General features: G+C 32.6%; 54 protein-coding genes and 1 other RNA gene (1 of these 55 running past the window's edge). 28 read left to right on the top strand and 27 right to left on the bottom strand.

Going from position 1 to position 57,671, the window contains the following annotated elements; translation table 11 throughout:
• Positions 1 to 155: the 5' portion of a bifunctional diaminohydroxyphosphoribosylaminopyrimidine deaminase/5-amino-6-(5-phosphoribosylamino)uracil reductase RibD gene (gene ribD, locus QZZ51_RS00275; RefSeq protein WP_291864440.1), read on the bottom strand. 898 nt of this gene lie to the left of the window's left edge; the window shows 155 of its 1,053 coding nt (coding positions 1–155); its start codon is at positions 153 to 155; its stop codon lies beyond the left edge, outside the window.
• Between the two features lie 88 nt (positions 156 to 243).
• Here ribD and QZZ51_RS00270 point away from each other — a divergent pair, with 88 nt between their 5' ends.
• The 4 genes from QZZ51_RS00270 to QZZ51_RS00255 all read left to right on the top strand — a co-directional run bounded on the left by QZZ51_RS00270 (position 244) and on the right by QZZ51_RS00255 (position 4,557).
• Entirely contained in the window at positions 244 to 729 is a 486-nt protein-coding gene (locus QZZ51_RS00270) for a GNAT family N-acetyltransferase (RefSeq protein ID WP_291864275.1), read from the top strand.
• A 3-nt stretch (positions 730 to 732) separates the two neighbouring features.
• Positions 733 to 1,587 carry a peptide chain release factor N(5)-glutamine methyltransferase gene (gene prmC / locus QZZ51_RS00265; protein ID WP_291864272.1) on the top strand — a complete coding sequence of 285 codons (855 nt, stop codon included), beginning with the start codon at positions 733 to 735 and terminating at the stop codon, positions 1,585 to 1,587.
• Between the two features lie 44 nt (positions 1,588 to 1,631).
• Positions 1,632 to 3,626 carry an NAD-dependent DNA ligase LigA gene (gene ligA / locus QZZ51_RS00260; protein WP_291864236.1) on the top strand — a complete coding sequence of 665 codons (1,995 nt, stop codon included), beginning with the start codon at positions 1,632 to 1,634 and terminating at the stop codon, positions 3,624 to 3,626.
• 286 nt (positions 3,627 to 3,912) lie between these two features.
• Complete coding sequence (locus tag QZZ51_RS00255; protein WP_291864233.1) at positions 3,913 to 4,557, top strand: helix-turn-helix transcriptional regulator; 645 nt, start codon at positions 3,913 to 3,915, stop codon at positions 4,555 to 4,557.
• Between the two features lie 158 nt (positions 4,558 to 4,715).
• On the opposite strand, the gene QZZ51_RS00250 is transcribed toward QZZ51_RS00255, so the two are convergent.
• The 3 genes from QZZ51_RS00250 to QZZ51_RS00240 are packed head-to-tail and all read right to left on the bottom strand — an operon-like array spanning position 4,716 to position 6,845.
• Positions 4,716 to 5,162 carry a GNAT family N-acetyltransferase gene (locus QZZ51_RS00250; RefSeq protein WP_291864230.1) on the bottom strand — a complete coding sequence of 149 codons (447 nt, stop codon included), beginning with the start codon at positions 5,160 to 5,162 and terminating at the stop codon, positions 4,716 to 4,718.
• A 4-nt stretch (positions 5,163 to 5,166) separates the two neighbouring features.
• Positions 5,167 to 6,078 (bottom strand): metallophosphatase, encoded by a 912-nt coding sequence (locus tag QZZ51_RS00245; protein WP_291864227.1) that lies wholly within the window; start codon positions 6,076 to 6,078, stop codon positions 5,167 to 5,169.
• 2 nt (positions 6,079 to 6,080) lie between these two features.
• Complete coding sequence (locus tag QZZ51_RS00240; protein ID WP_291864224.1) at positions 6,081 to 6,845, bottom strand: 5'-nucleotidase; 765 nt, start codon at positions 6,843 to 6,845, stop codon at positions 6,081 to 6,083.
• Positions 6,846 to 6,912: 67 nt separating this feature from the next.
• Between QZZ51_RS00240 and QZZ51_RS00235 the strand changes: the two genes are divergently transcribed.
• The 13 genes from QZZ51_RS00235 to QZZ51_RS00175 all read left to right on the top strand — a co-directional run bounded on the left by QZZ51_RS00235 (position 6,913) and on the right by QZZ51_RS00175 (position 19,350).
• On the top strand, positions 6,913 to 7,446 hold the full coding sequence (locus QZZ51_RS00235; RefSeq protein WP_291864222.1) for a hypothetical protein: 534 nt from the start codon (positions 6,913 to 6,915) through the stop codon (positions 7,444 to 7,446).
• Positions 7,446 to 8,336: a 4-hydroxy-tetrahydrodipicolinate synthase gene (gene dapA / locus QZZ51_RS00230; protein ID WP_291864220.1), complete on the top strand. Its 891-nt coding sequence runs from the start codon at positions 7,446 to 7,448 to the stop codon at positions 8,334 to 8,336. Before QZZ51_RS00235 ends, dapA begins: the two co-directional genes overlap by 1 nt.
• A 115-nt stretch (positions 8,337 to 8,451) precedes the next feature.
• Positions 8,452 to 9,282 carry an outer membrane protein assembly factor BamD gene (gene bamD, locus QZZ51_RS00225; protein ID WP_291864217.1) on the top strand — a complete coding sequence of 277 codons (831 nt, stop codon included), beginning with the start codon at positions 8,452 to 8,454 and terminating at the stop codon, positions 9,280 to 9,282.
• Positions 9,283 to 9,294: 12 nt separating this feature from the next.
• Positions 9,295 to 9,627 carry a DNA-directed RNA polymerase subunit omega gene (locus QZZ51_RS00220; RefSeq protein WP_291864214.1) on the top strand — a complete coding sequence of 111 codons (333 nt, stop codon included), beginning with the start codon at positions 9,295 to 9,297 and terminating at the stop codon, positions 9,625 to 9,627.
• Positions 9,628 to 9,630: 3 nt separating this feature from the next.
• On the top strand, positions 9,631 to 10,836 hold the full coding sequence (gene coaBC, locus QZZ51_RS00215; protein ID WP_291864212.1) for a bifunctional phosphopantothenoylcysteine decarboxylase/phosphopantothenate--cysteine ligase CoaBC: 1,206 nt from the start codon (positions 9,631 to 9,633) through the stop codon (positions 10,834 to 10,836).
• Positions 10,829 to 11,716: a DUF4835 family protein gene (locus tag QZZ51_RS00210; protein WP_291864209.1), complete on the top strand. Its 888-nt coding sequence runs from the start codon at positions 10,829 to 10,831 to the stop codon at positions 11,714 to 11,716. Before coaBC ends, QZZ51_RS00210 begins: the two co-directional genes overlap by 8 nt.
• Positions 11,717 to 11,773: 57 nt before the next feature.
• Positions 11,774 to 13,432, top strand: a complete 1,659-nt coding sequence (gene recN / locus QZZ51_RS00205) for a DNA repair protein RecN (RefSeq protein WP_291864207.1) — start codon at positions 11,774 to 11,776, stop codon at positions 13,430 to 13,432.
• An 80-nt stretch (positions 13,433 to 13,512) separates the two neighbouring features.
• Entirely contained in the window at positions 13,513 to 14,322 is an 810-nt protein-coding gene (locus tag QZZ51_RS00200) for an SDR family oxidoreductase (RefSeq protein ID WP_291864204.1), read from the top strand.
• Positions 14,323 to 14,421: 99 nt separating this feature from the next.
• A complete protein-coding gene (locus QZZ51_RS00195; RefSeq protein WP_291864201.1) occupies positions 14,422 to 15,438 on the top strand; it encodes a glycosyltransferase in 1,017 nt (338 codons plus the stop codon).
• Positions 15,435 to 16,391 carry a CdaR family protein gene (locus tag QZZ51_RS00190; RefSeq protein ID WP_291864198.1) on the top strand — a complete coding sequence of 319 codons (957 nt, stop codon included), beginning with the start codon at positions 15,435 to 15,437 and terminating at the stop codon, positions 16,389 to 16,391. The genes QZZ51_RS00195 and QZZ51_RS00190 overlap by 4 nt, the downstream gene beginning before the upstream one ends.
• A complete protein-coding gene (gene coaE, locus QZZ51_RS00185; RefSeq protein ID WP_291864195.1) occupies positions 16,388 to 16,972 on the top strand; it encodes a dephospho-CoA kinase in 585 nt (194 codons plus the stop codon). The genes QZZ51_RS00190 and coaE overlap by 4 nt, the downstream gene beginning before the upstream one ends.
• Before the next feature lie 80 nt (positions 16,973 to 17,052).
• Positions 17,053 to 18,636 carry a HAMP domain-containing sensor histidine kinase gene (locus QZZ51_RS00180; protein ID WP_291864192.1) on the top strand — a complete coding sequence of 528 codons (1,584 nt, stop codon included), beginning with the start codon at positions 17,053 to 17,055 and terminating at the stop codon, positions 18,634 to 18,636.
• 6 nt (positions 18,637 to 18,642) lie between these two features.
• Positions 18,643 to 19,350, top strand: a complete 708-nt coding sequence (locus tag QZZ51_RS00175) for a response regulator transcription factor (RefSeq protein ID WP_291864189.1) — start codon at positions 18,643 to 18,645, stop codon at positions 19,348 to 19,350.
• Between the two features lie 159 nt (positions 19,351 to 19,509).
• Here the strand turns inward: QZZ51_RS00175 and miaA are convergent, their stop codons facing one another.
• The 6 genes from miaA to QZZ51_RS00145 are packed head-to-tail and all read right to left on the bottom strand — an operon-like array spanning position 19,510 to position 25,210.
• On the bottom strand, positions 19,510 to 20,430 hold the full coding sequence (miaA, locus tag QZZ51_RS00170; protein ID WP_291864185.1) for a tRNA (adenosine(37)-N6)-dimethylallyltransferase MiaA: 921 nt from the start codon (positions 20,428 to 20,430) through the stop codon (positions 19,510 to 19,512).
• Positions 20,430 to 21,266, bottom strand: a complete 837-nt coding sequence (locus QZZ51_RS00165) for an ion transporter (RefSeq protein ID WP_291864437.1) — start codon at positions 21,264 to 21,266, stop codon at positions 20,430 to 20,432. Before QZZ51_RS00165 ends, miaA begins: the two co-directional genes overlap by 1 nt.
• Positions 21,267 to 22,634 carry an exonuclease domain-containing protein gene (locus QZZ51_RS00160; RefSeq protein WP_291864183.1) on the bottom strand — a complete coding sequence of 456 codons (1,368 nt, stop codon included), beginning with the start codon at positions 22,632 to 22,634 and terminating at the stop codon, positions 21,267 to 21,269.
• Positions 22,635 to 22,673: 39 nt separating this feature from the next.
• Positions 22,674 to 23,333 carry a YggS family pyridoxal phosphate-dependent enzyme gene (locus QZZ51_RS00155; RefSeq protein WP_291864180.1) on the bottom strand — a complete coding sequence of 220 codons (660 nt, stop codon included), beginning with the start codon at positions 23,331 to 23,333 and terminating at the stop codon, positions 22,674 to 22,676.
• 19 nt (positions 23,334 to 23,352) lie between these two features.
• A complete protein-coding gene (locus tag QZZ51_RS00150) occupies positions 23,353 to 24,240 on the bottom strand; it encodes a 3-hydroxybutyryl-CoA dehydrogenase (protein WP_291864177.1) in 888 nt (295 codons plus the stop codon).
• A 1-nt stretch (position 24,241) separates the two neighbouring features.
• Positions 24,242 to 25,210: a Gfo/Idh/MocA family oxidoreductase gene (locus QZZ51_RS00145; RefSeq protein ID WP_291864176.1), complete on the bottom strand. Its 969-nt coding sequence runs from the start codon at positions 25,208 to 25,210 to the stop codon at positions 24,242 to 24,244.
• Positions 25,211 to 25,394: 184 nt separating this feature from the next.
• Between QZZ51_RS00145 and QZZ51_RS00140 the strand changes: the two genes are divergently transcribed.
• Positions 25,395 to 26,036, top strand: coding sequence for a protein-L-isoaspartate(D-aspartate) O-methyltransferase (locus QZZ51_RS00140; protein ID WP_291864172.1), 642 nt, complete (start codon positions 25,395 to 25,397; stop codon positions 26,034 to 26,036).
• On the opposite strand, the gene smpB is transcribed toward QZZ51_RS00140, so the two are convergent.
• Complete coding sequence (smpB, locus tag QZZ51_RS00135; protein WP_291864169.1) at positions 26,033 to 26,494, bottom strand: SsrA-binding protein SmpB; 462 nt, start codon at positions 26,492 to 26,494, stop codon at positions 26,033 to 26,035. The genes QZZ51_RS00140 and smpB overlap by 4 nt on opposite strands.
• A gap of 111 nt (positions 26,495 to 26,605) precedes the next feature.
• On the opposite strand from smpB, the gene QZZ51_RS00130 reads away from it, so the two are divergent.
• A complete protein-coding gene (locus QZZ51_RS00130) occupies positions 26,606 to 27,358 on the top strand; it encodes a DUF6503 family protein (protein ID WP_291864167.1) in 753 nt (250 codons plus the stop codon).
• On the opposite strand, the gene QZZ51_RS00125 is transcribed toward QZZ51_RS00130, so the two are convergent.
• A complete protein-coding gene (locus QZZ51_RS00125) occupies positions 27,336 to 27,884 on the bottom strand; it encodes a phosphoglycerate mutase family protein (RefSeq protein ID WP_291864164.1) in 549 nt (182 codons plus the stop codon). The two genes, QZZ51_RS00130 and QZZ51_RS00125, sit on opposite strands and share 23 nt — an antisense overlap.
• 94 nt (positions 27,885 to 27,978) lie before the next feature.
• Between QZZ51_RS00125 and QZZ51_RS00120 the strand changes: the two genes are divergently transcribed.
• The gene (locus tag QZZ51_RS00120) at positions 27,979 to 29,643 is read left to right on the top strand and encodes a PorP/SprF family type IX secretion system membrane protein (RefSeq protein ID WP_291864161.1); all 1,665 of its coding nucleotides are present in this window, start codon (positions 27,979 to 27,981) and stop codon (positions 29,641 to 29,643) included.
• A 30-nt stretch (positions 29,644 to 29,673) separates the two neighbouring features.
• Here the strand turns inward: QZZ51_RS00120 and QZZ51_RS00115 are convergent, their stop codons facing one another.
• Positions 29,674 to 30,270: a TetR/AcrR family transcriptional regulator gene (locus QZZ51_RS00115; RefSeq protein WP_291864158.1), complete on the bottom strand. Its 597-nt coding sequence runs from the start codon at positions 30,268 to 30,270 to the stop codon at positions 29,674 to 29,676.
• Positions 30,271 to 30,390: 120 nt separating this feature from the next.
• Positions 30,391 to 32,991 carry an ATP-dependent chaperone ClpB gene (gene clpB, locus QZZ51_RS00110; RefSeq protein WP_291864155.1) on the bottom strand — a complete coding sequence of 867 codons (2,601 nt, stop codon included), beginning with the start codon at positions 32,989 to 32,991 and terminating at the stop codon, positions 30,391 to 30,393.
• Between the two features lie 164 nt (positions 32,992 to 33,155).
• Here clpB and ytxJ point away from each other — a divergent pair, with 164 nt between their 5' ends.
• Entirely contained in the window at positions 33,156 to 33,551 is a 396-nt protein-coding gene (ytxJ, locus tag QZZ51_RS00105; RefSeq protein WP_291864151.1) for a bacillithiol system redox-active protein YtxJ, read from the top strand.
• A 26-nt stretch (positions 33,552 to 33,577) separates the two neighbouring features.
• On the opposite strand, the gene QZZ51_RS00100 is transcribed toward ytxJ, so the two are convergent.
• Complete coding sequence (locus tag QZZ51_RS00100; RefSeq protein ID WP_291864148.1) at positions 33,578 to 34,765, bottom strand: hypothetical protein; 1,188 nt, start codon at positions 34,763 to 34,765, stop codon at positions 33,578 to 33,580.
• A 300-nt stretch (positions 34,766 to 35,065) separates the two neighbouring features.
• On the opposite strand from QZZ51_RS00100, the gene glyA reads away from it, so the two are divergent.
• Positions 35,066 to 36,340, top strand: coding sequence for a serine hydroxymethyltransferase (glyA, locus tag QZZ51_RS00095; RefSeq protein ID WP_291864145.1), 1,275 nt, complete (start codon positions 35,066 to 35,068; stop codon positions 36,338 to 36,340).
• 176 nt (positions 36,341 to 36,516) lie between these two features.
• Here glyA and QZZ51_RS00090 read toward each other — a convergent pair whose 3' ends face one another.
• The 8 genes from QZZ51_RS00090 to QZZ51_RS00055 all read right to left on the bottom strand — a co-directional run bounded on the left by QZZ51_RS00090 (position 36,517) and on the right by QZZ51_RS00055 (position 44,465).
• Positions 36,517 to 37,164, bottom strand: a complete 648-nt coding sequence (locus QZZ51_RS00090) for a hypothetical protein (RefSeq protein ID WP_291864142.1) — start codon at positions 37,162 to 37,164, stop codon at positions 36,517 to 36,519.
• Positions 37,165 to 37,329: 165 nt separating this feature from the next.
• Entirely contained in the window at positions 37,330 to 38,001 is a 672-nt protein-coding gene (locus tag QZZ51_RS00085; protein ID WP_291864139.1) for a histidine kinase, read from the bottom strand.
• A gap of 55 nt (positions 38,002 to 38,056) precedes the next feature.
• Complete coding sequence (locus QZZ51_RS00080; RefSeq protein ID WP_291864136.1) at positions 38,057 to 40,126, bottom strand: ATP-binding protein; 2,070 nt, start codon at positions 40,124 to 40,126, stop codon at positions 38,057 to 38,059.
• A 64-nt stretch (positions 40,127 to 40,190) separates the two neighbouring features.
• A complete protein-coding gene (locus QZZ51_RS00075) occupies positions 40,191 to 40,346 on the bottom strand; it encodes a hypothetical protein (RefSeq protein WP_291864133.1) in 156 nt (51 codons plus the stop codon).
• Between the two features lie 285 nt (positions 40,347 to 40,631).
• A complete protein-coding gene (locus tag QZZ51_RS00070; RefSeq protein ID WP_291864131.1) occupies positions 40,632 to 41,363 on the bottom strand; it encodes a response regulator transcription factor in 732 nt (243 codons plus the stop codon).
• A 132-nt stretch (positions 41,364 to 41,495) separates the two neighbouring features.
• Positions 41,496 to 42,998, bottom strand: a complete 1,503-nt coding sequence (locus QZZ51_RS00065) for a hypothetical protein (protein WP_291864128.1) — start codon at positions 42,996 to 42,998, stop codon at positions 41,496 to 41,498.
• Positions 42,999 to 43,009: 11 nt separating this feature from the next.
• Positions 43,010 to 43,417 (bottom strand): thioesterase family protein, encoded by a 408-nt coding sequence (locus QZZ51_RS00060; protein WP_291864125.1) that lies wholly within the window; start codon positions 43,415 to 43,417, stop codon positions 43,010 to 43,012.
• A 4-nt stretch (positions 43,418 to 43,421) separates the two neighbouring features.
• Complete coding sequence (locus QZZ51_RS00055) at positions 43,422 to 44,465, bottom strand: glutaminyl-peptide cyclotransferase (protein ID WP_291864122.1); 1,044 nt, start codon at positions 44,463 to 44,465, stop codon at positions 43,422 to 43,424.
• A 152-nt stretch (positions 44,466 to 44,617) separates the two neighbouring features.
• On the opposite strand from QZZ51_RS00055, the gene ffs reads away from it, so the two are divergent.
• An RNA gene (gene ffs / locus QZZ51_RS00050) (signal recognition particle sRNA small type) lies at positions 44,618 to 44,716 on the top strand.
• Between the two features lie 78 nt (positions 44,717 to 44,794).
• Positions 44,795 to 45,604 (top strand): SDR family oxidoreductase, encoded by an 810-nt coding sequence (locus QZZ51_RS00045; RefSeq protein WP_291864119.1) that lies wholly within the window; start codon positions 44,795 to 44,797, stop codon positions 45,602 to 45,604.
• Here QZZ51_RS00045 and QZZ51_RS00040 read toward each other — a convergent pair.
• On the bottom strand, positions 45,601 to 46,986 hold the full coding sequence (locus tag QZZ51_RS00040; protein ID WP_291864114.1) for a redoxin domain-containing protein: 1,386 nt from the start codon (positions 46,984 to 46,986) through the stop codon (positions 45,601 to 45,603). The genes QZZ51_RS00045 and QZZ51_RS00040 overlap by 4 nt on opposite strands.
• A 176-nt stretch (positions 46,987 to 47,162) precedes the next feature.
• Here QZZ51_RS00040 and QZZ51_RS00035 point away from each other — a divergent pair, with 176 nt between their 5' ends.
• From QZZ51_RS00035 to QZZ51_RS00025, 3 genes are all read left to right on the top strand, one after another.
• Positions 47,163 to 48,785 carry an ATP-binding cassette domain-containing protein gene (locus tag QZZ51_RS00035; RefSeq protein WP_291864111.1) on the top strand — a complete coding sequence of 541 codons (1,623 nt, stop codon included), beginning with the start codon at positions 47,163 to 47,165 and terminating at the stop codon, positions 48,783 to 48,785.
• A gap of 33 nt (positions 48,786 to 48,818) precedes the next feature.
• Complete coding sequence (locus QZZ51_RS00030) at positions 48,819 to 49,898, top strand: hypothetical protein (protein WP_291864108.1); 1,080 nt, start codon at positions 48,819 to 48,821, stop codon at positions 49,896 to 49,898.
• A gap of 260 nt (positions 49,899 to 50,158) precedes the next feature.
• Positions 50,159 to 50,716, top strand: coding sequence for a fasciclin domain-containing protein (locus QZZ51_RS00025; RefSeq protein ID WP_291864106.1), 558 nt, complete (start codon positions 50,159 to 50,161; stop codon positions 50,714 to 50,716).
• 3 nt (positions 50,717 to 50,719) lie between these two features.
• Here QZZ51_RS00025 and pheT read toward each other — a convergent pair whose 3' ends face one another.
• From pheT to QZZ51_RS00010, 3 genes are all read right to left on the bottom strand, one after another.
• Complete coding sequence (gene pheT, locus QZZ51_RS00020) at positions 50,720 to 53,146, bottom strand: phenylalanine--tRNA ligase subunit beta (protein ID WP_291864104.1); 2,427 nt, start codon at positions 53,144 to 53,146, stop codon at positions 50,720 to 50,722.
• Positions 53,147 to 53,918: 772 nt separating this feature from the next.
• On the bottom strand, positions 53,919 to 55,040 hold the full coding sequence (gene leuB / locus QZZ51_RS00015) for a 3-isopropylmalate dehydrogenase (protein ID WP_291864101.1): 1,122 nt from the start codon (positions 55,038 to 55,040) through the stop codon (positions 53,919 to 53,921).
• Positions 55,040 to 56,212 carry a 2-isopropylmalate synthase gene (locus tag QZZ51_RS00010; RefSeq protein WP_291864099.1) on the bottom strand — a complete coding sequence of 391 codons (1,173 nt, stop codon included), beginning with the start codon at positions 56,210 to 56,212 and terminating at the stop codon, positions 55,040 to 55,042. The genes leuB and QZZ51_RS00010 overlap by 1 nt, the downstream gene beginning before the upstream one ends.
• Positions 56,213 to 56,358: 146 nt before the next feature.
• Between QZZ51_RS00010 and QZZ51_RS00005 the strand changes: the two genes are divergently transcribed.
• The coding region (locus QZZ51_RS00005) for a hypothetical protein (RefSeq protein WP_291864096.1) at positions 56,359 to 57,671 on the top strand (1,313 nt) is incomplete at its 3' end.

Here is a 57,671-nt window from a genome sequence, read left to right as displayed (position 1 = left end):
GCATGAGGGCCGCCATACGGGCTAGTATGTCCTTCTCCTATTATTTTGTTATGAAGTACAATAACGCTACCTACCATTGGGTTAGGAGCAGTATTTCCAAGGCCATTTTTGCCTAATTCAATACAACGTAACATGTATTTTTCATGTATCTTCACTTCACAAAAATAGGATATATACTTCTTGTATTTCAAAAAATAAGTTCAGAAATAGAAAGAGTATGTAGTTAGGCTAAAACGAAGGTGTATGAATACTACATTTATTAGAGAAATAGAAGAAAAAGATAATGCCGAAGTGGCAACTGTTATCCGTAAAGTATTAATAGATCTTGGGGTTCCTAAAGTTGGTACAGCTTATGCAGATAAGGCTTTAGATTCTATGTTCGAAAATTATAAAGTGCCTAAGGCTACATATTTTGTTGTGGAGCAAGATGGGGCTATTATTGGTTGCGCAGGAGTGGCGCAGTTAGAAAATTACGAAGGTAATGTCTGTGAGCTTCAAAAAATGTATTTTTTAGAAGAGGCAAGGGGCAAAGGATTAGGAGCTATGATGATAAGAACTTGTCTTGAAAAAGGAAAAGAATACGGTTTTGATAAATGTTATTTAGAAACCATGCCATATATGAAAGCGGCACAGAAACTATATCTAAAAACGGGATTTACATATTTAGAGGATAAAATGGGAGATACGGGCCATTATTCCTGTCCTGTTTGGATGATAAAAGATTTATAGTATATGTTATTACGAGATATTAAAAATATTTTTGAAGAAGAACTAAAGGAGATTTATCCTTTAACAGAGGTACAGAGTTTTTTTTACAGAGCCATAGAGCATTATTTGCACTTGCAGAGATTTGTTTTGGCTACAGAGCCTAATTTAACTTTAACTAAAGACGAAGAGGAGCCATTGTTTAAAGCATTGTCTAGATTAAAATTGCAAGAACCTTTGCAACACATATTGGGGTCTGCATATTTTATGGATTTAGATTTTAAGGTTAATGCTAATGTTTTAATTCCGAGACCAGAGACAGAGGAATTGGTATATTGGATTTTAGACGATGTAAAAAAAAGAAACAACCAGCAATTACATATTTTGGATATTGGAACGGGTAGTGGGTGTATTCCAATTACATTAGCTAAGCACTTGCCAAAAGCAAAAGTATTTGCATTGGATGTTTCTAAAGAGGCGTTGCAGGTAGCTCAGGAGAATGCTGTTTTAAACGAGGTAGATATTACTTTTGTGCATGCTAATATTTTAGAACTAAAAACGCTTGATTTATATTTTGATATAATTGTATCTAATCCTCCTTATGTTAGGGAGTTAGAAAAGGATAAGATGGCAGATAACGTAAAAAAATACGAACCAGATTTGGCATTGTACGTCCCAGATAATAAAGCCCTTATGTTTTATGAAAAGATAAGCGTTTTTGCTAAAGAAAATTTAAAAAAAGACGGTGCTTTGTATTTTGAAATTAATCAATATTTAGGAAAAGAAACAAAGCAGCTTTTAGAAAATGAAAATTTTTCAGAAATTGAACTCCGGAAAGATATGTTTGGTAATGACCGAATGTTGAAAGCAGTAAAAAAGTAGTAGAGTAAGTTAATTTGTAGTAAGTATTTAAAGAAGAAATATAAATGAGCGTAAAAGAACAGATAGAAGTATTGCGAACAGAGTTAAGAGAGCATAATTATAATTATTATGTGTTAGATAATGCTACTATATCCGATTACGATTTTGATATAAAACTAAAAGAATTACAAGCTTTAGAAGAAAAACACCCTGAATTTTACGATGCTACTTCACCCACGCTCAGAGTTGGAGGTACGGTGACCAAAAATTTTGCAACCATTGTACATGAACACCGTATGTATTCTTTAGATAATTCTTATTCCACAGAAGATGTAGAAGATTGGGAAAAAAGAATACAGAAAGTATTAGGAGATGTAGAAGTGGAGTTTACTTGTGAGTTAAAGTATGATGGTGCTTCTATTAGTCTTACCTATGAAGAAGGTAAATTAATCCAGGCGGTTACTCGTGGCGATGGTTTTCAAGGAGATGAAGCAACGACGAATGTTAAAACTATAAAATCGGTACCACTACAGCTAAAAGGGAATTACCCTCCAAAGTTTCATATTCGTGGAGAAATTGTTTTGCCTTTTGAAGGTTTTAAAAAAATGAATGCCGAACGCATAGCTGCAGGAGAAGATCCGTATATGAATCCTAGGAATACGGCTTCTGGTAGTTTAAAATTACAAGATAGCGCAGCAGTGGCGCAAAGGCCCTTAGATTGTTTATTATATGGTGTGGTGGGGGAAAATATAGGCATTACTTCGCAGTTTCAAATGTTAGAGAAAGCTCGGGATTGGGGTTTTAAGGTGCCAACGATTGCTACCTTGTGTAAAACAACAACAGAGGTAATGAATTTTGTGGAATATTGGGATGTACATAGGCATGAGCTCCCTTATGAGACAGATGGCGTGGTAATTAAAGTGAATAACTTGCAACACCAAGAAGAATTAGGGTATACCTCTAAATCTCCTCGATGGGCAATGGCCTATAAATTTAAAGCAGAACAAGTTTCAACGGTTTTAAACGAGATTACCTACCAAGTAGGGCGTACTGGGGCAATTACACCTGTTGCAAATTTGGAGCCTGTTCTATTGGCGGGTACTACCGTAAAAAGGGCTTCGTTGCATAATGCAGACCAAATAGAAAAGCTCGATATTCGAGAAAGAGATACGGTGTTTGTAGAAAAAGGAGGAGAGATTATTCCTAAAATTATTAAAGTAGATTTAGAAAAAAGACCACAAGATTCTTTGCCTACTACATATATTACCCATTGTCCAGAATGTCATGAAGAATTGGTGAGAACAGAAGGGGATGCTAAACATTACTGTGTAAATTACTACGGTTGTCCACCGCAAATTACAGGTAGAATTCAACATTACATTTCTAGAAAAGCTATGGATATTGAGGGGTTGGGAGGAGAAACCGTAGAGCTTCTTTTTAAAGAAGGTTTAATTACAAACTATGCAGATTTGTATACGCTAACCAAAGAAGATGTAATGCCTTTAGAGCGTATGGCAGAGAAGTCGGCAGAGAATTTGGTTACTGGCGTAGCTGCTTCCAAAGAGATTCCTTTTGAGCGAGTTATGTTTGCTTTAGGGATTCGTTTTGTGGGAGAGACAGTTGCTAAAAAGTTAGCTAAAGCATATAAGAATATAGATGCTATTAGTATCGCTACCGTTGAGGAGTTAACCGCTGTAGATGAAATAGGGCAGCGTATTGCAGAAAGTGTGGTGGAGTTCTTTAAAAATGAGAAGAATGTCGAAATTATTAACAGGCTTAAGACGTACGGAATACAGTTTGAGATATCTGCGGATAAATTATTAAATCAGACAGAAAAATTAAAAGGACAGACTTTTGTAGTATCTGGTGTTTTTGAAGTGATTAGTAGAAACGATTTAAAAAAGTTGATAGAAGATAATGGAGGTAAAGTGGGTTCTTCTATCTCTTCCAAGACCTCTTTTTTGGTTGCTGGCGATAAAATGGGGCCTAGTAAACTCGCAAAAGCTGAAAAGTTAGGAATATCTATTATTTCAGAGCAAGATTTCTTAGCTATGGTATAGTTAGAAATAAGGATATATGATAACCAATACTACACGCCGTTTTTGGTATGTGCTACTTTCTTCGTTAGCTTATAAAGTGTCCTATAGGTATTCTGAAAAATAATTTCTGTAGTTCTAGGGGTTTTAGTATATGTTTTCGTTAAACCCAAATAAATATAGAAATTAAAGGGATGTTTTGTTTTACGACATTTAGAATAAATGAAAATGTCGTAGAAATGCCGTATTTATACCGCTATCAAAATATGGTTTCATAAATAACTTTGATGAAAACTAAATAAAAACATTAATGAGTATATTAGGAGAGAAAATTAGCGCAGGTAGAAAAGTAAAAGGTCTTACTCAGGAAGAACTAGCGGAACTCGCAAAAGTAAATTTACGAACAATACAGCGAATAGAAAACAGTGAAAACGAACCGCGAGGAAAAACATTAGTTCTAATTTGTGAAGTGTTAGATATTGACTTGGAGGACTTGCTCCAAAGAAAAATTCAATCTGAAAATAATATTAATCAAGTTTTTGGATATAAATTGGCTTCAAAGGGAACTCGTTTTTTGGCTAATCTGTTAGAGACTTGTATGTACGGGCTGCTTATTTTTTTACCCTACACCATTTATAATACTTCTTCTTTAAAAGGATTTATGAATGGAGATAATCCTATAGGATTTGGATTTGCTGCTATCTTTGGGTTAATTGTAGGAGCTACATTTTATCCAATTTTTACAGGTAATTTAGGACATCGAATGTTTGGTTTGAAAGTTATATCTTCTGAATCTGGAAATGATTTTGAAAAAGCATCAGAAGGAGCTATTCGAGAGATGTTAAAAGGTGTGTTTAGTTTTTTTATTATTCCTATTATCTGGATTTTTTGGGATGATAAAAATCAAAATTTATACGACAAATTGACTAAGACTTACGTTGTAGAAAAAAGATGAAATAAGAATGGTCAATTAATGCATTGTGTTGCTAATAATGGTAACAGAGTCGTGTATAATTAATTGTTAGGTTGAAAGCGTATGTTTTATTTAAATCCAGATATTTGGTTGCGATGATATTATAAGCAAAGTGAATTACTATTATTAGATGTTCTGTCTTATAATTCTTTTATAAAACAAAGGCTGTTTTTCATTCCGATATATTGCTCGTAATTTGGTGTTATTTTGTAGTTGCACTTTTTGTATAGTGCTACTGCTTCTGTTTGTCTGCAACCGGTTTCTAGAACACAAGATTTAAACTTTAATTCCTTTGTCCAGGTTTCCAATTCTTTTAATATGGTGGTTGCAACACCTTTTTTTCTGACTTTGGGAGAAACATACATTCGTTTTATCTCCATAGAAGTGCTGTTCAAAACTTTAAGAGCGCCGCAGCCTACAGGAATATTGTCTTGATAGATAATAATAACATATTTCAGATTTTGAATGGAATTAAACTGATTGTAGAAATCGTGCTCATTACCATCGGTAACAGCTAAATATGTATCTAGTTTTTCTGTTAGTGTAATAAAGTCTTTGTTTTTAGAATTGGTTCTAAGAAGCTTCATGGAATTATACTTTTATAGAAACCCCTTGAGATTGTGTATTGGTAGCGCCGTCAAAATAAAAATCTACTCGCCCTAAATTAATTCCAAAACACCCAACTTGGTTTACTAAGATATCTCTGTCTATAGCATTTTTAACAACAGTAGGTTTTTCAAGAAAAGTATGTGTGTGTCCGCCAATAATTAAATCCGTGTGTTTTGTTTTAGATGCTAGGGTAAGGTCGTCTGGTTTTTGCTCGTTTGCATATTCGTAACCTAAATGCGAAAGGCAAATTATTAAATCGCATTTTTCTACTTCTTTTAATTGCGTTTCTATGTCTGTTGCAATTTCAAAAGGATTAAGGTACTCTGTCTCTTTATATAGTCTTTTGGTAACTAAACCTTTTAATTCAATACCAATGCCGTAAACACCTATTTTAAGGTTGTTAAGCGTGTAGGTTTTGTATGGTTTTGTGTATCCATCTAGAGTGGTATTGCTAAAATTGTAATTAGCAGATAGCAAATCGAATTTTGCATTCGGAATTTGTGCTAATAAACCTTCTACGCCATTGTCAAAATCATGATTTCCTAAAGTAGCAGCATCATATTTTAGCATATTCATTAGCTTAAACTCTAATTCTCCTCCAAAAAAGTTGAAATATGGGGTGCCTTGAAAGATGTCACCGGCATCAAACAATAAGGTGTTGGGGTTTTCTTTTCTAATATTATCTACTAAAGTGGCTCTGCGCGCTAACCCTCCTAGGTTCGGAAAATCGGAATGGTCCGATGGGAACGGGTCTATATGGCTATGTACATCATTGGTGTGTAGAATAGTAATTTTTGTTGGTTTATCTTGGGAACAGGAGCCTAGAGTGAGCCCTCCTAAGCCTACAAAAGCAGAAGTTGCAGAGGTGTTTGTGATAAATTTTCTTCTGTTCATAATTACTTTATTTTATAATAACGATTGTCTACTTTAGGGGAGAGGGTATCTACTTTCTTAAAATAATCTATAATGGCATTTCTAATTTTATAATCGGTTTCAGAAACGTTTAATCCATCTTTAAAAAAGCCCATATTGTCTCCGCCATTTACTAGATAGTTAGATGTGGCTACAAAATATGTTTTAGTATTATCAAAAGGCTTTCCTTGGATATTTAAAGTTTTTAATTTGTTGTTTTTGCTTAATATTACTTGTGCTCCAGAGATTGGGTGTGCTCTTTTAGTGTTTATTAAATATTGCACTAAATCTAATATCGATTTCCCATTTAATTCCACAACAACAATAGTGTTTTCAAAAGGCATAACCTCATAAGCGGTTCTAGCTGTAACGGCTCCTTTAGAAATGATGGAACGTATGCCGCCATGATTTAAAAGAACAAAATCAATATTGTTTCCTGTTCTAGATTTAAATATAGGGTTGGCTTGTATCTTAATAATGTCTGCTATTAGATTTCCAGCAGAGGTATTGTATAGGCCATCTTCTTTAGATATTTTATGCGTAGCATACGCTAAAGTACTGTCTAAAACTTCATTAATGCGATTTCGGTACGGTTTTATGTAATCGTTAATAGAGTCTGTCTCCGCGTAACTGGTGTCAATTGGTATTTGTTTTCCTTCTATTTGGATAAGCTTTTTTGGAGACTCGGAACAAGAGGTTAAAAAACCAATTGTTATAAATATCACAAAATGTGTTATTTTTAAATTCATGATTGTTTTAATTTAGCGCTATCTAAACAAATGAAGATTCTTTACATTTGTAGAAATGTAAAAATACATGTTTAACGGAATAAAAGATAAATTAAAACGTAAATCTGGGGCTAAATTTTTAAAAGCAGAATTGAGTAAGCCATTGGTTGAAGTAGAGCGTAAAAAAGGAATTACATCTATAGGCTGTATAGTAGATTTAGATAAGTTTGAAAACGCGGATCTCTTTTATGAGTTTATTGAAGAATTTTCTTTGCGACCAAATGCTGTTAAAATCATTGGTTATAAGAATTTTTATGATAAAAATTCGCCCTATGCTATACCAGTTTTTTCAGACAAAGATTTGGGGTGGAAAGGAAATATAGAAAATAGTTATGCTTTAGAGTTTTTGAGTAGGGAGTATGATATGCTGGTAAACTATTATGATGAGGAAAACTTATTATTAGAGTTAATGACCGTGAAAACAAGAGCAAGAGTTAATGTAGGGTTTATTGAAGTAGATAAAGTTTATAATGATTTAATATTGAATACTCCTATAAAGAATTTTAAGGTTTTTAAAAAGGAACTTAAAAAATATTTACGAGTATTAAACGAAATAGAATAATGAAAGAATTATTGGGTACAGGTGTTGCTTTAGTCACCCCTTTTAATGAAGAAGGAGCTGTAGATGTTTTTGCTTTAGCTAATATAGTGGAGTATAATATATCTGGAGGAATAGAGTATTTAGTAGTATTGGGAACTACAGGAGAATCTGTAACCTTATCCAAAGGAGAACAACAACTTGTTATAGATACAGTGGTAGCGGCTAATGCAGGGCGTTTGCCTTTGGTTTTAGGTGTAGGAGGCAATAACACAGCAAAGGTGGTAGAGGAGTTGTCTGTTATCGATTTAAGTGATTTTATGGCAGTTCTTTCTGTATCTCCATATTACAATAAGCCAACGCAAGAAGGCGTTTATCAGCATTTTAAAGCCGTTTCTTTGGCGTCTCCAATTCCAATCATATTGTATAATGTTCCTGGTAGGACAGGGAGTAATGTGTTGCCAGAGACAGTAGCTCGTTTAGCTCAAGACTTTGAAAATATTGTTGCAGTAAAAGAGGCATCAGGCGATATAGTACAGGTATTAGAATTGATAAAAAAGACACCTGCTAATTTTCATGTAATCTCTGGAGACGATATTACCGCTCTATCTAGTGTTTTAGCTGGTGGGTCTGGTGTAATTTCTGTTATCGGACAAGGGGTGCCAAAAGAGTTTTCTTCGATGATTCGTTTAGGGTTACAGAAAAAAGTAGCTGAGGCTTTTGCATTGCAATATGATTTACAAGAAGGAATGCAATTAATTTTTGAAGAAGGAAACCCGGCAGGTATAAAAACTATCTTAGAACTTGTAGGTTTATCTAACGCTGCAGTTCGCTTGCCTTTGGTTGAAGCAACGGTTGAGTTAAAACAAAAAATAGGAACATTTGCAAAGCCATTTATTAAGGTTAGAGTATAAATATTTTACTAGAACGTTAAAACTTCCCCAAAAGCATTGTGGTATCCTATGGATGCTTTTATTTTAGCATGATAAAATGTTTTTTATATCCATTGATAATTCCTAATTTTGCAAAATGTTTTTAAATAAGAGGCTCCTTTTTTCATTTGCCATTATCGCTTTAACTTTACAATCCTGTAGTGAGTACCAAAAAGTACTTAAGAACGAAGATGTAAAGGCTAAGTATGATTTGGCAGAAAAGTTTTATAAAGAGAAAGATTTTAAGCGATCTAATCGTTTGTTCGAGCAAATAGCTCCTAAATACATTGGTAAACCTCAAGGGGAGCGCGTAATGTTTTTCTTTGCGGATACGTATTTTCAGAGAGAGGACTATAATATGGCAGGTTATCAATTTGAAAGATTTATAAAATCGTACTCCAAAAGTGATAAGATACAAGAAGCTGCTTTTTTAGGGGCAAAAAGTTATTATATGCTTTCTCCTAATTATTCTCTAGACCAAACAGATACGGATAAAGCTCTTTTAAAACTTCAGAATTTTATAAACACCTATCAAGATTCAGAGTATTTTGCAGAAGCTAATGTTTTGGCAAAAGAGCTTACAACAAAAAAGGAACAGAAAGCTTTTGAGATTGTAAAGCAGTATAATAAACTAGGAGAGTTTAATTTTGAGTTGTTAAAATCAGCTGTAGCTGGAAGTGACAATTTTATTTCAGATTATCCAGGTTCTATATATAAAGAAGAAGCTTTGTTTGTAAAGTTAGATGCTTTAACGCATATGGCGATGAATAGCTTTGAATCATTAAAAACAGAACGTTTGGGCAATGCAAAAGGTGCTTATGACGTTTTAAAGAAAAAGTTTCCTGAAACAAAATTCAGTGAAGAAGCGGATAACTTGCTTAAGAAAATAGAAAAAGAATTAAAAAGACTTCCTGAAGAAGCAAAATAAATACTTGTTATTATGAACATGAACGATTTAAAAAACTCGCAAGCTCCTGTTTCAACAACGACCATTAATAAGAATGAGTTCGATAAGCAAACAGAGAATATTTATGAAGCTATTTCTATTACCGCTAAAAGAGCAGTACAGATTAATTCTGACATAAAAAAAGAGCTTTTAGAGAAGTTAGAGGAGTTTGCTACATACAGTGATAGTTTAGAAGAAGTTTTTGAAAATAAAGAACAAATAGAAGTTTCTAAATTTTACGAAAAACTACCTAAGCCGCATGCATTAGCAGTAGAAGAGTGGTTGAATGAAAAAATTTATTACAGAAATACGGAAAAAGACGCGTAATGTATGTTAGCTAATAAGAACATCCTTTTAGGAATTACCGGAGGGATTGCGGCTTATAAAACTACATTTCTTGTTCGTTTACTTATTAAAGCTGGTGCCAATGTTAAAGTTGTTTTAACAGAGAGCGCCAGCTCTTTTGTTTCTCCGCTAACCTTAGCAACACTCTCTAAAAATCCGGTGCCAATTTCTTTTGTTTCCACAGAAGATAATCAGGTAGATTGGAATAATCATGTAGAGCTAGGTTTGTGGGCAGATATTATGATTATTGCGCCTGCAACAGCAAACACTATGTCTAAAATGGCAAGTGGAGCTAGTGATAATTTATTGTTGACCGTTTATTTATCTGCAAAATGCCCAGTTTATGTAGCACCAGCTATGGATTTGGATATGTATAAGCATCCTTCAACAAAAGTTTCTATTGAAAAATTACAATCCTTTGATAATATAATTATACCAGCAACCTCTGGTGAATTGGCTAGTGGTTTGCATGGCGAAGGTAGAATGGCAGAACCAGAAGATATAGTAGCTTTCATTGAAAGCGATTTGGCTAAGAATCTTCCATTGAGGGGTAAAAAAGTATTAATTACAGCAGGCCCAACCTATGAAGCTATTGATCCCGTGCGTTTTATTGGGAATCATTCTTCAGGTCTAATGGGTTTTGAGTTGGCTAAAAGTGCGGCGAATCTTGGAGCTGAGGTAATATTAATCTCAGGGCCATCCAAATACACTGTGAATCATAATTTTATTGATTTAATAAAGGTAGTTTCTGCAGACGAAATGTACCAAGAAGTACATAAGTACTACAAAAAAATAGATATTGCTATTTGTGCAGCAGCAGTTGCGGATTATAAGCCTAAAACCAAAGCAACTCAAAAAATAAAGAAGAAAGCAGACGAATTCTCTATAGAGCTTGTGAAGAATAAAGATATTTTGTTTTCTCTAGGAGAGCAGAAGGAGAATCAGTTTTTAGTTGGCTTTGCATTAGAGACAGAGAATGAGGTGGAAAATGCAACAGGGAAGCTAAAGAGAAAAAATTTAGATGCTATCGTTCTTAACTCTTTGAATGATAATGGCGCAGGTTTTGGTAAGGCGACTAATAAAATTACTTTTATAGATACCAAGTCGCAGATAAAAACGTTTGAATTAAAGACTAAGGCAGAAGTTGCGTTAGATATATTAAACGAAATAATTCAAAGACTAGATGCGTAATTTAATTGTCGCTATATTTTTTTTAGGTTCTACCTTGTTTTTAAAAGCGCAGGAGTTAAACTGTAAGATTACTATAAATTCGGATCAGGTTTCCCAAACTAATCAACAAGTTTTTAAAACTTTAGAACGTTCGTTGAACGATTTTGTGAATAAAAATAAATGGACAAATAAAGTGTATAAAGAAAACGAGCGTGTAAATGCGCAAATCTTTATTACGATAACCGACTATGAGTCTAATAGGTTTAAAGGCAATCTTCAGATTCAATCTTCTCGACCCGTTTTTAATACCTCTTATGATACCCCTGTATTTAACTACAAGGACAATCAATTTAATTTTGAGTATATAGAATTTCAACCTTTGATTTTTAATGAGAATGTTTACGAATCTAACTTGGTAAGTGTAATAGCTTACTATGCCTATGTTATTTTAGGGTTAGATGCGGACACATTTGCATTAGAAGGAGGGAATGAATTTTTTAGAAAGGCACAGAGTATAGTTACGCAAGCCCAAGGCGGTAATTCTTCCGGGTGGAGTCAGTCTTCGGACCGTAGTAGGTTTGAGTTAATCGATAACCTATTATCTAATACATACAAAGAATATAGGGTTGCTATGTATAATTACCATAGAAAAGGATTAGATATTCTTGGGGATAATAATAGTACAGGAAAGCAGATAATAGCAGGTACCATGAATCTGTTTGATACTATGCAAAAAAGAAGACCCAACGCTTTTTTAATACAAACTTTTTTTGATGCCAAGTCCGAAGAGATTCTAAATGTCTTCTCTGGTGGGCCTAAAGTAGATATTATTAAGCTTAAAGAAACTCTTACTAGGGTGGCACCGTTATATTCCAGCACTTGGAATGATATAAAGTATTAACACTATTTTTTTACGATAGAATATAGAGTACATTTGTAGCAATAAAAAACATCTACATTGCTAACAAATCTTTCCATTAAAAACTATGCGCTAATAGATCAGTTGAATGTTGCGTTTACAAATGGTTTTACAGTAATTACAGGAGAAACAGGAGCTGGTAAATCTATTCTGCTAGGAGGCTTGTCTTTGGTATTAGGTAAACGAGCAGATTTATCATCCCTGAGAGATAAAACTGTAAAGTGCGTAATTGAGGCAGAATTTTTGGTAGATAAATATAATTTAAAGCGCTTTTTTGAAAAGAACGATTTGGATTATGAAGATACCACCATAATTAGAAGAGAAATACAGCCAAGTGGCAAGTCTAGAGCTTTTATTAACGATAGCCCAGTTACTTTAGATATTCTTTCGAAATTAGGAGATAGTTTGATTGATGTGCATTCGCAACATCAAACCTTGCAATTAACAGATAACGATTTTCAGTTAAAAGTAGTAGATGCTTTGGCGGACAATACCGCTAAACTTCAAAAGTATAGAGAGGCTTTAAAGCTGTATCAATCTTTAGTCAAAGAACTACAAGAATTAATAGATTTCCGTGATAATGCTTCCAAAGAGCAAGATTATAATAGTTTTTTATTGAAAGAGCTAGAGTCGGCGCCTTTAAAAGAAGGAATTGTAGAAGAGTTAGAGGAGCAATATGAGCAGTTGAATAATGTAGAGTTGATTATGGAGCAATTAGGTTCTGGGAATCAATTGTTAAATGACGAGCAAATAGGGGTGGTAGGAGCTCTTTCTCAATTAAAGCAAGTAACGACTAAATTGTCTGGTTATGGCTCTCAGTACACTTCTTTAAATGAAAGAGTACAGTCTGTTTTTATAGAGTTAGATGACATAAGTTCTGAGCTTCAGAATTGTATAGAGAATACAGAAGTAAACCCTAAATTATTAGAAGAAGTTAATAGTAAATTGCAGTTGTTGTACGATTTACAAAAGAAGCACAGTGTTTTAACTATGGCTGATTTGATTGCCGTACGAGAAGATTTAAACGAAAAAGTTTCTACAACAGAAAATATAGAATCTACCATAAAAGAAAAAGAAGATAGACTATTAAAAGGGAAAGAGGTATTAGAGAAATTTGCTTTAGATATTAGGAGAAGAAGGGAAAAAGTAATTCCTAGTTTAAAAAAACAATTAGAAAATTCTTTAGTGTCTTTGGGTATGCCTAGCGCTTCTTTTAAAATGGAAATACATGCTTCTGGAGATTATAAAACATCTGGAAAGGATGATTTAGTTTTCTTGTTTTCTGCTAACAAAGGAGGGAATTACGGAGAACTTAAAAAGGTGGCTTCGGGTGGAGAACTTTCTAGAATAATGCTGGTAATAAAGGCTATACTTGCTAAGTATGAGAATTTACCAACGATAATGTTCGATGAAATAGATAGTGGAGTTTCCGGCGAAATATCTAGCCAAATGGGGGTTATTATGAAAAATATGAGTGCAGATATGCAAGTTTTTTCAATAACACATTTACCACAAGTTGCTTCTAAAGGAAAACAGCATTATAAAGTTAAAAAAACAGAAGATAATAAAGGAACAAGAACTAGTTTGTATATGCTGTCTAATGAAGAAAGAGTAGAGGAACTTGCAGAAATGTTGGGAGGGAAAGAACGTTCAGATTCTGCAATAGCCCATGCAAAAGAACTATTAAATGGCGCATAGATTTTTATAGCTGTTTTACTTCTTTTTTTTTAACATATTTTAAATATCTTTGATTTTTATAAAAACCTAAGAACAGGAACATGGCATACAATTTATTGAAAGGCAAAAGAGGAATTATATTTGGAGCATTAGATGAGAATTCTATTGCATGGAAAACGGCACTTAGTGTTCATGAAGAAGGCGGTACTTTTGTGCTTACCAATGCCCCAATTGCTTTGCGTATGGGTCAATTAAAAGAATTAGGGGAAAAGACTGGTTCAGAAATTATTCCTGCAGATGCAACTAGTGAAGAAGATTTAAACAATCTTATTACTAAATCTATGGAAATTTTAGGAGGTAAAATAGATTTTGTATTACACTCTATAGGTATGTCTATCAATGTAAGAAAGGGTAGGTCTTATATGGATGAGAATTACGATTTTACGGCCAAGGGATGGGATATTTCAGCATTGTCATTTCATAAAGTAATGCAATCTCTTTATAAAAATGATGCTATGAAAGAATGGGGAAGCATTGTTGCTTTAACCTATATGGCAGCGCAAAGAAGTTTTCCAGATTATAACGATATGGCAGATAATAAAGCGTATTTAGAGTCTGTTGCTCGTAGCTTTGGTTATTTCTTTGGTAAAGATAAAAAAGTAAGAGTAAATACGATATCGCAATCGCCAACAGCAACAACTGCAGGGCAGGGAATAAAAGGATTTAATGGCTTTATTAACTTTGCGGAGGAAATGTCTCCCTTAGGTAATGCAAGCGCTCAAGATTGTGCAGATTATACTTTAACGTTGTTCTCTGATCTTACTCGTAAGGTTACTATGCAGAACTTATTTCATGATGGAGGATTTTCGAACACAGGTGTAAGTAGAGAAGTTATGGATAAGTTCGAGTAAAACTTATTATTTAAAATAATGTATTAGGTTGACTTTTGAAGAGTGATTTTTCAAAAGTCGACTTCTTTTTTTATATAACCCTAGGTAATTAAGGTTCTTATGGATTTATCTTTTTCATTTATTGTTCCTGTCTATAACAGACCTAATGAGGTGTCGGAGTTGTTAGAGAGTCTTTCTAAGCAGACGTATAAAAAGCCTTTTGAAATAGTAATAATAGAAGATGGCTCTACAATTTCTTCAGAGAATATAGTCGAGAGTTTTAAATCTAAACTAAATATATCATACTATAAAAAATTTAACTCAGGACCAGGAGATTCTAGAAATTATGGAATGCGAAGGGCAAAGGGGAATTACTTTATTGTTTTAGATTCCGATTGTATCATTCCCTCGCAATATTTAGAAGTTGCAGAAAAATCATTAGAGGATAATTTTGTGCATTGTTATGGTGGTCCAGATGCGGCGCACGATTCGTTTACAGCCGTTCAGAAGGCAATAAACTATGCAATGACTTCTTTGTTTACTACAGGAGGAATTCGTGGGAATAAGAATGCAGTAGATAAGTTTCAACCTCGTAGTTTTAATATGGGTATTTCTAAAGAAGCTTTTGAAGATGTTGGGGGGTATGGAAATATACATCCAGGAGAAGACCCCGATTTAACAATTCGTATATGGAATAAAGGGTATGATACTAGATTAATACCAGAGGCTTACGTATATCATAAACGCAGGATAGATTGGAACAAGTTTTATATTCAGGTCAATAAATTTGGGATGGTTAGGCCTATTTTAAATAAATGGCACCCGGAGACAACTAAAATTACCTATTGGTTTCCTTCTTTATTTTGTGTGGGTTTTATAGGAGCGTTCTTTTTGTTACTGTTTGGGTTTTGGTTGCCAATAGCTTTTTACGGCGCATATTTTTTAGGGTTATTTTTTCATTCCCTAGTGCAGAATAAAAATATAGTTGTTGCAGCACTTTCTTTAGTTGCTGTTATAATTCAATTTGTGGGTTATGGGTATGGTTTTTTAAAATCTACATTTTGGATTAACTTTAGTAAAAAAAAACCAAGAGAGATATTCCCCAAATTATTCTTTAAAACAAACCATATACTTTGATACAGAGAATCGGTAAACATTTAAAAAAGAGAAAGGTAAAAATATTTTTAGTGTTTTTACTAGTTTCTAGTATGGCTTGGTTTATCAATAAATTGTCAGAATCTTATACGAGTAGAGCTACATTTAAATTAAGTTATATTAATGTTCCTAAAGGATATTTGTTAAAATCGGCATCTAAAGAGAGTTTAGAAGTAAAACTAGAAGCAAGTGGATTTCAGTTTTTGGGTTTTGGATTTAATGCAAAAGATATATCTATAGATATATCTGAAGCAAGTAAAAAAAAATCCAAATTTATTTTATCGCAAAAGAAAATTCAAAAGCAGGTAGAAAAAAAGTTACCTAACTCTATAGTTTTGATAGATTTAGATAAAGAAGATGTTATTTTTGAGCTGGTAGAGATTATAACAAAAAATGTTCGTGTAGAAGTGAATATTAAAATGAATCTTCAGAAAAATTGCATGTTAGATGGGGCGATACTACTAGAGCCAAAAACTATAGAAGTTACAGGGCCAACCAATGAGATAGATACGCTGCAAAGTATAAAAACAAAATTGGTAGAATTAAAAGATATAGATGAAAATTTTTCTAAAACCATTCTAACAATAGAACCTAGTGGCTTAAATAATACAACTTATAATACCAATAAAGTTGTTATTAGTGGTAAGGTTTCTCGTTTTTCAGAAAAAATGATAGAAAATATTCCTATTACTATTATAAATCTTCCGAAAGGAGCCATTGTAAAGACATTCCCAGATAGAGTTAAGGTATTATGCAAGGCTAAGTTAGGAGTGTTAAAAACTATTTCTGAAAATAACTTTACTGTTATAGCGGATTACAAGGATATGATAGAGGGTAATGAAAAAGTCACTTTAAATGTGGGTAATGTACCTAATAACGTATATAGCGCTACATTAATAGAAAAAGAAGTAACTTATATTATTAGCGAGGAATGAAAGTAGTTGGTTTAACGGGGGGTATTGGTAGTGGAAAAACAACTGTAGCTACATTGTTTAACGCATTGGGAGTACCTGTATATAATTCAGATTTGCAAGCCAAGGAGTTAATGCAAAATTCCAAAATTTTAATACAAAAAATAAAAGCCTTATTAGGAGAAGAATCCTATAAAGAAGGGAAACTAAATAGGTCTTATATAGCACAAAAAATTTTTGGTGACAGGGAATTATTAAGTAAGCTAAATGCTATTGTGCATCCAGCAGTAAGGGAAGACTTTTTACATTGGCTTTCTAGTCAAAATCATGCATACGTTATACAAGAAACAGCTTTATTGTTTGAGAATAAGGCAGAAAAGCTGTATGATAAAATTATTTTAGTTACTGCTCCAGAGGAGGTTCGTGTACAACGCGTATTGCAGAGAGATAAGAATACAAGAGAAGCTATATTGGCAAGGATTAATAACCAATTAAGTGATATTGTTAAAATTCCAAAAGCAGATTTTGTATTAGAGAATATTAACCTGGAAGAAACAAAAGAAAAAGTAGAAAAACTGAATAGGCATCTCCTTGAATATAGATAGAGTTACGCCATTTTAACATTTTTGTTAAGGTTTGGTTAAACGTGCAATTTTCTATATGTTAAATCTTAATTTTACAGAGAATGAATAAGAGGTTGTTTGTTGTTATGGTAGTATTGATGAGCCTCTCATTGGTAGGAATAATCTTTGTTCAAATCTTTTGGATTAAACAATCTGTAGAAGATAAAGAAGAGCAATTTTCGCACACAGTGTTTGATGCTTTGAATAATGTTGCGGATAAGATATCTAGTAGAGAAACTAGAAACTATTTTGATAGATATATGAATCTAAAAGATAGTATCGGGGAACTGAAAAATTCCAGTATAGGAAATTTTTTCTATATAAACAGAGACCTTAATTCTAATGAGATACGAATGTATTCTCATGGCATTTTAGAGGAAGATTACAATATAGCATCTACGTTCTTTGACAATGGTAATGAGGATAACAACCTTCCTACAATAAAAAATTATACGAGTAAACGTACTACGACTATTTTTAAAGAGAATGTAGGTTTAGATGGCAAGCAGCAAGAGCTTAATGCTGTACAGAAGTTTGAGAAAATAGGAGGTTTAACAGAGATAGTTAAGGCTCAAATGGAAGATGTTTTTAGTGATTACGCTAAAATGGTGCCTATTCACCAAAGAGTTTCTACGCAAGAGATAGAACTTCTGTTAGATCGCGAGCTTAAAAACAGAGAGATAAATGTAGCTTTTGAGTATGGTGTATATAGTAAAGGGTTACCAACTAAAGTAAAGTCTAAAAAATTTAAGTATAGTAAGAAAAATATTTATAAATCTCCCATATTTAAAGATTTAGAGGGGAACTCAAATTTTTCTTTACTTATTAGTTTCCCTAAAAAGAAACGGTTTTTAATTCAGTCTATATTGGGTATGGCTGGTCTGTCACTTCTGTTTACTTTGATAATTGTAGTTGCATATGCAGGAGCTATTTATCAATTAATTCAGCAAAAGCAGATATCGGAGATTAAAACGGATTTTATAAATAATATGACGCATGAGTTTAAAACACCCATAGCAACTATTAATTTGGCTGTAGAGGCTATTAAGAATCCGCAAATAATAGATGATAAAGAGAAGGTGATGCGCTATTTGCAAATGATACGAGATGAGAATAAACGTATGCATGCACAAGTAGAAAATGTATTGCGAATATCTAAGCTAGAAAAGAATCAATTAGATATTAGTAAGGATAGGGTAGACGTACACGATATAATAGAAGATGCTATTGCTCATGTGTCTTTAATAGTAGAAGATAGAGGAGGTTATATAGAAAGACATTTAGATGCAACACGTACAGAGGTTTTGGCAAACGAAATGCATTTTACCAATGTTGTAGTTAATATTTTAGATAATGCCATTAAGTATTCTGAAGAAGCACCAAAAATAGATGTGTATACAGAGGTTGCAAAAAATAATATACTAATAAAAGTACAAGACCAAGGCTCAGGAATGAGTAAAGCAGTTTTAAAGAAGGTATTCGAAAAATTTTATAGAGAGCATACAGGAAACATACATAATGTAAAAGGCCATGGATTGGGACTTTCTTATGTAAAAAAAATAATAGATGATCACCAAGGTGATGTTTATGTAGAAAGTGAAAAAGGAAAAGGAAGTACTTTCTATATAAAATTACCGTTAATATAATATACTATGGAAACAGTAAATAAGAAAATACTATTAGTAGAAGATGACCCAAATTTTGGTATCGTATTAAAGGATTATTTGTCAATGAATAATTTTGATGTAGTCCTTGCTAAAAATGGTATGGAAGGATTTGAAAAATTTAAAAAAGATAATTATGATATCTGTATTTTAGATGTTATGATGCCTTATAAAGACGGGTTTACTTTGGCTAAAGAGATAAGAGAAAAGAACGAAAATGTTCCGATTGTATTTCTTACTGCTAAAACCATGAAAGAAGATGTTTTAAAAGGGTATAAGGCAGGGGCTGATGATTATTTAAACAAACCTTTCGATTCTGAGGTGCTTCTTATGAAGCTTAAAGCAATACTTCAGAGAAAAGCATCTAATACACTTGCAGATAGTAGAAAATTTGAATTTACGATCGGCGGGTTTCATTTAAATTCTAAACTAAGATTTTTAAAATACGGAGAAGAAGAGCCTATAAAATTATCTCCTAAAGAGAATGAGCTATTGCGTCTTTTGGCTTTGCATGAAAATGATTTAATGCCTAGGGAATTAGCATTGACTAAGATTTGGAGAGATGATAATTATTTTACTTCTCGTAGTATGGATGTGTATATAGCTAAATTACGTAAGTATTTAAAACGTGATGAAACTGTAGAGATTCTAAACATTCATGGAGAAGGATTCCGTTTGGTGATAAAAACAGAGTAGTTATTCTCTATAGGTATTTATAAACAAAAAGCACGCTTAAAAATATAGGCGTGCTTTTGTTTGTAGGTGTTTTTTTAAATGATTTTTGTAGGTAGAAAGTGTATAGGTTTTATGTTGATTTATCGCAGCTTAAAATCCCAGACAAAGAAAATAGAAGTTTTAGGTGTCTTGTATTTCATTCAATTTATAATCAATAATGGGGAATATGTTTTCTGGTATATAATCGTATTCTACCCAGATAGTATCCGCATTTTTTTTAAACCAAGTTTGCTGTCTTTTAGCAAACCGGCGTGTGTTTTTCTTAATTTCGGAAACAGCGAAATCTAAAGTCCATTCCTTATTTAAATACATAAATAGTTCTCTATAGCCAACGGTTTGGAGTGCATTTAGGTCTTTCTGTTCTTTTAAGGATTTTACTTCCTCTAGAAGACCTCCTTCCATCATAACATCTACCCGTCTATTAATTCTGTCGTAAATAATTTTTCTATCAGCGGTAAGACCAACGGTAATTACTTTAAAAGGTCGGTTATCTTTTTTATCGGTTATAAAAGAGGAGTAAGGGTGTCCTGAGCCAATACAAACCTCTAAAGCTCTTATTATTCTATGTGGATTTTCTATATCTACTTTGGAGTAATATTCAGGGTCTAACTCTTTAAGTTGATCTTGTAAGCTTTTCATTCCTTTGGTTTCTAGAATGGTATTTAGATTCTCTCTAATGCTAGGGTTTATTTTAGGGAATTTGTCTAATCCTTTGGTTGCTGCATCAACATATAAACCGCTACCACCAACTAATACTACTATAGGGTTTTCTTTATGTAAATGGCTTATACAGTCTAAAGCTTCTTTTTCAAAATCGCCAACAGAATAGGAATCTCTAATACTCTTATTTTGTATAAAATGGTGTTTGGCCGCTTTAAGTTCCTCTTTTTCTGGTACCGCCGTACCAATGTACATTTCTTTAAAAAATTGCCTAGAGTCAGCAGAAATTATTTCTGCATTATAATGTTTTGCAATATGTATGGCTAATTTCGTTTTTCCGATAGCAGTGGGCCCAACAACAGAGATTACTTTTTTTTTCATTATAGTTTACTTCCGCAATTAAAACAGTGAGTAGCATCATCCCTATGTCCTTCTGATGAGCAACTTAGGCAAGATTGCGTGTTTAAGTGTACTTTTTTATCTTCTATTTTACCTTGCTTTGTAAATTCAGAAGTAACAATGCCTGTAGGAACTGCAATTATACCGTAACCTAATATCATAACGATAGTTGCAATAAGTTGTCCTAATGGTGTTTGGGGTGCAATATCTCCGTATCCTACCGTTGTAAGCGTAACAATAGCCCAGTAGATACTCCTAGGAATACTGGTGAAGCCAGCAGCATCATCCTCAACAAGATACATTATAGTACCCATAATTACAGAAAGTATTAAGACAGCATAAATAAAAACCGCAATTTTGGTTCTACTGGCTTTTAATGCACGTGTTAATTGAGAGGCTTCTCCTAAAAACTGGACGAGTTTTAAAATTCGGAAAACACGTAATAAACGTAGAGCTCTGACAGCTAATAATACCTGAGACCCTATAAAAAAATAAGAAAGGTAAAGAGGAATTGTAGAAATGAAATCTATGATTCCATAAAAGCTAAAAATATATTTAAATGGTTTTTTAATGCTTATAATTCTAGCAATGTATTCTATAGAGAAGAAAATAGTAATAATCCATTCCCATGTGAGTAAAACTTTGTGGTAGTTAGCATCTATATCTTTTACACTCTCTAGCATAACAAGAATAACACTTACTATTATAAGAATAAAAAGAATAATATCGAACCATTTCCCTACAGGAGTGTCTGCTTCATAAATAATTTCATGAAGTTTATCTTTCCATTTGGATGTAGTTTTTTGTTTACTCAAAATTTATGTATTCAGGTCAATTATTTTTACAACTCTTTTCTTTCTTAAATAGGATTCTATAATATGAATTGCATTTTTACCGCTTTTCATAGGTGTAATAATAGATTCTAATATAGCAATATTATTTATTTGATGGTTTAAATCGTAATAGCCAAGACCAATAAACGTACCTTCTTTAATTAAAATAGCGCTGTATTCGCCAATTTCACGGCCCTTATCTACTATAATAACGCTTTTGTTGGCTAAGCTATATTTTTCAATAACTTGGGCAACTCTCTTGTTATATTCTTCTACTGTTTCTTTCTGAACACAAGCTCCTTTGCATTTTTCTTCATTAAACTTAGAACAGTTTGTTTTAGCTTCAGAAAGACCGTTTAACTTATCGCATAAACAAAACTCTTCATTGATTTTGTAAATAAAATTTTTAGCACCATGAATACTATTAAAAGTGGTGATGTTTTCTCTGTTACCATTAATATGACTAGCGTTGAGGGTTATGTAGCCTTCTTTGGTGTACCCTTTATATAAGGCATGAGAATATAGTTTTGGTTTTACTTTGTTATTGTAGCGTGGCTTGTTTTTTAAGAGCTCTTCATGTTCTTTTAATAGAGAAATTAATTCGCTGCCCGTTTTTTCAAAAGTCACCTTTTTTGTTTCTTTTTGTAGTTTTCTAGCGCGATCCCCTCTCTTAATAAAATGGTCGTTCACTCTTTTCTTAATATTCTTAGTGTGCCCTAAGAAAAGTATATCTCCATCCTTATTATGCATGTAATACACTCCTGTTTCAGAGGGGAGTTCTTGTATAATATCTAATTGGTTCTCCGATAGTTCTCCGTGTGTTTCTTTGCGTATTACGCTTTTAATGATAGATTTATCGGTGTCCTTGGTAAGTAAGAGTTTAAATAATTTAATGGTAGCTAAGGCGTCTCCGTTTGCTCTATGCCTATCACTCACAGCTATGCCTAAAGAGCGTACTAATTTACCAAGGCTATAGGATTCGGCATCGGGTAATAGTGTTTTAGAAAGATCTACTGTACAAAGCGTTTTTCGTTCAAAATTATACCCTAGTCTTTTAAATTCTGTGCGAAGAATTCTATAATCGAATTGTGCGTTGTGAGCAACAATAACAGTGTCTTCTGTGATTTCTACAATACGTTTAGCTACTTCATGAAACTTGGGAGCTGTGCGTAGCATTTTATTATTTATACCGGTAAGTTTCACTACAAAGGGTTGAATATCTTTTTCTGGATTTACTAGGCTAATAAATGTATCAACTACTTGGTGTCCATCAAATTTATGAATTGCAATTTCTGTAATGCCTTCTTCATTGTATTTTCCTCCGGTAGTTTCTATATCTAGTATTGTGTACATTTATTAGTGTTCTTTGGGTGCTAAGACCCAAATATTTAGTTAAGCGTAATTTCTATTACCAAAGATACTACTTCCGATGCGCACCATGGTGCTACCTTCTGCAATTGCTAGAGGATAATCCCCGCTCATTCCCATAGATAAAACGTTTATATTAGGAAGTATTTTTTTGGCTTGGGTAAAAGTATTTTTTAAAGTTTTAAACTCTTCTTTAACTTGATTTTTGTTATCTGTGAAGGAGGCCATGCCCATTACCCCTTTAATTTTAATATTTTCAAGAGCTTTAAAAGCTGGATCGTTAAGGAGTTCTATTAATTCTTTTTCGTCTAAACCAAACTTGGTGTCTTCTTGTGCTATATGTATTTGTAGAAGACAAGAAATGATTCTGTTGTGTTTTACAGCTTGTTTGTTTATTTCGGTTAATAGTTTTAAGCTATCTACCCCATGAATTAAAGAAATAAATTCTGCCATATACTTTACCTTATTACGCTGTACATGACCAATCATATGCCATTCGATGTCTTTGGGGAGAGCCTCCCATTTTTGTGCCATTTCCTGAATTTTATTTTCACCAAAAATACGTTGCCCAGCATTATAGGCTTCTTGTAAATCAGGTATTGGTTTGGTCTTAGAAACGGCAACCAAGGTTACTCCTTTGGGGAGTGATTCTTTTATTTTTAGCAAATTTTCCTTTACAGACATGTAGTATCAGTACTATTTTTTAAACAAACTGTTTAGCAATTTTTTCGGCCTTTTTGGTTTCTGAGTAATCATAGAAACCTTCGCCAGATTTAACGCCTAATTTACCAGCCATAACCATATTAACTAATAATGGACAAGGTGCATATTTGGGGTTTTTAAACCCATCGTAAAGAACATTAAGAATAGATAAGCAAACATCTAAACCAATAAAATCTGCTAATTGTAATGGTCCCATTGGGTGTGCCATTCCTAATTTCATAACCGTATCAATTTCGTTTACTCCAGCTACACCATTATAGAGTGTTTCAATAGCTTCATTTAGCATGGGCATTAAAATACGATTGGCAACAAAACCAGGATAATCGTTTACTTCTGTAGGTGTTTTTCCTAATTGAAGAGACAAATCCATTATCGCCTTTGTGGTTTCATCCGAAGTGTTATATCCTCTAATTATTTCCACCAATTTCATAATTGGTACTGGGTTCATAAAATGCATCCCAATTACTTTATCCGCTCTATTGGTAGCTGCAGCTATTTGTGTTATAGAAATAGAAGAAGTGTTTGTTGCTAAAATGGTATTGCTTTGGCATACTTCATCTAATTCTTTGAATATTTTTAATTTTAAATCTTTACGTTCTGTTGCAGCTTCTACAACTAATGCTGCATTTTGCACACCATCTGGTATAGCGGTGAATGTAGATATGTTAGCTAATGTATCCGACTTAATTTTCTCAGTGATTTTTTCCTTTGCAATAAGACGGTCTAAGTTTTTAACAATAGTAGCTAAGCCTTTTTCTAAAGAGGCTTCAGAAATATCTATGAGATTTACTTTAAAACCGTTTTGAGCAAAAACATGAGTAATTCCATTTCCCATGGTGCCCGCGCCTATAACTGCTATATTCTTCATCTTATTTGTCTTTAAAAGATTGTATAATTGCTAAAGCTACTTTTAAAGCTTCTGTGCCATCTTGTAGCGTAACTATTGGAGTGGTATTTGTATTAATGGCATCCGCAAAAGTTTCTAATTCATCTAAAATGGCATTATTAACTTCTATCTCTGGGTTTTCAAAATAAATTTGCTTTTTTTCTCCTTCCGCATTTTGTAAAATCATATCAAAATCGCCTGCTTTTTCTGGAGCATCTTTCATTTTTACAACTTCTACTTTTTTCTCTAAAAAATCTACAGAAATATAAGCGTCTTGTTGAAAGAAGCGAGATTTACGCATATTCTTTAAAGATATTCTACTTGCTGTTAAGTTAGCAACACAACCGTTTTCGAACTCTAAACGAGCATTTGCAATATCAGGAGATTTACTAATTACAGAAACGCCACTTGCATTGATTTTTTTAACTTTAGATTTAACAACACTAAGTATAGCATCAATGTCATGAATCATTAAATCTAAAACAACAGGAACATCTGTGCCTCTGGGGTTAAATTCTGCTAATCGATGTGTTTCTATAAACATTGGGGACTCTATACTGTTTTTTACAGCAGAAAAAGCAGGATTAAAACGCTCTACATGCCCCACTTGCCCTTTAACATTATATTGATTAGCTAAAGAAATTAATTCTTCAGCCTCTTCTAGTGTATTTGTTATAGGTTTTTCTATAAATACATGTTTTCCGTTTTCAATGGCTTTTTTTGCGCAATCGAAATGAGAAAGGGTAGGGGTTACAATGTCTATTACATCTACAGCGTTAATAAGAGTATTGATATTGTCATAATAAGTGTACCCAAATTCATCGGCAACTTTTTTGCCATTTATAGCATCTGGATCATAAAATCCTATTAACGTATATTTTTCGGATTCGTTTAGTAGGCGGAGGTGTATTTTTCCTAAATGACCAGCTCCTAATACTCCAACTTTCAGCATGAATTTTGTTTTTTCAAAAATAAGCATACTTTAGAAGTTTATTGCGTTGGTGGATTAAAAGTTTATTGTTATTATAGGTAGAAAAGTATTAATGATATGGTCTATTAAAATTATATAAGAAATAACATTTACCGTTTACATTTCTAATTAACTTTCCTAACTTTGGAAAACCAAAACCAACCGATTGAAAGATACTCTTAAGCATAGTGGAATGCGTAATAAATTAGCAGAAGTGCTAATAGAAAAAGGCATAGTAGATAATGATGTTTTAAATGCAATACGTAAAATACCCAGGCATTTATTTATAGATAGTAGTTTTGAGGGGCATGCTTATCAAGACAAAGCTTTTCCTATAGCAGCATCCCAAACTATTTCTCAACCATATACTGTAGCTTTTCAGACGGAACTTTTACAAGTGTCTGCAAATCAAAAAATATTAGAGATAGGTACCGGTAGTGGTTACCAGACAGCTGTTTTACTTGCGCTACATGCTAAAGTGTATTCTATTGAGAGGCAATTAGAACTTTTTAAAAAGACCAGTATCTTTTTTAAGAAAATGGGGTATAGACCTAAAAAAATGATTTTTGGTGATGGTTATAAGGGAATGCCGGAAGAAGCTCCTTTCGATGGTATAGTTGTTACGGCGGGCGCACCAGAGGTTCCTAAACCATTATTAGCTCAGCTGAAAATAGGTGGGCGTTTGGTTATTCCTGTTGGTATAGATGACCAAATAATGACTTTGTTTGTTCGGAAGTCAGAGAAAGAATTTCAGAAGACAGAATTAGGTTCTTTTCGTTTTGTTCCTTTGTTAGAGAATAAAAATTAAGATTTAAAATTTTTCTTAACGCGGTCTAAATCTCTTTTGTTGTCGCGGTCTTTCATTGTTTCTCTTTTGTCATAAAGTTTTTTACCTTTTGCTAAGGCAATATTCATTTTGGCAAATCCTTTTTCGTTTATAAAGAGATTAAGTGGTACAATGGTAAGGCCAGAGTTTTTTACTTCACGGTCTAGTTTCTTTAGTTCCCTTTTATTTAAAAGAAGTTTACGAGCAGCCTTTGGCTTGTGGTTGTAATGAGAGCCATGAGAATATTCATCAACCTGCATATTAATCACAAAAAGCTCTCCTCTTTCATTAAATTCACAAAAACTTTCGGTTATGGAAGCTCTTCCGAAACGAATAGATTTTATTTCTGTTCCAGACAAAACAATACCTGCGGTATATTTGTCTAAAATCTCGTATTCAAAACGAGCCTTTTTATTTTTAATGTTGATGTTAGTTTGCATAGTAAAGCAAAAATAAGCACAATAATTTTATAACTCTTTTTAATAATTTAGAAAATTAGAATAAGAATTGTAATTAAAAAGTTTATTTGCGAACAGATAATAAAATTATTTATGAAAATAGTATTTATATTCTTAATCACTATTCTTTTTTTATCCTGTAAAATAAACGAAAAAAAAGTACCTACTGCGCAATTTGTAGTAAATAAAAGTATGGAAGCAAGTGGAGGGTATCTGCATAAGAAAAATAAAACATCCTTTATTTTTAGGGATAAAAAATATGTTTCAAAACCTCAAAAAAAGGGTTTTGAGTTAAGTAGAAGTTATAAGCAAGATTCCCTGTATATAGAAGATGTTAAATATGGAAAAGGAGTAAAGCGTTTTGTAGATGGTACTTTTGTAAAATTACACGATACCTTATCTGTAGCCTATGCTAATTCAATAAATTCGGTACATTATTTTTCAAAACTTCCTTTTGGTCTAAATGATGCGGCTGTACATAAAACGATGTTAGGTAAAGTTACCATAGAAGGGCGAGAGTATTATAAAATACAAGTGACTTTTAGTGAGAAGGATGGAGGGGATGATTTTGAAGATGTGTATATATATTGGATAAACACAGAAACCTATTTGCCAGATTTTTTAGCGTATTCTTTTGCTGTAAATGGAGGAGGAAGCAGATTTAGGGTTGCTTTTAATGAAAGATATATAAACGGAATTCGTTTTGTAGATTATAAAAATTATAAACCTAAGAATACCGAATATCCGGTTCAAGACTTAGATCTTCTTTATACTAAAAAGGAATTAGAATTATTGTCTACAATAGAGTTAAAGAAAATTACAGTTACTCCGGACAGTTACAATTAATATGTAAACGCTGCGAAGTTGCTTTTCCGTTGACTACTTGTACAATAAAAAGACTTCCATTATCATAATCGTCCATTTGGTTATATTTCTCTTCACCTAGCATTTGGTTTACAAATTCAGGAGTAGAATTGCTATGTCCAACGATTAAAGTATTTTGATTTATGTGGTCTTTTTTAAATTGTTCTATATTAATATCCTCGAAGTTATAATATTGTACATCTATATTTTTTTTAACAGATGTTGGAGCAGCTGTCATGGAGGCTCTGGAATAATCTGTGGAATATATTGCATCTAAATCTATATCTACAAATATTTCAGCCCAATGCATAGCTCTTCCTAAGCCTTTTTGAATGAGTTCTGGGTCACTATTTTGAGAATTACTCCTATCTTTTTCAGCATGTCTGATAAAATAGTATGTAGAAACTTCTGGTACTACTGCTGTTTCTTGTGTTTCTATAGCTTTGTCTTTACAAGAAGATAAACCTATAATAAATAAAATAAGGAATATGATTTTAAGTGCTTTCATAATTAGGTAGTCTGTAACGTAAAAATTAACTATTAATCTAACTAAAAATACTAGAAAATAGTATATTTCACGGCTATTTTTTGTTTTTTTGTATATGCTTAAAAATAATATAGTTGTTCTAGTGTTCTTAATGTTCCTAGCAACAAATGCACAAAATATAGACCTGCCTGGTGATATAAGGCAACATAACATAACTAATTTTAATACTAGTTTGTTAAACCCTGCATATTCTTTAGAAGCGAATACTTCGCAATCTATAGGTTTATGGACGCGTTGGCAGTGGCAAACTATTGATGCAGATCCAACTTCTGTTTTTTTAAACTATAATAGAAAGATAGGGGAAGCAACTTCTGTTGGGGTTGGGTTTTTACAAAATAATACAGGAATATTTATTAATACCGGAGGTATAATTAATTATGCACATACTATTAAATTAGGTTCAGGTGTACTTTTGGGCATAGGGGTTAATGTAATGGGGTATACTCAAGAATTAGCAGATACCCGTTTCCAAACGGATCCTCAAATTCAATTACCGCAACTAGCAAGTAGTAATAATTTTATAGTTCAAGTTGCTCCAGGGTTAAATTTACAGATAGATAGATTTAGTGTAGGGGTTGTAGCGGAAAATTTATTCGATTATAATTTTACCAATAAAGAGAGGTCTTCAGTATCTGGAGAACGTGTTTTTCTGGGTTTGGCATCTTATGAGTTTCCTGTATCTTTCTTTAATTTTGATGAGAATGCTTTTTTAAGACCTGCAGTTTATTATAAAACAGTCCCTAATCAAGATTCTCAAATAGGTATTACTACCTTATTAGATACTAATAAATTTTGGGCACAAGCTGGTTATAATAACTTCTATGGTTTTTCTGGTGGTGTCGGAGGAAATTTTTTTAAACGTTTGTCTGTTGGGGTATTGACGGAGTTTGGTTCTAGTTCTGATTTAAAAGGAGTAGATCCTACTTTTGAATTGGTAACCACTTATAACTTTGGAAAACAAAGAGCAAGAAAAGAAAAGACTAAAGAAGAAGAGAATACGGAGAAAGAAGAAAAGTTAGGTAGACAATTGTCTAAATCAGAGGCTTTAGCTGTGAAAAAATCGGAAAAAGAAAAGGCCAAAATAGAGAAACAAAAGGTAAGGTTTCAGAGAGATTCTTTGTTGAGTGTTAAAAAAGAGGAAGCTAGCCTTGCTGTAAATAGAAATGAAGTTCGCAAAAGAATTAAAGACTCTGTTAGAGCAGCTAAACGTGAGCAAAAGTTATTAGAGGATAGAAATATTCTTAATGAAACTAAAATTGCAAGCGAAGAAAGGGTTCAATTAAGAAAAAAGGATTCTGTTGATAGAGTTAAGTTAGAAGAGGCTTTGGCTTTTTCTAGAAGGTTACGAGAGAAAAGAATGAAAGATTCTTTAGCTAAAAAAGAGTTGGCTCTTGAGGCACCTAATAAAACGAGTATTACAGAAGTGGTAATTGTTCAAAAGGGGGAGAAGTATGAAGAGGTAGCAAAAGAAGGAAATTTAGAGCCCGGATATTATCTAATAGCTAATGTTTTTGGAACTAAAAAGTATCTAGAACTTTTCATGAAAGACATGAAAAAGAAAGGTTTAACTCCTGCTTATTTTTATAGAAGTCAGAATAGATTTAATTATGTGTACTTAGGTAAATACAATACTATTAATGAGGCTAGAACCGCTAGAGATGGTAAGTTAAAAGGGAAGTACACTTCAAAAACTTGGATATTTAGAGTAACAGGGGAGTAAAATAAAACAGAAAAAGAAATTAAGAAAATATTATTTCTTAATTTCTTTTTTTACTAATACTTCAAGATATGCAACAGTGTTGTGTAGATATTTTCTGTCTTTGGTAATAGTAGACATTGTTATAGCACCCTGAATCATGGTGAACATTTGTTTAGCAAATTGTAAAGGAGTAACTGGCAGATGAATTTCTTGATTATTTACTCCATTTTCTAGAACTAAAGCTATTTTGCCTTCAATTTCTTTTATAGCTTCTTTAGCCGCAGCTGCTAAAAGTCTATTATTGTTTTGCGCGTCAACACCAACATTTACAATAGGACAACCACCCATTTCTAAAGTAAAAATGTCATAACGTTGGTAAAATTTAGTTAGATTAAAAATTTTGTCTAGTGCCTTACCTTCAACATTAAGTTCCTCATCAATAGCCTTAAAAAGTAATTTGCTATTATATTCAAAAGCAGCAAGAGCTAAGGCTTCTTTGTTTTCAAAATTCCCATAAAGGGCGCCTTTGGTTAAGCCAGTTGCTTCCGTTAAGTCGCTCATACTTGTACCTATATAACCATGCTTGTTAAAAACAGGAGCTACGGTTTCTATAATAAAGGCTGTGGTTTTTTTTGCTTTACCAGACATTTTAACGGTGTATTTTATACGAATATAAAAAATCTATATACTGTATGGTATAAATTTATATAAAAAAATCGATATCGGTATAAATTTATACCGATATCGATTACATAACTATTCTTTTGCTTAGGAAGCAAATTCGTTCTGGTTTCTAAAAACAAGAGCGTCGTTAAAAGAATCAATGAGTACTACACTTTCTGCTTTTATAGTACCTTTAAGTAATTCTCTGGATAAATTGTTTAACACTTCTCTTTGTATTACTCTTTTTATAGGTCTAGCTCCGTATTGTGGGTCATAACCTTTTTCTGCTAAAAAGTTTATAGCTTCAGGTGTAGCATCAATTGTGATGTTTTGTTTAGTAAGCATCTTTTTCAATTGTTCTACCTGTAGTTTTACAATGAGTTTAATATCATCCTTACTTAGAGGAGTAAACATTACGATGTCATCTATTCTATTTAAAAATTCAGGTCTAATTGTTTTTCGAAGCAAACCTAAAACTTCAACTCTAGCAGCTTCTGATGCGCTAAAAATATCATTGGTATTCTCAAATTTTTCTTGAATAATATGACTCCCCATATTACTTGTCATTATAATAATGGAATTTTTAAAATCTGCAACCCTTCCTTTATTGTCTGTTAGTCTTCCTTCATCTAAAACTTGTAACAGTATGTTAAAAGTGTCTGGATGCGCTTTTTCTATTTCATCTAATAAAATAACAGAGTAGGGGCGTCTTCTGACAGCTTCTGTCAATTGTCCGCCTTCTTCGTAACCTACGTATCCTGGAGGAGCTCCTACTAATCTACTTACGGCGTGGCGTTCTTGGTATTCACTCATATCTATCCTAGTCATTGCGTTTTCATCATCGAATAGATAAGCGGCTAATGTTTTAGCTAGTTCCGTTTTACCAACACCTGTAGTTCCTAAAAATAAGAAAGAGCCAATAGGTTTTTTTATATCATGTAAACCAGCCCTACTTCGTCTTATAGCGTCTGATACTGCTGCAATGGCTTCATCCTGTCCAACAACACGTTTGTGCAATACATCTTCTAACTGTAATAGTTTTTCTTTTTCACTTTGCAGCATTTTAGTAACAGGAATACCAGTCCATTTGGCAACAACATCGGCAATATCTTCATTTGTTACCTCTTCTTTTATTAATGTGCCTGCATCTTGTTGCTCTTTAAGTTCTACCTGTAATTTTTCTAAGTTTTCTTGCGCGTCTTTAATTTTACCGTACCTCAGTTCTGCTACTTTTCCGTAGTCTCCGTTTCTTTCTGCTCTTTCTGCTTCTAATTTAAAGTTTTCAATATCTTGTTTTGTTTTTTGAATATTGTCTATTACCGTTTTTTCACTTTCCCATTTAGCAAATATCTCAATACGATCTTCTTTAATATTAGCAAGCTCTATATTCAGAGATTTTACTTTTTGTGTATCTTTTTCGCGTTTAATGGCTTCGATTTCAATCTCTAGCTGCATAATTTTACGGTCTAGAGCATCTAGTTCTTCAGGTTTGGAGTTAATCTCCATTCTAAGTTTAGAAGCAGCCTCATCCATTAAATCAATGGCTTTGTCTGGTAAAAAGCGATTTGTAATATAACGTTGAGATAGTTCTACAGCAGCAATTACAGCATCATCTTTAATACGTACTTTATGGTGTGCTTCGTATTTTTCTTTTATACCCCTTAAGATAGATATAGCGCTTTCTGTATCTGGTTCATCTACAATCACCTTTTGAAATCTACGTTCTAATGCCTTGTCTTTTTCAAAGTATTTTTGATATTCATCTAGTGTTGTTGCGCCTATAGCTCTTAATTCTCCTCTGGCTAATGCAGGTTTTAAAATATTAGCTGCATCCATAGCACCTTGGCCACCACCAGCACCAACTAGAGTGTGAATTTCGTCGATAAAAAGAACAATGTTTCCATCCGATTCGGTAACCTCTTTGATTACAGCTTTTAGCCTTTCCTCAAATTCTCCTTTATATTTAGCGCCAGCAATAAGTGCTCCCATATCTAGAGAATATATAATTTTATCCTTCAGGTTTTCAGGTACATCTCCTATAACAATTCTATGTGCAAGTCCTTCTGCAATTGCTGTTTTACCAACGCCTGGCTCACCCACCAACATAGGATTGTTTTTTGTTCTTCTTGTTAGTATTTGCAATATTCTTCTTATCTCTTCGTCGCGTCCAATAACGGGGTCTAATTTTCCGCTATCGGCAAGTTTATTAAGATTTTTAGCATACTTATCTAAAGAGTTATACGTTTCCTCAGCACTTTGCGAGGTTACATTTCCTCCTTTTCTTAATTCGTCTATCGCAGCTTCTAAATCTTTAAGGGTAACTCCTTGGTCTTTTAAAACCGTAGAAATTTTGCTTTTAGATTTAAAAATAGCAAGTAGTAAATGCTCGATAGAAACAAACTCATCTTTCATTTTCTTTGCCAAGATGTTGGCCTCTGTTAAAGTTTTTCCCGCTTCAGGAGAAACCATAATTTGACCACCAGTAACTTTTGGAAAGCTTTCTAATTCTTTGTCTAGAATTTGAGAAATCATTTTAAAGTTAACCTGAAGCTTTTTTAATAGAAACGGGAGTACATTTTCATCTACTTCTGAAATTCCTTTAAAAAGATGTTCATTTTCTATTTGTTGATGCCCCATAGACTGGGCAAGGGTTTGGGCTTGTTGTACCGCTTCCTGCGATTTTATTGTAAAATTATTAAAGTTCATATCTCTTATAATTTAATGTTATTTCTTAGTTTTGATATGTTAATGTCAACAACCTTACCAATTGAAAAGGGCAGACAAAATGTCTTGATACAGGAATAAAAAAAGGACATTTAGTCAGTTTGTATGCAAAATGAGGGTTATTCGACTTATAATAAAAGAGGTATATGGGAATTTTTGATGGTTTATTTGGAAAGAGTAATAATGATGAGAAAAAAGAGAAAAAAGTAATTCCATGGATACCTTTAAGTTCTTTGGATCAATTAAATGAGATTGCTGAAAAGTCTAAAAATAAGACGCAGGTTATTTTTAAGCATTCTACAACTTGTGGTATTAGTAGAATGGTTATGAATATATTTCAAGAAACATACGTATTAGACAAAGAACAAGCAGATTTGTATTATTTAGACCTGCATAGTTTTAGATCCGTTTCTAATGAGGTAGGAATTAAATTCCAAGTAATGCACCAATCGCCACAGTTACTTGTTATAAAGGGAGGAGAGGCTATTGCGCATTCTTCCCATGGAGGAATAAATGATATTCTTTTAGAGGAGTATATATAAAATAAAAGCCCCAATTGGGGCTTTTATTAATTAAAATTTTGTTGTTGTAGTATATATTTTAATTTAGCTTTTAAGTCTTCGCCAGTATCATAAACCATTTGCTCGTTTGTAGGAAAAGGTACAGCGCCAAGTTTTAATAAAGGAGTTAAATCATTGTCTAAAGCTCTTTTATCACCATGGTAATTAGCATAAATATGTTCGAACACAAATTCACTAGTTAAAGGGTATTGATCAATTTGCTGTTTTTTAATATTGTCGGTAAAGCTTACTAAGCCAGTAACTTGTGTGCTTTTAAATTGAGTAAACTGATAATAATTGCATCTTACAGTTTTAAATTTATCCACTTTTATCATATTCCCTAAGCTATCTTTTACAACATTGCCATCGCTATTAGTAAGATATTCATAACCATCTTTTATCTGTTTTTCTTTTATTATTTGCTTTTCGTTTATTTGCTCAGGTGAAATAGCTATATCTTCAAAAGAAACATCTAAATTATAATCATAAATTACATTTGGTAACGGATTGGTGTGGTATTCTGTCCATAATTTATTTAGGCCATATGTGCTAAGATTTAACATTTCAGCTTCTAATTTTTCTGGAATTATTATGTTAGTATTATTGCTCATAGCGACACTAACATAATTAATGCCTTTGGCAAGAGCTTCTTCCATTTTTGTTTTTGTATCTAAAAAACCAGGATTAATTTTACTTAAATAAGTAAAATCATTGTAAGATTTTCTGTAGTCAAATTTATTGCTAGCGTTTTTTAATAGATTATTGGCATTCGTATATAAGTAGTTAGATAATTCTTGTTTGGTATTAATTATCTTTTGGTCGTAATCTACCAATTGAAATTTGGCCTCTCTTCCTTCTTCATAAATCTGTAATGGTAGTAAAGGTTTTATTTGTTCTTGCACCAATTTTAATCGGTAATAACCATTGTATACGGATTCTAAATTTGCGGGGTTGCCATCTTTTTTGTAAAAAGCAATTCTGTCCATTTCTCGTTCTGTGTTTTTTGCGAACACTTCTTCTAATAAGAGAATGTAGGGCTGATTACTCTTTTTTGTTTTATTACTAGATAAATTAACAATAGAGGTATTAATTGCTTGGGTGTAATTACCAGTATTAATTGCTTCTTGCGTTTTCTTTACTCCGCTACACCCAGTTAGTAAAGTTATCGCTAATCCGAAAAGTAGAAATTTTTTCATAATAAATAATTTACATATTCTAGAGGTTAAATTCAACAGCCGTGCCAAATATGGTAATTGGTATAACGAAAAACGTTTAAGTATAGTGTAATACAGACAACATACCTTTTCGTGATATTCTAAATGGTATTTAGGAACCACTAGGTGCAGTAATTAAAAGTAATAATTTATGGTTGTAAATAGACTTTTTTATTTGTTGATTGAATTTTAATAAATTCTGTTTCAAAAGTAGTATTTAAGATGTATTTATACATTCCCAATTCGTATTTTTACGCATCTAATATAATTGAAAAATAAGATATGCAACGCGACAACCTAATTTTTGACTTAATAGAAGAAGAAAAAGAACGCCAAATTAACGGTGTAGAGTTAATTGCTTCTGAAAATTTTACCAGCCCACAAGTAATGGAGGCAGCTGGTTCTGTACTTACAAATAAATATGCTGAAGGGTATCCAGGAAAAAGATATTATGGCGGATGTGAAGTTGTAGATAAAATAGAACAACTTGCTATCGATAGAGCTAAAGAATTATTCGGAGCAGAGTATGCAAATGTGCAACCACATTCTGGTTCTCAAGCGAATGCTTCTGTTTATCATGCTTGTTTAAAGCCAGGGGATACTATTTTAGGTTTTGATCTTTCTCATGGAGGGCATTTAACACATGGTTCTCCGGTAAATTTTTCTGGACGTTTATATAACCCAGTATTTTACGGAGTAGACAAAGAAACTGGAAGGCTAGATTATGATGCTATACAAGAAATAGCAACTAAAGAAAAGCCAAAAATGATTATTGCTGGTGCTTCTGCTTATTCTAGAGATATAGATTTTAAGAAGTTTAGAGAAATAGCGGATAGTGTTGATGCATTGTTGTTAGCTGATATTAGTCACCCAGCGGGTTTAATTGCTAAAGGAATTTTAAATGATCCAATTCCTCATTGTCATATAGTAACAACTACTACGCATAAAACTTTGCGTGGACCAAGAGGAGGGTTAATACTTATGGGTGAAGATTTTGATAATCCATTTGGAATTACTTTAAAAAGCGGAAAATTAAGAAAAATGTCGACCTTATTAAATTTGGCTGTTTTTCCAGGAAATCAAGGTGGACCTTTAGAGCACATTATTGCAGCTAAAGCAATTGCTTTTGGAGAAGCTTTATCTGATGAGTACTTACACTACATGGTTCAAGTAAAGAAAAATGCAGAGGCTATGGCAAAAGCATTTGTTGCAAAAGATTATCATATCATTTCTGGAGGAACAGATAACCACATGATGTTAATTGATCTAAGAAATAAAAATATTTCTGGCAAGGAAGCTGAGAATGCTCTTGTATTAGCTGATATTACTGCTAATAAGAATATGGTGCCTTTTGATGATAAATCGCCTTTTGTAACTTCTGGTGTTCGTTTTGGTACAGCAGCAATTACTACAAGAGGTTTGGTAGAAAAAGATATGGCTACTATAGTAGACTTTATTGATGCAGTAATTTCTAACCCAGAAGACGAGACGGTACTTTCTTCTGTTAAGATGAAAGTAAATGCTTTGATGAAAGGTAGGGAGTTATTTAACGTATAAACAGAATAATTTTATTTAAAATAATAGCCAATTTGAAAAAATATATTCAAATTGGCTTTTTTTATTTTACTCGATAATCGAGCATTTGAATGCTCCGAGGCTTGCCTCTAAATTTTAAGGTTGTTTTCCTACGAATGCCTCGTGAGCTTGCCCCGAGGTAGTTTACTAGTTATTTTCTATACGTCTGCCATACAAAGATGTAGTTCTGCAGGTAAATAAGCGGAATTTTTTACATCATAAATAGTTGCATCATCTTCAGACTCAAAATAAATACCCCAATACTCTGTATAACTTTTTGCAGTAGTAGGAACAGTGTTATTTAGGTTATAATCGAATTCTTCCTCCTCTGATATAGGAATGTAAATTTCATATGGTTTTTGAGAAAGACCTTTGGTAAAATAGATGTAGTGGCTACTTATTTCCCTTAAAATACCCTCTAATTGTTCCGAGATATTAAGGTTATTAGTTCTTTTAATAATTATAGATGTGTCTTTTAAGAATATCGAAAACTCGTCAATACGTACATCTATATTATTATCATTTTTTAAAGATTGCAGTGCTTTGGGCAGAGGGGCATCGATATTTTTTAAATTTCCCCATGTTCCTAAGTTGGCATGGTTTAAAACTTCAAAAAGAGTAAGGTTGCAATCTAACTGAATAGCTAAATCAACCGCACATTCTGTGTATGTGCAATTCTGAACGGTTACTTCAGCAAAAAAATATTTTTCTATATTTCTTATAAAAGAATATATAGAGTCGTTTTGAAGGGTCTGGGGGAACCTCCAAGCATCACTGTTTTGAGAGTTGTCTTTGTATACTGACATATGCTTGATTGTAATTAATATTACTATACAAACAAATATATATTTTAAGCTTCATTTTGGAACATACGTAAACCTCGGAAAAAAAGAGGTTTGTCCTTTATTTACAAATTTAAATGTTAATCTTCTGTAATTTAGTAGTTTATAAATGTTGTTTTTTTGTGTTTTTTAAAGAAAGCCTCTCCTTCTTGCTTCCTCAATAAGGGCTAGGTCATTACCGTTATCTATGCCAAAAAGAGTTTTTAATTGGCGTTTCCTGGATTCTACGGTTGTTATAGCGGCAGAAATTAATGGAGCAATGTCTTTTGTTCGCACACCTACAGATAGGTTGAATAGTATTTTTTTGTCCACATCATCAATTACGATGTCATTGGCCATTTTTCGTCTAACAGCAGATAATGCTCCAGCGGTATAATACGGAGGGTTAGAAACAACGGTTTCTACCATGGCAATTAGAGATTGTTCATCAATTTCAGATTTAACCATATATCCATCTGGGTCTACAGTTTTAAAAACGCTATTAATTTTATAGCTATCGCTAAATGAGGACATGAAAACAACTTTGGAATTAGGAGATACTTCTCTAGCTAATTTACCTAAATCTTCTCCACTGCGCTCATCATGGGCGTGGGTAGGGAAAAGTTGAATGTCTAATAAAATAATATCATAATGTATCGTGGAGCGTCCGGAAGATTCTATTTTAGATTTACCTAGTTCAAACCCTCTGGCTACATCTACCTTAACTTCAAAGTTAGGAAATTCAGTGCCCTCTAGTATATATTTATATCCCAAAGGGGTCATTTCGTGATCATCAATAGCTAAAATTCGGATTGTTTCCATTTAGTAAGTATATTTATTTAGGGGAATTTTGTTAAACAGTAATTTTATTTTCTTTCTATTCAGGTACTTTTGAAAAAGGAATATTAAAGAAAAATGAGGTGCCACGACCAGGCGCGGTATCTACAGTAAAGTGACCATTAAGTTTTTCCATTCTCGATTTAATATTTCGTAATCCAATTCCTTTTTTCTCTTTATTAAGGACATAACCTTGTCCATCATCGCCAACAGTAACTTCAAAATTCGATTTATGAATTTCAAAATTCACGTAAATTTTGGAGCAATTTGCATGTTTTATAGAGTTGTGTACACATTCTTGTATCATTCTATATACATTAATCTTTATGTCTCCTGATAACGTATCCCAATCCATTGTATTGTCAAAATTAAAATCTTGTTCAATTTTTGCGTTTTTAGCAAGGGACTCTAATAGTTCTGTTATAGAATTAATAAAGTTAGGAATTTTCTGATAAGCAGAGTGACTTAATTCGTGAGAAATTGCTCTTACCTCGCCTTCTGCATCTTTTAGAGCTACTATTGCTTTTGCTTTTTCTGCGATAGCCTCTGGGTCGGCTTTTTTGTTTAATCCAGTAAGTACCATTCTAGCACCTAGCATTTTACCTAGTACGCCATCATGTAGTTCTTCGGATATTCTTTTTTGCTCTTGTCTTTTGGCTTCTTCTACTTTTTGTTTTTGAGCAAGCATTAAATTAAATACTTCTTGGTTATTAGTTTGCTGCTGCTGCGCGAACTTAAGTTTTTGGTTTTTAGCTCGTTGTGTAACAATTATATAGATAGAAATAATCAAAAGAATAAGACCAATTGCAATACCAGTCCAGAGTTGTTTTTGTCTTTCTAATAATAGATTTTCAGCAATAAATTCATCTGTCTCGAAACGGATACGAGCAAATTTATTACGTATTTTACGTTCTTCTTTTTGTAATCTGTCAGCTAATTGTATATGCTCTAGGCGATAATCTGCAGCTTTTGTTGGGTTGGTTAATGCTAATAATTCTAGAGCTTCTAATATGCGTTTGTTAGCGGTGCTTAATTCTGCATTTTTTTTAGCTAATAAAGCTTCTTTATGCGCTTTTGCAGTGTCCTTTTTAGTTAAATAATATTCTCCTAAGCTATAGTGGCTACCAGCTATTTTTGCTGTATTACCGAGGTTTTTTCTAATTTTCAATGCTTTTTTTAACTGAGCTTCTACATTGTCTAAGATATTTAGCTTGTAATTAGCATAGGCTAAGTTGTTTAATGCAGTTGCGTATAGAGTAGGGTTTTTTATACTAAAACTATCTATTTCTGTTAATTGTTTAAAATATGGTATAGCTTTAGCATATTGTTTATTACTCTTGTAAACTACCCCAATATTATTTAGTATGCTATAATTAGGGCTTTGTTTTTTAGGTTTCTTATTGTCGTATTTAAAGGCTTCTTCATAATAGCCTATAGATTTTTCTTGCTCTCCTAAATTATTAGCAATGACCCCCATAGTGGAATAACAGCTAGATAGTTCATTGTATTTTTTTAACGGTTTTATTAATTCTATTGCTTTTGTACAGTTTATTTCGGCTCCTGTATTATCATTTATGCTCTGTTGTATCCAGGACATTCTATTATACATTCTACCAGCTAAGTAATTATTCTTTTTAGCGCTAAAAATCTTTTGAGCTTTGTGGTAGTAAAAAAAAGCGCTGTCGTTTACTTTTTTATTACTTAAATAACCCCCCAAATCCCAATACGAATTAGCAAGGGTTGTGGAGTCTTTACTTATTTTAGCAAGTGCAATGGTTTCTTTATTGGTTTTTCTAAACAGTAAAGTGTCTTTTAGCTGGTAATAGGTGTAGGATATTGTGGAAAGCGTTTTAGTGGCATTCGAATCTTTGGGTTGTTTCTTGTTGAGGATGTATGCTTTTTCTAAAAAAATTAAGCGTTCTTTTTTCGGTAGGTTTTTGTTTTCTGCGTTGGCAACCCAAGTGCTAATACTATCTTGTTGAGCTGTTTTTTTTATTTTTTTTTGTTCGCTTCCTTTGTTATTGGTGCAGGCACAAAAGAATACAGAAAGGGCTATAAAGCAAATGTATTGCGGAAATTTATTTTTGGATATTATGGTGTGTGCCTTCATTAAAATAAAGGTATAAAAAAAGCCTTAAACTAAAAATTTAAGGCTTTTTAAATGTGTATATATTTTAGGCATTGCCTCTACCAGTATGTCCTGGGTCGCAATCATCACATGCTACTGCATTTGCAAGATCTGACCAATCTGAATCTCCTGTGTTAACTGCTGTTGCGAACATACCTAATGTAAATAATGCTACTGCTACAATACTTGCTACTTTTTTCATTTTCTAAATTGTTTTCGGGTTATATTTCTATTGTAAATTTAGAGAAGAGAGGGTAGGAAAGGTCTATATGTAAAAACATACTAGTATTTGGTAGCTATCTGTGAGTATTTGTCTTAGTTCTACGAGTATTTAAAGAAAAGCAGTAGTGTAAGGTCTTTTTTTGTGTAGAGAAAAACACATTGAAGGTGTGTATAGATAACGCATAATCAGTGCGTTGCGTATTTGTAGTTTGCGAATATATTATAGAAAGTATAAAGGAAAAAAGAAAAGGAGGAGAAATATCTTTTAGTTAAGCGAAGAAATGGTTTTGCTAGATAGTACTTTTTTTAATTGGTCTACGTTTATCTTGTAAGATTTAGAGAAAGGTAGTTGTACTTTTACTAGGCGTAAAGCACAAATAGATTTACCATAATTTATTCTAGATACGTAATTGGTGTTTACAATGTAGCTTTGGTGAATACGAACAAAATTAGGAGGTAATTGACTTTCAAATGTTTTAAGTGTTTTATAGGCATTATTAATCGTGCCATCTTTCATGTGAAAATCAGTAGCATTATTATCTGCTCTTAAATAAAGTATGTTGTTTGTGTTTAAATATTGAAAATCACTATAAGATTTTAAACATAATGTTTGTGGTACTTCTTGTTTTGGAAGTTTCTTTTTTAATTTAAGGAGCGACTTTAATATCTCATATTCGTTATAAGGTTGTAGCCAGTAATCAAAGAAATCATTTTTAATAGCATTGTAAGCAAAATTTTTATTTTTTGCTATTCCTATAAATATGGGTAATTTTTCTAAATACTGGTGTAACTCTGTAATCATACTAAAATACTCTTCGGAGTTTTCGTTTAGGTTAATAATAACAACCTCTGGCAAAAACTTAAGAATACTATGTAGTCCTTCTTTTTTGTTTTTTGAAATATTAATGCACGTAAAATCACCATAGTCTTCCATGTAATGCTGTAATTGCAAATTGGAAGTTGCATTGGAATCTATTATGGTGTATTTATAGTGCAAATGGATTTTGTTTAGATGCAAATTAGGTAATGCTAATAAGAATTGACCCAACCAAAACCTTATAAAAAAAAAGGTTATTTCTCTAAATTAAGAAAAATCAGAAAAAAAGAAAGAAAAAACCTACAAAAATAATTATTTATTTTTAATGAACTCAAAAGCTCCAATATCTGGGAGAGGTAATCTGTTGGTTCCTTTTAAGTCTAAAGGGGCTAGAGAATACTTCTCTAGATTGCCTTTGTCAATGGCGAAAGAAGTGTTTTTGATAGTAAAATTGTTCTTGTTGGGGTTTATAAAACCAATATCTTCATTGGTGTAGGTATTAGCGTAATATTCTTCGTTAGAGAAATCTAAAAGTGGATTTCCTTCGTTTGTTACACTAGTGGTAATTATACAATTTGTAAATAAAATTTGAAATTGTGCGTCTTTATTAAGTTCAAAATTTAATTCATCATTTTTATTGCCATCAATAATACAATTACTGAATTCAGAAGAAATTAAATCATTTTTATTATCTATTTTAAGTGCATAGCCTTCTCTAAAACCATGAGTCCAATAGTTCGCAATAGTTGCGTGTATAAAGGAGTATTCTCCTCCTAAATTACAGAACAGGCTAGTATTCCCCGCGCCACCAAGGACTATATTTGTTGCATTTATTTTAGCAGTTTTACCCCATAAATTAATATTATTGCTGTTGTATATTTGGCTGTTATTTATTTGTAATCTATTATCTGGGTTTTCTACATCACCTTCTATATATATACCATTAGTGGCATTCTTTATGGTAGCGTAATTAATTAGATTATTAATGCTTCCTTTGTTTAATCGTATAGAACTCCATTGTCCAGGAATATTGGTGAATTCTGGTTCTAGGCGGTCTCCTTCAAAAATAACTTCTCCCTCTTGTAGTTTTTCGTCTAGGCTTAAAACCCCATTAACCTTTATGGAGGCTTTTTCCTGAACAACAAGGCCTGAGTTTTTGTGAAAATGTATTCTGGATCCTGCATCTATTATGAGTTCATTGTCGCTAGGAACAGATGCATAGCCGTATATTACATAAGGCTTTTTATTTGTAAAATGTAATTTCTCACCTTTTAAGGTAGTTCCATTGGTAAGAATTTCTTTTCCAGAGTCATTAAAACCTATAAATATTTGTTCTTTAGTGTTATTACCTAAAGTAGTTGGGTAAATAAAAACGGCATCCTTAATTAGGGTAACCAAGGAGACTTGTTGTAGGTCTATACCAGAATCAAACAAAATAACATCTGTATATAGTATGGAATTTTGCTGCGTCGTTATACTCTGTGTTACTTCAATAAAAATAAAGAGACTGTCTTTCGCAAAAAGAGGGATATTATGGAAAGATTTTCCGGCGACACCATCTACATTTAAACGATATCCGCTATTTTCTCCATTTTCCAAAGAAATATTTGGTATTACCACATCATCTCTAGTTTTATTATATACTTTGAGTGAGTAAGTGCTGCTACTTATACTGCTGAAAATAGTGTCTAAATACACAGTGTCTTTAGAGAAAGATAAATTTCCAGAACTAGGGGCGTACTCAAAATTTTTTCGGCAAGAAGAACCAAAAATAATAAGAAATACTATTGGGATTAAGTATAGATAGGCCCGCATTCTAAAATTTATTAAGCAGTATTGCTATTAGGTTTTATAAAGACGTTTTTTAGGTCTTCTGAAATTCGCATAGGTTTTTGAGTTTTGGCATTTAATAAACACCACTCGGTACTGGAACGTAATAAAAGCGAATTTGTTTTGGCGTTAAACATTTCTACAACTCGCACAGAAATAGCACCTTTACTTTCTTTTATAAAAGTTTTAATCAATATAGAGTCTCCTAATTGTGCAGGTTTTTTATAGGTAATATAATGTGTTAGTACTACCCAGATGGTGTTTTCTTGTAATTTTTTTGGGGCTCTAGCTTTCCAATGTTCTTTAGATATATCTTGTATCCATTGTACATAACGTACATTGTTTACATGTTTTAGTTCGTCTAAGTCATTAGCGACAACGGTTATTTTTTTTTCAAAAGGCATGCGTTTACTTTTTAAGTATTTTTACCTCAAAAAGTTTATCCCAGTTTTTTCCGGTAACAAAAAAAGTTTTACGAGTAGGGTGGTATGCAATTCCGTTTAGCACATCAATAGCATCATGTTTAGTAACTTTATTTTTTAGACCACTAAAGTTAATAACCCCTTCTATAGCCCCACTAGTAGCATCTATAATCATTATACTTGGTTTTTGGTATACATTTGCATAGATTTTTCCGTCTACATATTCTAGTTCATTAGCTTTGTTAAATACCGATTTATTAGATACTGTTTCAATATATTCTTGTTCTATTAAAGTGTCTGGGTTTAAAAACCATATTTTTTCTGTGCCATCACTTTTAAACAATTTTTTTCCGTCATTGCAAAGTCCCCATCCTTCTTTACTATCGCCATACTGAAAGTTTCCAGTTTTTTTAAAGGAATTTAAATCGTAAATAAAACCGGTTTTACTTTGCCAAGTAAGTTGGTACAGTTTATCATTTAATATGGTGATACCTTCTCCAAAATAAGTTTTGTCTAAATCAATTTGTTGCAGAATTTTTCCTGTTTTATAATCTACCTTGCGTAAAGAAGATTGTCCTCTTCTACCTGTACTTTCATAAAGTGTGTCTTTATAAAATTCTAAACCTTGTGTGTATGCTTTAATATCGTGCGGGTATTCTTTGATAATTTCATAGGTGTAAATTTCTGGAGATTTAGAAGAAAGTATGGTTATTTTTTTTTCTATTTCAGCGGTTGTATCCTCATACGAAATTTTAGCTTTTATACTTTTGTTACCAAGTGTAGATGTGTTAAGTTTTATTTTATTGTCGGTTACATTTAGGGCTTTTCCATCTAAGGAATAGGTAACGTTATTAATATTTTTTTCTTTTTTATTTATTAATGTTATGGTTACAATTTCATTTTGAGTGAATTTTTTTTGGTTTCCCTCTAGTCCAATTTCAAATAAAGAACTAGCAGCAGGGTTACTGCCTCCACAGCTGAATAAAAGGATTAATAAAGAAAATGAGATAAATAACTTAATGATATTCATAGGGTTACATTTTAAAGAAAAAAGCGTTACGTTTTTTAATTAGCTTCGTCTTAATAGAAAACTTAGAGAGTAAATATATTGGAGCAAGTTAATTCATAAAAATTAGAAACTAAAAGGATTGTGAAAGTTTTAAAAGGTTGTATATTTGCATCTGGCAAGTCCTACACGACCAGCTCCCTTTGAATCCCCCAGGGTGGGAACGCAGCAAGGGTATTAGGTTGTAGCGGTGCGATGTAGGTAGCTTGCCTTTTTTATACCCGATAGTTTCTTCTCTTTTATTAAACTTCCTTTATTAAAATCCTTTAATTTATTTGTTTCTTTGCAATTGTATGGAAAGGAAAATAGTATTAATTACAGGCGGCTCTTCTGGGATAGGAAAGTCTATAGGAACGTATTTATCTAAAAAAGGATATGTAGTTTATGGTACCACAAGAAATGTAGATAAATATCCAGATTTTAACCCATTCTCATTATTGCAAATGGATGTAAGAAGTGTAGAGAGTATTTCTATAGCTTTTAAGGAGTTAATATTGAAAGAGGGTAGGGTAGATGTATTGATTAATAATGCAGGGGTAGGCATTACGGGCCCCATAGAAGAAACGCCAAATGAAGAGATTTTAAATGTGTTTGATACCAATTTTAATGGTCCAATAAATGTGATAAAGGGTGTATTGCCCCTTATGAGAAAACAAAATATAGGTCTTATTATTAATATAACTTCTATTGCTGGTTATATGGGGTTGCCGTATAGGGGTATTTATTCCGCTACTAAAGGAGCTCTAGGTATAGTAACAGAATCTTTACGTATGGAGACTAAAGATTTTGGAATTAAAATAACTACTTTGGCTCCTGGGGATTTTGCAACGAATATAGCTGCAGGGCGTTACCATTCTCCTGTAATTAAAGATTCAGCATATGAAAAACCTTACGGGAAAACATTAAAGGCTATTGACGATGATGTAGATGGAGGGGAAGACCCTATTATGGTGGCAAAAATGGTGCTAAAAATAATAAATACCAGTAATCCTAAAGTTCATTATAAGGTGGGTTCTTTTTTACAGAAATTTTCTATTGTATTAAAAAAAATTTTACCGAGTAAAATGTATGAAAAAATGCTTCTAAACCATTCTAAAATTTAAAGTCTTCCATAGATATTAGAGAAGGCGTCTACAATTATTTTATTATCTGTTATGATGCATTTATTTAATGGGTAGACAATTAAATTTTTTGATAGCTCATCAAAACTACTGGCTCTGTATTGATTGTTAGTGTCTAGGTTGTTACGGTTAATTATAGTTTTCCAATTATCTTCTTTAGTTTTAAAGTTTATTCCTACAATGGTATATCCTTTTTTTCTTGCTTTTAATTGGGAAACTCTTTTAAAGATGCTTTTGTAGTGTTTTTTGTTGGTCTCTGACCAAAAGTAAAAAATTACTTTTTTTCCTTTTGTAATATCTTGTAAGACAACAGAGTCGCCATATGCACTCGTTACGATGATATTTGGAATTTTATTTCCAGGTTGTATATTTTTAATACCTGTATAAAGGTCATCAATCTCTTTTATGTGTCTATTGCTTCCAGATAATTTATGAAATTCTTTTATAAAGGTTTCATTGTTCTTAGAGGAGTCGTTAGTTTTTAAAAGATAATCAAAGGCAACGTTTCGGAATAAGTTGTCTTTTAGTTCCTTTTCTATAACAAGACTGTCTATTAATTTTAATTTGTGTTTGTTAAAATGGAGTTTGTTTTTTACTTCATTATTTTTAATAATACATTTGTGAGAACATGTCATATAAGACAGGTTTCCAAAATGAGACCGCATAAAATCATAATAAGGTCTTAAGTAATTTAACTGGCGGTTATTAAAATTAATATTCTTTCTATAGTTGTAGAAATCATCAGGAAGTTGGGCTATCTTTTTATCTTTATTGTATTTTCTATGATCAAAAGGATAGCGTTCTTTATAATTGTAATAGGTGTAATTGATACTGGCGACAGCAATATTATAGGCTTCGTCAGATAAATTACCCTCCATTTTAATGGTTTTTAATTCTCCCAATCTTTTTTCTCTAAGGGAGTTTATTTTATTTCTAAAATCGTCTGGCTCTAGGGAGTTGTAGCTTCTACGAACAAGTAATTCTTCCTTTTCATTACCTAGAAATAAATCTAGTAGAAAGTTGTTAATGCTTTCCCCTTTGCCTGAAAATATAAGAGATTCATCAAAATCTACAGTATTTAAGCGAATCATTAAACTGTCTCCAGGCTCTAGATAAACATATTGGTGTTCGGGAGCATGGTTAAAGCTATATAGGCCATGTGGGATAGAATCGAATGTAAAAGAAAATCGATTGTTAGTATCAAGCAAAGCAGAATCTACTACTTTTTCACCTTTGTGTAATACGACATACTTACTTGTAGGGTTAACGATTTCACCTGCAAAAAAAACGCTTGGGGAACCTTTCTCTACTGTACTACAGCTTACTAATAATAAAAGAAAACAAAGAAGTAAAATTCTATTCATGGGCAAATAGTTACTGTGTAACATTCAAAAATAAGGAACACTGGGGGTCTACGCTGTTAATAGCGAGTTAAAAAAAAGAGAAACAACGTTAATGTATTATTTAATATGCAATATAAGAATATTGGTTTTAGGGGATAAAATTCTCTATTTTTGCACGAAATTTAAAAGAAAGAATTATGTTATCGGTATCTAATTTATCTGTGCAGTTTGGGAAAAGAGTGTTGTTTGATGAAGTGAATGTATCATTTACGCAAGGAAACTGTTACGGAGTAATAGGAGCCAATGGCGCAGGGAAATCTACTTTTCTTAAAATTCTTGCGGGGCAAATAGACCCTACATCTGGTCATGTGCATTTAGAGCCAGGTAAGCGTATGTCTATCTTAGAGCAAGACCATAATGCATCGGATGAGTATACTGTTTTAGAATCTGTGGTAATGGGTAATAAGCCTTTGTTTAAGATTAAAAAGGAAATAGATGCTCTTTATGCCGATTATACAGATGAAAACGCAGATAGAATAGGAGAGTTACAAGTACAATTCGAGGAAATGAATGGTTGGAATGCAGATAGTAGTGCAGCAGCATTATTATCTAATTTAGGTATTAAAGCAGATTTACATTTGACTTTAATGGCAGAAATAGATCCAAAATTAAAAGTGAGAGTGTTGTTGGCTCAGGCCTTGTTTGGTTCTCCAGATGTATTGATAATGGATGAGCCAACCAATGACTTGGATTTTGAAACCATAAATTGGTTAGAAAACTTTTTAGCGGATTATGAAAATACAGTAATAGTAGTTTCTCATGATAGACACTTTTTAGATACGGTTTGTACGCATATTGGTGATATTGATTTTGGTAAAATGAATCTATATTCTGGAAACTATACGTTTTGGTATGAAAGTAGTCAACTAGCGGCAAGACAGAGAGCACAACAAAATAAAAAGTCTGAAGAGAAAGCAAAAGAATTGCAAGAGTTTATTATGCGATTTAGCGCGAATGTGGCTAAAAGTAAACAGGCAACTTCTAGAAAAAAAATGTTATCTAAGTTAAAAGTAGAAGACATTAAACCATCTAGTAGAAGATATCCAGCAATTATATTTGAAAGAGAGAGAGAAGCAGGAGATCAAATCTTAAATATATCTGGTTTAACAGCCACATCAGAAGATGGAGATTTACTTTTTAAAGATGTAAATATAAACTTGGCAAAAGGGGATAAAGTGGCCTTCTTTTCTAAAGATTCTAGAGCTACAAGTGCTTTTTATGAAATTATAAATGGCAATAGAAAAGCAGATGCGGGTGAGTTTCAGTGGGGAGTAACCACGAACCAATCGTATTTACCAGCAGATAATGCTTCTTTCTTTAATCAAAACGTAAGTTTAGTAGATTGGTTACGCCAATGGGCAAAAACAGAAGAAGAGAGAGAAGAAGTGTTTATTAGAGGTTTCTTAGGAAAAATGCTTTTTAGTGGAGAAGAAGCTTTAAAAAAATGTACTGTTCTCTCTGGAGGAGAAAAAGTGCGGTGTATGTTAAGTAGAATGATGATGTTACGTGCAAATGTTATTATGTTAGACGAACCTACGAATCATTTAGACTTAGAGAGTATAACGGCATTTAATAATTCTTTAAAGAATTTTAAGGGTACAGTTCTTTTTACAACACATGACCATGAATTTGCGCAAACAGTCGCAAATAGGGTTATTGAATTAACTCCAAAAGGCAACATTGACCGTTATTTAACGTTTGATGAATATATGTCTGATAAAGCTATAAAAGAGCAACGTCTTAAAATGTACGTGAAGTAAAACTCACTTTATTAGATCCCAAATTTTATTCTTATGAAGACCTATAGTTATGTATGGGTGGTTTTTGCATTGGTAATAATAGGATGCACAAAATCCACTAGCGAACAAGAACTTAAAAAAGAAATTAGTAGTGTTGCTGTCGATTATTCGGTGTTATTGCACAAGGAAAACAAGATTGAGGTACAACATTTAAATGCGGATTACTACGGAGTAACTTTTAATAATGATAATAGTACTTTTTCTACTATTCCAGAACCAGTAATTGATTTCTCGGAAGGGAGTATCCAAACTTTTTATAGGCAAACGGCTGATTGTAAAGGAGAAATTATTTCCTATGATTTTAAAGGAGGAGAAGAGAAAAGGCTAGATGTTTTTACAGATTTATTAGACTGTAGTATAAATGTTATAGCCATTGCTCGTCATGATTCTTATTTCTATGTAGCGTATCAGATAGGAACAACTACTTTGCAAAAAAAATATGTATTGCGTAAAATAGATAGTTCTTCTTCTGAATTTAGCTTTGTAGAATTAGAACTGACCCAGAAACCTTTGCAAATGGTATTTTCTAATAACAGGTTATTTGTTTTAACTCTAGATGCCGAGATTACTAACGAAAATAATCTTCTAATTTTTAGTAATGATAGTTTTAGTATTATAGATAATCAGAGCTTAGGATATAGTGTTAAAAATATTTTTAAGCGGCAAGATGGTAATATAATCATTAGTTATGAGGAGTTACATTCTGTATTAAATGCGTCTACTCTAGTATTACAATATGTTAGATACGAGGAGAGTACAGCTCCTGAATTTCATAATTCAAACCAATATAATTTTGATAGTCAAGGAAATCTATATTACAATAAGTTTGCGGATGAAGCTATTATAACTAGTATACCAGCAATTTATAATATGGAAAGCAATTTGACTACGTTATATTTTTATGAAAATTTTTTAAGGACAGAGCAAATAAATGTAGAGTATAAAATTAAAGAAACTACCGTTGTTGCTTTTGATGATAAAAATGGGTTTATGTTAATAGGGTATAGAAAAATAGGTTCTAATGAGCTAGGGTCTATTGCGTGTAAAACCAGCTCCAGATGGTGCGTTTATTGATAATATAGATTTAAATGGAGTGCCTTATAATATCTTCGTTAAATAGTTTATTTCTATCTAAATTATTTGTATTGATTAATCCATAGTTTTAATAGGGTTTTGTTTTAGTACAATAAATATGTTAATATTTTGTTAATACGAATACGGAGGAGTGTTTTGGTTTCTTATAATTAGAACAATATTGTATATTAACGGAGAATTTATACTGTTCGTCGAGAACGATAAATATTAACCCCCGTTACCTATAACCTATGAATCGCATGGCGTACCCCTTGTCAGCACTTTTGCTGTTGTTTTCAGCTATTAGTGTGGCACAGACTGTTTCTTCTTCTAAAGAAAATGAGCCCTCTTTTAAAATGAATCCAGAATTCTCTATTAGCACAAATACAGGTATTTCAGAAAATCATACTACTTTGATGGCTGTGATAAAAATGGCAGATTTAGAAGATGTTCTTAGCTCAGATGGCCCATTTACAGTTTTTGCTCCTTCGAATGTTGCTTTTGATAATTTATCCGAATTTAATCTCGGCAGTTTTTTAAAACCAGATAATAAAAAAGAGGTGTATTCTTTATTAACGCATCATATTGTTGCTGGTAATATTAGTGCTTCTAATATATTAAGGCAAATGTGTCAAGGGAATGGTACAGCTTCTTTTACCACGGTTTTAGGAGATGAGTTAATAGCTACAATGGATGGTACAGATATTGTCCTAACCGATCAATTTGGGAATACAGCTAAAATTACAAATGCAGACGCCAACCAATGTAATGGGGTTATCCATGAGATTGATAGCGTCTTTGTTCCAAAGAAGATATAATTTCTATCTTAGTTCGGCAGCTAAATCATTTTCAAATCTATATTTTAATTTGCTCATGATTTTGTCAATCTGTTTATCTGTTAGTGTACTGTTGTTGTCTTGAAGGGTAAAACTGACTGCATAAGATTTTTTTCCGGAAGCTAATTTTTTCCCAGTATAGACATCAAAAAGGCTTACTTTTTTAAGTATTTTTTTCTCTGTCTGTAATGCAATATCATATATTTCTTTAAAGGTAATATGGTCATCTAACAGTAGTGCAAAATCCCTTTTAACTTCAGGGTATTTAGGTATATCTTTAAATACGATGTTATTTTTGCTTGCTAGTTCTAAAATTAAATCCCAATTAAAATGAGCAAACATTGTATCTTGTTTTACATCTATTTTTTTACAAATGGATGGTTTTATTATACCAAAATCTACAATATTTTTACCTTTTATCTCGTATGATAAACCTTCGGAATAATCCGTATTATTTACAGGAATACTTTTTGTGTTTTGTATACCTAAGCGCTCTAGTACAAATTCTACTATAGATTTGGTGTAGAAGAAATCAGATTTTTTTGGGTCTTCGTTCCAATTTGGGCTATTTCTGTTTCCGCTAATTAGTATACTTAAATATTTAGACTCTTTTCTATTTGTGTTCTCTATGCGATAGGTTTTTCCAAATTCAAATAACTGAAGATTAGATTTCTTTCTATTGATATTATAAGCAGCTACCTCTAGCGAAGAAAACAAAGAAGATTGTCTCATGACAGATAAATCCGCGCTTAACGGGTTTAGTATAGTAACAGAATTTTCTTGTTTTAAATGCTCTGAAAGCAAAGTGTATTCTGGTGAAGTAAGGCTGTTTGTCATAATTTCATAAAAACCTTTAGAGGCAAGGGCATTGCCAATAGTGTTTTGTACTTTATGATCATCAAATTTACTTGTAGCAGCAATAGAAGCGTTTAATTTTTGCGTAAAATCTATATTATTGTATCCGTAAACTCGTAAAATTTCTTCTATAACATCTACAGGTCTTTGTACATCTACTCTGTATGTTGGAACTTCGAGACCTAAGCCTGCTTCGGTTACACTTTTTACTTTTATATCTAAGGAGGTTAAAATAGATTTTATGGTATCTCTTGGTATTTCTTGTCCAATAAGACGGTGTATTTTATCAAAAGGAACAAAAACTTCAAAAGATTTAGCCTTATTCGGGTATAAATCAATAATATCAGAAGTAATTTCTCCTCCAGCAATTTCATTAATTAATAGAACAGCTCTTTTTAAGCTATACTCTACATTTTCAATATCTATACCACGTTCAAACCTAAAAGAAGCATCGGTATTTAATCCGTGTCTTTTTGCAGTTTTTCTAACAGAAACAGCATTAAAATAGGCGCTTTCTAAAAAGATAGAGGTAGTATTTTCTGAAACTCCAGAATGCAAGCCTCCAAATACACCAGCAATACAGATTGGCTTTTCTGCATCACAAATCATTAAATCCTCTTCATGTAATTCTCTTTCTATGCCATCTAGCGTAGTAAACTTAGTTCCTTTAGGTAATGTTTTTACAACTATTTTATTGCCTTTTATTTTAGCAGCATCAAAAGCATGTAGTGGTTGTCCTAATTCGTGCAATACATAATTGGTTGCATCTACAAGATTGTTTTTTGGAGTTATACCAATAGCGTTTAATCTATTTTGTAACCAATCTGGAGATGGTTGTACTATTAGGTTACTTAGTGTTACTCCTGCATATCTAGGAGCTAATTCGTTGTTCTCTACCGATACATCGAATTTAAGAGATCTGGTATTTACATTAAAATTGGTTACAGGAGGTGTAATTAATTCTATTTCAACTTCTTTTTGCTTAAGTCCGGCTTTTAAATCTCTTGCCACACCAAAATGGCTCATGGCATCCGCTCTATTTGGCGTGAGGCCAATTTCAAAAACTTCATCGTTTTCTATTTCAAAAATTTCGGAGCATAAGGTTCCTGGAGTTAAGTTTTCTGCTAAAACCATAATACCATCATGGCTTTCTCCAATTCCTAGTTCATCTTCGGCGCAAATCATTCCATGACTTTCTTCCCCTCTGATTTTTCCTTTTTTTATAGTCCAACCTTCTCCTTCTTTTGTATAAAGAGTTGTTCCGATTGTTGCTACAGGAACTTTTTGTCCTGCTGCTACATTAGGGGCGCCACAAACAATTTGTAGAGGAGATTCTCCTCCTATGTCTACAAGGGTTATCTTAAGTTTATCTGCATTGCTGTGTTTTTCACAGGATAACACATGGCCTACAATAACACCGTTTAAACCGCCTTTTACAGATTCAAAAGGAACAACGCCTTCTACCTCTAGACCAAGGTCTGTTAAGAGTTCCGCTGTTTTCTGGGAATCCCAATCGATGTTTATAAACTGTTTAAGCCAGTTAAAAGAAATTTTCATTAGTTGGATTTAAAGCCTGTAAAGATAAAACAATGCGTTAAGACATTCAATAATGAATACGTTGAATTCTTTGTTTTTTATTTTAATTAAATAATTACTCTTTGTATTTAAATAGAATATCCATTAAAATAGAGGATGCGGCTTTGGTTAATATAATATTGAGTTGTGTTTTTTCTTGTAAAAAAGAAAATTTTGTAAACTTTAAAAAAGGTGTTGTTTGGTAAGTATCATGGTAATGAGAAGGGGTAAATTATCTTTTAATTTCAAAGTGATGTCTTGTAAAAAAAAATGAAGTAGTCTTCAATGTTCATAACGCGGAAGAGGTTATTACGGTAGATGAAATTGAATTTATAAAAGATTATGAGTTTATTAATGGCCTGTTTTTGGTGGGTTTATTGCAAGGGTGTTTATGAATACGATTATTACACTTCCGTTTGTTAAAAAAAAGTGTAGATAGAGTTGTTCTGTCCCATATTAGTATGCTAAGCTTTTTCGTTTTTAATGGAGCTCCTGCTTTTTTATTATGGAAACCATTTTAAACAACCGCTTATTGCAAAAGGACGGAATATTTTGAGTTACCAGATGCAAATAGTGTAACCTTATTAAAGGAAGGTTATGATTCATTTAACTTTTCTTTTTCAGGTAAAAAGAGAAAAATGGCAGTCGTTGCCCTAATTTTTGAATATGTAAAAGAGAGGAAGAAGATGAGCACCTTTCTTTTAAGAAAAGAATTTAATTATTTTGAGGAGAAACTAATTGGAAAAAATGGGGTTTAAATTATGGTGGATTTTCCTAACCCAATATTTTCATCATTTATTTTTAAGTCATCATCAGAATCATCCGAGATGTTATTAGCAATAAAATCTCCGACATAGTCTGTACCGTATTTACTGCTTCCTAATACATCTGGAGTAACTATTTTCTTAGCAAAAGATTTAAGCACAGCAGTTATTACTGCGTTGGCTTCTTCTTGTAAGTCAAAATGTTGTAATAGCATGGCTACACTTAAAATCGATGCAACTGGGTTTGCTATATTTTTACCTTTAGCTTGTGGGTACGAACCATGGATAGGCTCAAACATAGCATGGCCAATACCAACAGAAGAGGAGGGGAGTAAACCAATAGAACCAGAAATAGCACTCCCTTGGTCAGACAATATATCTCCAAACATGTTATCGGTTAGAATAACATCAAACTGATTAGGGTTTAGTATCATCTGTACTGCTGCATGATCCATAAACATACAATTAAGGCTTACTTCTGGATAGCTGCTCGCAATATTCATAACCACTCTACGCCATAATCTAGAGGTCTCTAAAACATTGGCTTTGTCTACTAGGGTGAGTTTTTTTCTTCGGCTTTTAGCTGCTTTAAAAGCTAAGTGTGTAATTCTACTTATTTCTTTTTCAGTATACTCACAAGCATCCATAGCGAAAGTACCATCATCACTAACTTCTTTTTTTCCAAAATAAATTCCACCAGTAAGTTCTCTGTAAATTACTAAGTCGGTATCTAAAATATTGGCTTTATTTAAAGGGGATAATTTTGCTAATGCAGGGAAAACTTTTACGGGTCTAATATTGGCAAACAAGTCTAGCTCTTTGCGTAACTGAAACAATCCTTGTTCTGGCCAAACTTTAGCTTTAGGGTTTTGGTCATATTCAAGAGAGCCAATTGCACCAAATAAAATGGCATCTGAATTTTTACATATTTTTAGTGTTTTTTCAGGTAGTGGCTTGCCTGTCTTTTTCATGGCAATAGCACCTATGTCTGCCTTAGTAATAGAAAAAGTGTGTCCAAAATTATGTTCTATTGCCTGTAGGCATTTTACGGATTGGGCTAGTACTTCAGGGCCAATACCGTCACCACCTAAAAGAGCAATATTTAAATACATTAACTTAGGGCTTTAATATTAATACCACTTGTTTCAATAATCTCATGAATATCGTTATCTACAATTTCTTTTCTAGTATCTGCATACTTTAAGAATTCTTCATATACGGTATCTAACTGAACTTTTGTTAATTCGTATCCAACAATTTTAGCTCTATACGCTAATGCGGCACGACCACTTCTTGCTGTAAGTATAATAGATGATTCATTGACACCAACATCTGCAGGGTCAATAATCTCGTAAGTTTCTCTGTTTTTAATGACGCCATCTTGGTGTATACCAGAACTGTGAGCAAAAGCATTTGCTCCAACAATTGCTTTGTTAGGTTGTACCATCATTCCCATTTTTTGAGCAACCATTAAACTAGTATCGTTTAATAATTTACTATTGATTCCGGTATCTAGTCCTAATGTTGGGTGTTGTCTTAAAATCATAACAACTTCCTCTAGGGCTGTATTTCCTGCGCGTTCGCCAATACCATTTATAGTACACTCAATTTGTCTTGCTCCATTAACAACGCCAGCAATAGAATTTGCCGTTGCTAAACCTAAATCATTATGGCAGTGGCAAGAAAGTATTGCTTTATGAATACTAGTAACATTCTCTTTTAGGTATTTTATTTTTGCACCATATTCTTCCGGAAGACAATATCCTGTTGTATCAGGAATATTTAGTACCGTAGCCCCTGCTTTTATAACTGCTTCGCAAACACGTGCTAAAAACTCATTGTCTGTTCGTCCTGCATCTTCTGCATAAAACTCAACATCTTCTACAAAGGATTTAGCATGTTTAACAGCACTAACAGCACGTTCAATTATAGCATCTTTGTTAGAATCGAATTTAAATTTTATATGAGATGCTGATGTTCCTATACCTGTATGTATTCTAGGTCTTTTTGCATACTTTAGAGCTTCTGCTGCAACTTCAATATCATTTTTTACTGCACGGGTTAAACCACAAACAGTAACATTTTTCATTAACTTAGAAATCTCTGTGACAGATTTAAAATCTCCAGGACTAGATACGGGGAACCCAGCTTCAATAATATCCACACCTAAAAGTTCTAACCTTTCTGCAATTACTAATTTCTGTTCCGTATCCAATTTGCATCCCGGAACTTGTTCTCCATCTCTTAGTGTGGTGTCAAAAATTTGTACTTTATCTTTGCTCATTATATTTGCGTAGTTTTAACTGGTCGTAACGAATATATGACAATAGAAGGAAAGAACTAAATATAGAATGAATATTTACAATGTTAATATAGTTTTTTGTTCTTTTAAATGATTGATATACAAATATATAAACTATTTTTTTTACGATGACAAATGTACATAAAGATGCTTTGTTCGTTTTAGTGAAATCCCTATCTAAGTCAGAGAAGCGACAATTTAAATTGTATGTTGGGCGATTAGGGGTGAATTCTGATGCTAAATTCTTAGCATTATTCAACTTATTAGACAAGATTAAGGTATATAAAGAGAAAATTATTCTGGATAGCGGAATAGTTAAAAAAGAACAATTATCTAATCTTAAAGCGCACCTTTACAAACAAATTTTGGTGAGCTTAAGATTAAATCCTGTAAACCAAAATATACGTGTTCAGATTAGGGAGCAGTTAGATTTTGCGACTATTCTGTATCAAAAAGGACTATATAAGCAAAGTCTTAAAATATTAGATAAAGTAAAGGCTACTGCTATAGATAATGAGGAGAAGAATATTGCCTATGAGATTGTAGAATTAGAAAAAATAATAGAAACTCAATATATTACGCGTAGTATTCCTGATAGGGCAAATGAACTGGCAATACAAGCAAAAGAATTGTCTGGCCAGAATGTAATTACTAGTAAACTTTCTAATCTATCTATGCAGTTGTATAGTATGATGCTTAAGGTTGGTTACGTTAAAAGTGATGAAAGCCACCAAATGGTGGAGGAGTATTTTGAAAAACACCTACCTAAATATAAAATAGAAGATTTAGGCTTTAGAGAGAAACTATGGCTCTATAAGGCTCACTTATGGCACAGTTTTTTAATGCAAGATTTTCTTTCTTGCTATAAATATGCTAATAAATGGGTAGGCTTATTTTATGAGCAAAAAGAAATGATTTATTTAAACCCTGTATTTTTCTTGAAAGGGAATCATTATTTATTAGAATCGTTGTTTTATGTAAAATATAGCTCACAATTTAAGCAAACATTAGAAAAATTAGAATCTATAGTAGAGTCTAAGGCTTTTCCAAAGAATGATAACATTAACTCTCTGGTTTTTTTATATCTAAATGCCAACCGATTGAGTCTTCACTTTTTAGAAGGAACTTTTGAGAAAGGGTTGTATTTGGTGAAAATTGTAGAATACGGAATTAATAAACACAAGGACCGTATAGATGTGCATCATGTAATGGTGTTATACTATAAAATTGCATGCTTGTATTTTGGAATAGGGGATAATAAATCTTGTATTCAATATTTAAAAAAAATTATTGAAAATAAAAATTTAAAAATGCGTGAAGACTTAATGTGTTTTGCACGTGTATTAAGTTTAGTTGCTCATTATGAGGCTGGTATGGATTATCATTTAGAGGTGCAATTAAAGAGCACTTATAAGTTTTTATTGAAAATGAATGATATGCA

This window comes from Maribacter sp. (genome assembly GCF_016744255.1).
GTDB lineage: Bacteria > Bacteroidota > Bacteroidia > Flavobacteriales > Flavobacteriaceae > Maribacter_B.
The sequence above is the reverse complement of the archived record's forward strand: the minus strand, read 5'-3'. Positions and strand labels throughout refer to the sequence as shown.

Coding starts and splice junctions, on each gene's coding strand:
- QZZ51_RS00270 (WP_291864275.1), top strand. CDS start 244: ATGAATACTACATTTATTAGAGAAATAGAAGAAAAAGATAATGCCGAA.
- prmC (WP_291864272.1), top strand. CDS start 733: ATGTTATTACGAGATATTAAAAATATTTTTGAAGAAGAACTAAAGGAG.
- ligA (WP_291864236.1), top strand. CDS start 1,632: ATGAGCGTAAAAGAACAGATAGAAGTATTGCGAACAGAGTTAAGAGAG.
- QZZ51_RS00255 (WP_291864233.1), top strand. CDS start 3,913: ATGAGTATATTAGGAGAGAAAATTAGCGCAGGTAGAAAAGTAAAAGGT.
- QZZ51_RS00250 (WP_291864230.1), bottom strand. CDS start 5,162: ATGAAGCTTCTTAGAACCAATTCTAAAAACAAAGACTTTATTACACTA.
- QZZ51_RS00245 (WP_291864227.1), bottom strand. CDS start 6,078: ATGAACAGAAGAAAATTTATCACAAACACCTCTGCAACTTCTGCTTTT.
- QZZ51_RS00240 (WP_291864224.1), bottom strand. CDS start 6,845: ATGAATTTAAAAATAACACATTTTGTGATATTTATAACAATTGGTTTT.
- QZZ51_RS00235 (WP_291864222.1), top strand. CDS start 6,913: ATGTTTAACGGAATAAAAGATAAATTAAAACGTAAATCTGGGGCTAAA.
- dapA (WP_291864220.1), top strand. CDS start 7,446: ATGAAAGAATTATTGGGTACAGGTGTTGCTTTAGTCACCCCTTTTAAT.
- bamD (WP_291864217.1), top strand. CDS start 8,452: ATGTTTTTAAATAAGAGGCTCCTTTTTTCATTTGCCATTATCGCTTTA.
- QZZ51_RS00220 (WP_291864214.1), top strand. CDS start 9,295: ATGAACATGAACGATTTAAAAAACTCGCAAGCTCCTGTTTCAACAACG.
- coaBC (WP_291864212.1), top strand. CDS start 9,631: ATGTTAGCTAATAAGAACATCCTTTTAGGAATTACCGGAGGGATTGCG.
- QZZ51_RS00210 (WP_291864209.1), top strand. CDS start 10,829: ATGCGTAATTTAATTGTCGCTATATTTTTTTTAGGTTCTACCTTGTTT.
- QZZ51_RS00200 (WP_291864204.1), top strand. CDS start 13,513: ATGGCATACAATTTATTGAAAGGCAAAAGAGGAATTATATTTGGAGCA.
- QZZ51_RS00195 (WP_291864201.1), top strand. CDS start 14,422: ATGGATTTATCTTTTTCATTTATTGTTCCTGTCTATAACAGACCTAAT.
- coaE (WP_291864195.1), top strand. CDS start 16,388: ATGAAAGTAGTTGGTTTAACGGGGGGTATTGGTAGTGGAAAAACAACT.
- QZZ51_RS00180 (WP_291864192.1), top strand. CDS start 17,053: ATGAATAAGAGGTTGTTTGTTGTTATGGTAGTATTGATGAGCCTCTCA.
- QZZ51_RS00175 (WP_291864189.1), top strand. CDS start 18,643: ATGGAAACAGTAAATAAGAAAATACTATTAGTAGAAGATGACCCAAAT.
- miaA (WP_291864185.1), bottom strand. CDS start 20,430: ATGAAAAAAAAAGTAATCTCTGTTGTTGGGCCCACTGCTATCGGAAAA.
- QZZ51_RS00160 (WP_291864183.1), bottom strand. CDS start 22,634: ATGTACACAATACTAGATATAGAAACTACCGGAGGAAAATACAATGAA.
- QZZ51_RS00155 (WP_291864180.1), bottom strand. CDS start 23,333: ATGTCTGTAAAGGAAAATTTGCTAAAAATAAAAGAATCACTCCCCAAA.
- QZZ51_RS00150 (WP_291864177.1), bottom strand. CDS start 24,240: ATGAAGAATATAGCAGTTATAGGCGCGGGCACCATGGGAAATGGAATT.
- QZZ51_RS00145 (WP_291864176.1), bottom strand. CDS start 25,210: ATGCTGAAAGTTGGAGTATTAGGAGCTGGTCATTTAGGAAAAATACAC.
- smpB (WP_291864169.1), bottom strand. CDS start 26,494: ATGCAAACTAACATCAACATTAAAAATAAAAAGGCTCGTTTTGAATAC.
- QZZ51_RS00130 (WP_291864167.1), top strand. CDS start 26,606: ATGAAAATAGTATTTATATTCTTAATCACTATTCTTTTTTTATCCTGT.
- QZZ51_RS00125 (WP_291864164.1), bottom strand. CDS start 27,884: ATGAAAGCACTTAAAATCATATTCCTTATTTTATTTATTATAGGTTTA.
- QZZ51_RS00120 (WP_291864161.1), top strand. CDS start 27,979: ATGCTTAAAAATAATATAGTTGTTCTAGTGTTCTTAATGTTCCTAGCA.
- QZZ51_RS00115 (WP_291864158.1), bottom strand. CDS start 30,270: ATGTCTGGTAAAGCAAAAAAAACCACAGCCTTTATTATAGAAACCGTA.
- clpB (WP_291864155.1), bottom strand. CDS start 32,991: ATGAACTTTAATAATTTTACAATAAAATCGCAGGAAGCGGTACAACAA.
- ytxJ (WP_291864151.1), top strand. CDS start 33,156: ATGGGAATTTTTGATGGTTTATTTGGAAAGAGTAATAATGATGAGAAA.
- QZZ51_RS00100 (WP_291864148.1), bottom strand. CDS start 34,765: ATGAAAAAATTTCTACTTTTCGGATTAGCGATAACTTTACTAACTGGG.
- glyA (WP_291864145.1), top strand. CDS start 35,066: ATGCAACGCGACAACCTAATTTTTGACTTAATAGAAGAAGAAAAAGAA.
- QZZ51_RS00090 (WP_291864142.1), bottom strand. CDS start 37,164: ATGTCAGTATACAAAGACAACTCTCAAAACAGTGATGCTTGGAGGTTC.
- QZZ51_RS00085 (WP_291864139.1), bottom strand. CDS start 38,001: ATGGAAACAATCCGAATTTTAGCTATTGATGATCACGAAATGACCCCT.
- QZZ51_RS00080 (WP_291864136.1), bottom strand. CDS start 40,126: ATGAAGGCACACACCATAATATCCAAAAATAAATTTCCGCAATACATT.
- QZZ51_RS00075 (WP_291864133.1), bottom strand. CDS start 40,346: ATGAAAAAAGTAGCAAGTATTGTAGCAGTAGCATTATTTACATTAGGT.
- QZZ51_RS00065 (WP_291864128.1), bottom strand. CDS start 42,998: ATGCGGGCCTATCTATACTTAATCCCAATAGTATTTCTTATTATTTTT.
- QZZ51_RS00060 (WP_291864125.1), bottom strand. CDS start 43,417: ATGCCTTTTGAAAAAAAAATAACCGTTGTCGCTAATGACTTAGACGAA.
- QZZ51_RS00055 (WP_291864122.1), bottom strand. CDS start 44,465: ATGAATATCATTAAGTTATTTATCTCATTTTCTTTATTAATCCTTTTA.
- QZZ51_RS00045 (WP_291864119.1), top strand. CDS start 44,795: ATGGAAAGGAAAATAGTATTAATTACAGGCGGCTCTTCTGGGATAGGA.
- QZZ51_RS00040 (WP_291864114.1), bottom strand. CDS start 46,986: ATGAATAGAATTTTACTTCTTTGTTTTCTTTTATTATTAGTAAGCTGT.
- QZZ51_RS00035 (WP_291864111.1), top strand. CDS start 47,163: ATGTTATCGGTATCTAATTTATCTGTGCAGTTTGGGAAAAGAGTGTTG.
- QZZ51_RS00030 (WP_291864108.1), top strand. CDS start 48,819: ATGAAGACCTATAGTTATGTATGGGTGGTTTTTGCATTGGTAATAATA.
- QZZ51_RS00025 (WP_291864106.1), top strand. CDS start 50,159: ATGGCGTACCCCTTGTCAGCACTTTTGCTGTTGTTTTCAGCTATTAGT.
- pheT (WP_291864104.1), bottom strand. CDS start 53,146: ATGAAAATTTCTTTTAACTGGCTTAAACAGTTTATAAACATCGATTGG.
- leuB (WP_291864101.1), bottom strand. CDS start 55,040: ATGTATTTAAATATTGCTCTTTTAGGTGGTGACGGTATTGGCCCTGAA.
- QZZ51_RS00010 (WP_291864099.1), bottom strand. CDS start 56,212: ATGAGCAAAGATAAAGTACAAATTTTTGACACCACACTAAGAGATGGA.